Origin of the sequence: Dolichospermum sp. UHCC 0406 (assembly GCF_009712025.1) — a bacterium.
Classification (GTDB): domain Bacteria; phylum Cyanobacteriota; class Cyanobacteriia; order Cyanobacteriales; family Nostocaceae; genus Dolichospermum; species Dolichospermum lemmermannii.
In genome coordinates, this window is the sequence record NZ_VILA01000017.1 from 1 (window position 1) to 57,671 (window position 57,671).

The following is a 57,671-nucleotide window of genomic DNA, read 5'->3' on the forward strand; positions in this document are numbered from 1 at the left end:
AAAAACGAGTGCGCGTTAGATTTGCTTTTCTGAAATCCGTGTTTTTCAGGATTGCACCAGTAAAATCAGCGTCAGTTAAATCAGCACCATAAAAACTTGTGCCTCCTGTTGCAGCAAAAGCAATAGCATAAGAGCGAATCCAAGGATCTCTTTCGTCTCCCTTTAAACTACGCCAGCCGATATAAGCACTAAAAATTACAAAAACTACAGCGACGGGAAATACAAAACAGTGTTTCAATATAACAGCAAAGATCAAGGCAAAGAAAATGGTAAAGAAAATGGCAAAAATAAAGGTGAAAGCGAAGGAGAAGACAAACGTGAAGGTTACAGAACAGGTGACTACACCAGTAAAAGCCAAAACAAGTAATCCCATTGAAATTCCTTGTATGGGTGAAGCCGAGGTAACAGCCGAAACTGCTACGACACCAAAGGCGACGGCGACCATTCCTAAACCTGCCAATAAACCTTTACGAGCAGTAATGATACAAAAAATAGCTAATGTAATGAGTGCGACTATACCAGCGATTATATTTTTACTTAAAGCAGAGGATAACAATACAGCAGAAACCGTGGAAAAGAACCCTGATAGCGCTGACAGTAACAACGTAATTATTAGTAACCCAATTACCCAACGCTTCTGTAGTCCAGCCTTAGCGCCTGTAAAATCAGCATCTTTAAGGATAGCGTTGGTGAAATTTGCCCCTCTAATATCAGCTTTACTAAAGTTCGCACCTGTCAGGTCTTGACCTTTAAAAGAGCGTCCCTGAAGATTTTGACCGCTGTAGTCTGGTGGCATAATCACATCCGCAAGAGATTATCTGTTAAATTGTACACTTATTTGCGAGTATTATTCCAGGTTTTAGTCAAATTATGTTAAATTTTGTGAAAATTGCTTATTACTACCTATGCCAGAGATAAAGACTGAAAATAACCAGTTGAGGATTTTTGCTGATTTTTCTTCACCGAAAATGACTACAATGAATGTTAATGCTAGATAATGGGGAAGCCTTGACATTTAACCAACCTAGCCCGGAACCAAAGAACTAACAACTATGCGAACTCACTATTGCGGCGAACTCCGAAAAGAACATATTGGTGAAACTGTTACCTTTTACGGATGGGTAGACCGTCGCCGCGATCACGGTGGTGTGATATTCTTAGACTTGCGCGATCGCTCTGGTATTGTCCAAATCGTCAGCGACCCCCAGCGCACCCCAGACTCCTATGAACAGGCTAACGCACTCAGAAATGAATATGTTGTAGCTATCACCGGTAGAGTTACCCAACGTCCTCCAGAATCTCTAAATCCTCGACTTCCCACTGGCGAAGTGGAAATCTATGCGGATAAAATAGAACTACTCAACGCCGTCCGTAAACAATTACCTTTCCAAGTTTCCACCGCAGACACGGAAACAGTCAGGGAAGACTTGCGGTTAAAATATCGTTATTTGGACTTACGACGGGAACGCATGGCGCAAAATATGCAATTGCGTCATCAGGTCATCAAAGCCATGCGGCGCTACCTGGAAGACTTAGAAGGTTTTATCGAGGTGGAAACCCCTATTCTCACCCGTTCTACCCCCGAAGGGGCGCGAGATTATATTCTTCCCAGTCGCGTGAATGAGGGTGAATGGTTTGCTTTACCGCAATCTCCCCAACTTTTCAAACAATTATTGATGGTATCAGGCATGGATAGATACTATCAAATTGCGCGATGTTTTCGAGATGAAGATCTACGGGCTGATAGACAACCGGAGTTTACTCAATTAGACATGGAAATGAGTTTCATGTCTGAAGATGAAATTATCGAACTTAACGAAAAGTTAGTTTGTCATATTTTCAAAACCGTTAAAGGAATTGATTTACCTCGTCCTTTTCCTCGTCTTCCTTACGCGGAAGCTATGAACCGTTACGGAAGCGATAAACCAGATACCCGTTACGGTTTAGAATTAGTTGATGTTTCTGACGTTTTAAAAGATTCCGGTTTTAAAGTTTTTCGAGAAGCTGTTGCTAACGGTGGGATTGTTAAAATTCTCCCCATTCCTAACGGTAACGATGCAATTTCTAATGTTCGCATTAAACCAGGTGGAGATATTTTCCGAGAAGCCGCAGAAGCAGGTGCGAAAGGTTTAGCATATATCCGCGTGCGGGAAAATGGCGAAATTGACACCATTGGCGCAATTAAAGATAATTTGACACCGGAACAAAAGCAGGAAATTTTAACAAGAACAGGTGCAAAAGCTGGACATTTGTTATTATTTGCGGCTGCTGATACAAACACCGTTAATAAGACTTTAGACAGAATCCGTCAATTTGTGGCTAAGGAATTTAAGTTAATTGAGAAAGACAAAATTAACTTCCTGTGGGTGACAGAATTCCCCATGTTTGAATGGAATGCTGATGAAAAACGTTTAGAAGCATTACATCACCCATTTACAGCGCCTCATCCTGATGATATCAATGATTTAAAAACCGCCCGCGCTCAAGCTTATGATTTGGTTTTAAATGGGTTTGAAGTTGGTGGGGGAAGTTTGCGAATTTATCAGCGAGAAGTTCAAGAACAGGTGTTTTCAGCTATTGGTTTATCAACGGAAGAAGCACAAAGTAAATTCGGCTTTTTGTTAGAAGCTTTTGAATATGGAACTCCTCCCCATGGTGGTATTGCTTACGGTGTAGACCGTTTGGTAATGTTGTTATCTGGAGAAGAATCAATTCGTGATGTGATTGCTTTTCCCAAGACTCAACAAGCTCGTTGTTTGTTAACAGATGCTCCTGCAAGTGTAGACGCAAAACAATTGAAAGAGTTGCACGTTGCTTCGACTTTTAAACCTAAGGTGTAAGGTTTGATTATTCCCTCTGCTTTTTGTGGGGGGTTTAATTTTGACAAGACTTTGCCCAAAGAAACACTATCAGATCATGATCAACTAGATTCTCTAATGTGACATTTTTCTGATACAATCAAAAATCCGACTCTTTTAACATAGATTGACGTATGAGCAAGGGTACACTATTTGACAAAGTTTGGGACTTACACACCGTTGGTACAATGCCATCAGGATTAACGCAACTATTTATTGGACTACATCTTATTCATGAAGTTACAAGTCCCCAAGCCTTTGCGATGCTCAAAGAAAGGGATTTAAAAGTATTATTTCCAGAACAGACTATAGCCACAGTTGATCATATTGTTCCCACAGAAAACCAAGCCCGTCCCTTTGTGGATAGCATGGCCGAAGAAATGATTCAGGCATTAGAAAAGAATTGTCAAGAAAATGATATAACTTTTTACAATATTGGTTCAGGGAATCAAGGTATAGTTCACGTCATTGCCCCGGAATTGGGACTGACGCAACCGGGAATGACCATCGCTTGTGGAGATAGCCACACATCAAGTCATGGTGCATTTGGAGCGATCGCCTTTGGTATCGGTACAAGCCAAGTTAGAGACGTTCTCGCCTCCCAAACCCTATCATTATCAAAATTAAAAGTCCGCAAAATCGCCGTTAACGGCAGATTAAAACCCGGAGTTTACGCCAAAGACGTAATATTGCATATTATCCGAATCCTGGGCGTAAAAGGTGGTGTAGGCTACGCTTACGAATTTGTCGGCACTACTTTTGAGCAGATGAACATGGAAGAACGGATGACCGTTTGTAACATGGCCATAGAAGGTGGGGCAAGATGCGGATACGTCAACCCCGACAAAATTACTTACGATTATCTAAAAAATAGAGACTTTGCCCCCAAAGGTGCAGACTGGGAAAAAGCTGTTTCTTGGTGGGAATCTCTCAGTAGTCATGCTGATGCCGAATATGATGATGTCGTAGTATTTAATGCCGAAGACATTCCCCCCACAGTCACATGGGGAATTACACCAGGTCAAGGAATTGGTGTAGATGAAAAAGTCCCCACAGCCGCAGAACTCCCAGAAGAAGACCGCTTTATCGCCGAAGAAGCATATCGCTACATGGATTTATATCCAGGTCAACCCATTCAAGGAACAAAAATTGATATCTGCTTCATTGGCAGCTGCACCAACGGACGCATAAGCGACCTCAGAGAAGCCGCCAAAATCGCCCAAGGTCGCCAAGTTGCCAAAGGTGTAAAAGCCTTTGTAGTTCCCGGTTCAGAACGAGTCAAAAAAGAAGCCGAAGCCGAAGGACTAGATAAAATCTTTGTTCAAGCTGGCTTTGAATGGAGAGAACCAGGTTGTTCCATGTGTTTAGCCATGAACCCCGACAAACTCCAAGGCAGACAAATCAGCGCCTCCTCCTCCAACCGCAACTTTAAAGGCAGACAAGGATCATCCTCCGGTCGCACCTTACTCATGAGTCCCGCAATGGTAGCCACAGCAGCCATAAAAGGCGAAATCGCCGACGTGCGCGAACTATTGTAACCCTCCTCTTCCTTTGCGCCTACTCTTCGAGATCACGAAGCGTGATTGCGCCTTTGCGTGAGCCTTTTATTAACTCAAAACTATGGTAAGTGAAGTAAAACAAATATCCGGTAACGCCGTTCCCCTCATTGGTAACGACATAGACACCGACCGAATTATCCCCGCCCGCTACTTAAAAGCCATCACCTTTGACGACTTAGGAGCAGGCGTATTTGTGGACGATAGAAAAGCCTTAAATGGTGAACACCCATTTGACCAAATCCATTACCAAGGCGCGAAAATCCTCATCGCTAACCGCAACTTTGGCTGTGGTTCATCACGGGAACACGCGCCCCAAGCCCTGGCTAAATGGGGAATTAAAGCCCTGATTGGTGAAAGCTTCGCGGAAATCTTTTTTGGTAACTGCGTGGCAATGGGGATACCATGCGTAACTGCTGAATTTGAAGTAGTTAAACAGTTGCAAGAATTAGTTATCGCTAATCCTCAAGAAGTCCTTACCATAGATTTGGAAAAATTGCAAGTAAAAATTGGTAATTTTACTGCCTCAGTTGTCATGAGTGAAGGCACAAGAAGCGCTTTTATTGCGGGAACTTGGGACGCTTGCGGACAGTTGGTAGCAAATGCCCAACAGGTAAAAGCAACAGCAGCAAAATTACCTTACATTGCTTGGGGTCATTTAGCAGCTAGTTAGTCGGTGATCTTTTTGCCTCTGTGGTAGTATTTTATCGAACCACAGAGGCACAGAGAACACAGAGAAAAGATCATATTGAATTAATTATTAGATGAATGCAATTAATTATTGGTTAATGAAGTCAGAACCAGCAGTTTATAGTATTACTGACTTAGAACAACAACGAGAAACAATTTGGGACGGTGTGCGTAATTATCAAGCCCGGAATTTTCTCAGACAAATGCACATAGGAGATTTAGCATTTTTCTATCATTCTAATGCTGAACCTCCGGGGATTTTTGGCTTAATGCGAGTTGTGAAAACAGGTATTGCTGACCCGACACAATTTGATATAAATAGTAAATATTATGATAGCAAATCAACTCTTGAATCTCCCCGTTGGCAAACTGTGAAAGTGGAATTTGTGGAAGTTTTTAGTAATCCACTTTCACTATCAACACTCAAATTAAAGTTTAGTGATGATGAATTATTAGTAGTGAAAAAAGGTAATCGTCTATCAATCAATCCTGTCATAGAATCAGTCGGAAGAGAGATATTAGAAATGGGAAGAGATATTTAGCAATCCTAAAATAAGATATTAAAATTTCTTCCTTCTCTACCTCTGTGTTCTCTGTGCCTCTGTGGTTCGATATCAGTTCTTTGTCGGTAAAATAGTATGATATATATAGTTCCTAAAAATATTCTCTATCAAATTGTAGGGAGTGAAATTTATGACTGAACAAGATAATAATAACTCCTGGAAAAAAAAGATAACTGGGGTGTTTAATCAAGCTACCGATAAATTAACCCAACTTTTACCAATAGAACAAGTTACACAAACTGTAGGACAATGGTTTAGTGTGAGTGATACTCAAGTTGCGGAAATTCTCGAAACTATTCGGGCTGAATTACCAACTACGGAAGCTTTGCTATTAGGAAAACCCCAAGCGGGTAAAAGTTCGATTGTCAGGGGTTTAACTGGGGTATCTGCGGAAATTATCGGACAGGGTTTTCGTCCTCATACCCAAAATACCCAACGTTACGCATATCCTGCTAATGATTTACCATTGCTGATTTTTACAGATACGGTAGGTTTAGGAGATGTCAGTCAAGATACTGAAGCTATTATTCAGGAATTAATCGGCGATTTACAACAGGAAACAAATAAAGCTAGAGTTTTGATTATCACTGTCAAAATTCATGATTTTGCAACTGATACTTTGCGGCAAATTGCTGAAAAATTACGACAGCAATATCCAGATATTCCCTGTTTATTAGTAGTAACCTGCTTACATGAAGTTTATCCGTCAGAAGTTGCCAATCATCCTGATTATCCCCCAGATTTTCTAGAATTGCAGCGGGCATTTATCGCCATTAAAGAAAATTTTTCAGGTTTATATAATAGTGCGGTTTTAATTGATTTCACTTTAGAAGAAGATGGTTATAATCCTGTATTTTACGGTTTAGAAGGACTGCGAGATAATTTATCCCAACTCCTCCCAGAAGCAGAATCAAAGGCAATTTATCAATTATTAGATCAACAAGCTGGCGAAAAATTAGGTAATATTTATCGAAACGCTGGCAGACGTTATATTTTGCCATTTTCTATCATGGCGGCAACTTTGTCCGCTGTGCCTTTACCTTTTGCGACTATGCCCGTTTTAACTGCCTTGCAGGTGTCCATGGTGGGATTGTTGGGTAAATTATATGGACAGACTATCACACCATCTCAAGCTGGGGGTATTGTCAGTACCATTGCCGGTGGTTTTGTCGCCCAAGCGGTAGCACGGGAATTAATTAAATTTATCCCTGGTTTTGGCAGCGTTATTGCGGCATCGTGGGCAGGGGCTTATACATGGGCTTTAGGTGAAGCTGCTTGTGTGTATTTTGGCGATTTAATGGGTGGGAAAAAACCCGATCCTCAAAAAATTCAAGCAGTCATGCAAGAGGCTTTTACAGGGGCAAAAGAACGGTTTAAGGGGATGAAAAGTTAAATGAATGCAGAATTTAGAATTTAGAATTTAGAATTACGTTTTGCAACGGGGATTTTACCCCGACGCAAAACCCGCTGCTTGTAGAAGCAGGGGACTTTAACCCCCAAAGGTAAGTTAAAGAGGGTTTCGCGCCCAGACGCTAAGGAGCAAAGGCGCAAAGGAAGAAATTTTTGGAAATTTGAAGTTTTAATTATCCAATAAGCGTTACTCTAGACGGTAAAGTTCAAATATTATTGTCAGTAACTCAACCCTAAAGGGATTGAGCTTGTAAGAGAAATCAAACAAGCTGTACTGACCAGACCACCCTGAGCGACTTGCCCTGAGCGATGTCGAAGGGTAGTCGAAGGGTAGCCGTTATTTGAGTCACGACACCTCGGAATGCGTTCGCGCCAGCGTGCCGTCAGGCATAGCTAGTTCCCCGCTCTGTCGCTGTAAGTTAAACAGTTCTAAAGTCACTGGAACAGTGCTTTCAGCCTAACAAGCTCTTATAACAGGTCGAAGCTAACATCACCCCAGAAATGGGAGGCTCTATTGAGCAAAACATTATGCGTACAGGGTTGTGAAATTTGAAATGGTAATTGTCCCATTGAAAGTGCAATACAAAAGCACACCGAATCGAACAACTCCAAGGCGGTAATGGTTAAGCAAAGACTGACTGCGGTTAAAACCGCTCGTGCCGTTTCCCTCTCAGCACGCTTTGTGACTGAGTTTCCCACATCCCGCGAAGTTTTATGACACCGGAAGAAATAGCAGGTACGTTAACAGAGTTATTTAGTGCTGAAGTTGTAAAATCTATTGCCCCTGGTTCTTGGCAGGTAGAAACTCCTGATTTTCGGTTATTGGTGCTGCTTTCAGATGATAATTCTTGGTTGCGAGTATTGCTGCCAATTATGCCTTTACAAGAGGCCGCAGCATTTCTCACCCAGTTTCTAGAAGCTAATTTTGATGATACCCAAGAAGCACGGTATGCTGTATATGACGGGGTAGTATGGGGGGTATTTCAGCATAATAGTGGCACTTTAAGTAATGCAGATTTTGCTAATGCCATCGCTCGCCTGATTTCATTATATCAAGCCGGTGTTAATGATGTTTTTAATAATTTGGTGGAAGCTCGTATGCGCGAAATTATTAAAGCAGCTAAACAACAGGGACAATCTCTAGAAGCCACTATGCAAAATCTAGACCGTTTTTATGCGGAAGGATTATTAGGAGATATTGACCAAAATCCCGAGACAAGATTACAAGTTTTAGCGGCTTGGCAACGACAATTAGAACGTCTTTGGGTGGAAATGTAAAGAAGGTAATCGGGAAATAGGGGAGATATTTACCAATTACAAATAACAACATCGTAAAAATTATTAAAGCAAACTCTAAGGAATCCGGGGAATGACACTTGCAGAAATCCAAACTCAAATCAAAAACCAAGTAGCTAAAATTGAAGAGCAACAACAAGCATTGTTAGATTCTCAAAAAGAATTATCTTTGCTTTTGGAGAAGAAAAAAATCATGGAACAAGTAGCATACAAAAAAATTAAAGCAGCCGTCCAGTTATTAAGAGAAGCCCAAGCTGATTTAGAGTTTACGAATGAAGATATTCTCGACATAACTAAATCAAAAATGATTAGCCCTGAAGGAGAAAATGACTTTGACATAGAAGAATATAACCAGAATAGTTTAATTTTAGGGTCTATAGAAATTGATCTAGAAAAATCTGAACTTAGTATTGCAGAAGGTCAAAAAGAATTGGTCAATGCCTTAACGGAGAAACTAGATGATTTTGAATTTGCTTTATCCTGTTTACCTGTAGAAGAAAGAGATTGTGCAAGAGTAAAGCTACAATCTATCATAGGTAATTTTGTAAAGTAGTAATAAACGTCCGGATCAATTCCTAAAACTGCTTAACTTCCGCAATAAATTTATTACCACCAGCAAAACATCAATTTATGGATATTGTTGAAACTCTTAAAGGCGATTATGCTAGATTTCCGGTAAATCAAACTTACAGCATTTATGCCGATGATGTTTATTTTCAAGATGCTGTTTTCAAGTTTCGGGGAATTGAACTTTACAAATGGATGATTAAATTCATTCAAACTTTTTTCTCCAATCTCAAACTAGATTTACATACTATCCAATCTCAGCAAGAAAATATTAAAACTGAATGGACTATGAGTTGGAATTCTCCTTTACCTTGGAAACCTCACATTTCTGTTTCTGGTTGGAGTGAATTACGTCTAAATGCTGACGGTTTAATCGTTTCCCATATTGATTATTGGCACTGTTCCCGTTTGGATGTCATTAAGCAGCATTTCATTTCTGTGAAAAATCAATCATAATGTAAATAAATGTAAACAAAATTCAGGCAGTAAGGAATCATTGATGCGAGTAATTTTAATGACAGGGAAAGGTGGCGTGGGTAAAACCTCCGTTGCCGCAGCCACTGGACTCCGTTGTGCAGAACTCGGCTATCGGACATTGGTTTTAAGTACGGACCCAGCCCACTCCCTTGCTGATAGCTTTGACGTTGAATTAGTCCATGATGCCCGCCTTGTTCGTCCTAATTTATGGGGTGCAGAATTGGATGCACTGCGAGAATTAGAAGGTAATTGGGGGGCTGTCAAACGCTATATTACCCAAGTTTTACAAGCCAGTGGTTTAGACGGGATACAAGCGGAAGAGTTAGCAATTTTACCAGGCATGGATGAAATTTTCGGCTTGGTGAGAATGAAACGTCATTATGATGAAGGGGAATTTGACGTTTTAATTATTGATTCTGCCCCGACTGGTACAGCATTACGGCTGTTAAGTTTGCCTGAAGTTGGCGGTTGGTATATGCGTCGTTTTTATAAACCGTTCCAAAATATTTCCGTAGCCCTAAGACCATTTGTAGAACCTATTTTTAAACCCATTGCTGGTTTTTCTTTACCAAATAAAGAGGTAATGGACGCACCTTATGAGTTTTACGAGCAAATTGAAGCTTTGGAAAAAGTTTTAACTGATAATACTCAAACCTCAGTCCGTCTAGTTACCAATCCCGAAAAAATGGTAATTAAGGAATCTCTTCGCGCTCACGCTTATCTAAGTTTGTATAATGTAGCCACAGATTTAGTTATTGCTAACCGGATTATTCCTCAAGAAGTTACAGATCCATTTTTCCAACGGTGGAAGGAAAATCAAGAACAATACCGTCAAGAAATTCACGACAATTTTCTCCCTCTCCCAGTCAAAGAAGTCCCTCTCTACTCTGAAGAACTGTGTGGTTTAGCAGCTTTGGAAAGGTTGAAAGAAACTCTGTACAAAGATGAAGATCCAACTCAGATTTATTATAAAGAAACCACAATCAGAGTGGTAAAAGATAATAACCAATACAGTTTGGAACTTTATCTCCCCAATATTCCTAAAAGCCAAATTCAACTGAAAAAAACGGGAGATGAATTAAACATTACTATTGGCAATCATCGCCGTAATTTGGTATTACCTCAAGCTTTGGCAGCACTGCAACCAGCAGGAGCAAAAATGGAAGATGATTATCTGAAAATTCGCTTTGCTGACAATGTAAATTCCATGTAGGATTTGAGATCCCGGACTTCTTTAAGAAGTCCGGGATCTGTTTATTTGTTGTGCAAAAATATCTATAGCGGCAGATAAATGAGATAATCAGAGCGATCGCTCTCATGCCCGGATTTCTCACAAAGAAAAGAAAAAAAGGGGTCAAAAACTGCGAAAATGTATATGTAAAAAGCATTTCAGCAATTATAAAATATGACCCCAATAAGAACAGATAGTACACCAAAACAGTTCACTTTTAAACAAGAAAAACTCCCTCCAGTAGTAGTGAATTTCCAGGGTGGTAAAGTAACATCGGATGCAGGTCTAAGTTTAATTGCGGAAATAGACCGAAAATTGCAAATAACATCACGTTTAGCTTTGGGTTTCCAAGACTACAGAAAGCCAAATAAGACGTTACATCCCATAGAAAGCTTATTAACACAACGGATATATGGCTTAATCATGGGATATGAAGACTTAAATGACCATGAAGAATTACGTCATGATCTTAATTACTTTACAAACAATATTTGTATCGGCTCAATAAGTAGGGGTAAGAGAGGAAAATAGATGAAACGAGGTACACACAGTGTCATAGAATAGGAGACATGAAGCAAAAAAATATTGAGAGTGACAAATCAATATCAGATTTACTGCAAACCATCGAGCCAAAAGGGATTGCAGACGAATCAATGCGTCATACAGTAGAGGTATTACTGAATCTAATAGAGCAATTAGAATTAAAAGTCAAAGGCTTAGAGTCAGAAAATCAACGGTTAAAAGATGATTTCAACCGCTTGAAGGGAGAACAAGGTCAGCCAGACATAAAAGCCAAGAATAAGAAAGGGTTTGAGAATAAGCACTCATCAGAACAAGAAAGAAAAACCCCAAAAAAGCACTCCAAGGGCAGTAAAAATCAAGCAATTAAAATAAACAGAGAAGAAATATTAGAATACCCCCAAGACAAACTACCAGCAGATGCAGAGTTTAAAGGATATGAAGAAGTAATAGTCCAAGACATCATCCTGACAACCGATAACGTACTATTTCGGAAAGAGAAATACTACTCACCCTTAGAAAAGAAAACCTATTTGGCAGAACTGCCAAGCGGTTACGAAGGAGAATTCGGTCCAGGAATAAAAACCTTAGTTATCAGCTTGTATTACGGGGGCAACATGACCCAAGGCAAGTTGTTAGAATTTTTAGAGGATATTGGTATTTCCATGTCAGCGGGGTATTTATCTAATCTACTGATTAAAAACCATGCTGATTTTGAAACAGAAAAAACAGAAGTATATTCAGCAGGACTAGAGAGTAGTCCTTGGCAACACTTTGACCAGACTGCTGCCCGCGTTGGTGGGGTCAACCATACCACTAATGTCATCTGTAACCCTTTATATACAGTCTACTTGACAACTCCCAAGAAAGACCGATTGACTGTACTCAAAGGCTTGCAGAATGCTAAAGAACTGGAATTTATTCTCAATCAATTTACTTATGAGTTATTGATAAATTTCCCGCTACCGAATAAATATAAAGACGCTCTCCAACTATTACCGCAAGAAACCGTGTTGAACTCCGAACAGTTTCTTGCTCTACTGGATACCTATCTACCCAAACTGGGTTCTCAACAACGAACTCGAATCATGGAAGCCGCAGCTATTGCCTTCTATCATCAACAAACTAATTGGCCAGTGGTGCAAACGCTCGTCTGTGATGATGCCCCCCAATTCAAGTTACTGACTGATAATATTGCTTTATGTTGGGTGCATGAGGGACGACATTATAAAAAGTTAAGTCCGTTTATTGCTTGTCACCAAACGATTTTAAAAGATTTCCTGGATAATTTCTGGAAATATTACCGGAAATTATTAGCTTATCGAGATTCTCCTTGTCAGGAGCAAGCTGACGAACTCAGGTCGGAATTTTGGACGCTTTTTTCTACAGAAAGTGGTTATCAACAGAACTCTTTCCCCGATATATTGAGCGGATACCTAATAGTAATGTTAGCAAAATGCTGGTTATTCATTCATGTTATGGTAGGTAGCAACGGCAGAAGGTGAAATCCGATTCAAGTAGCGGAAAATCCAATATTTAAATATCGTATCTAAAATCACGGGAAATGTGGCAATAAATAAGAAAATAAAATCTCGATTGGCTGGTAATCCCCAATGCCGTGATATTCCTTCTAAGAGAACTTCCCAACCGTGAGGAGAGTGAAAGCCGACAAAAACATCGGTGAATAAAATGATAATAAATGCTTTAGCACTATCGCTTAAACCATAGACTACATTATCAAAGAAATCTTTTAATACAGCGATATCAGATCTGCTAACAAGTAATAAGATAGTGAAAGTAATTACCGCGAAAATATCAGCAAATACATTTTTAATGGCATTATCACTTTCTTTGCGAAATTCCTTTTTTACTTCCTCTGCTTTCTCCTTCATTTTTGTTTCTAATTCTTCAGCCCCAAGCGCAGGTGCATTACTAATTAAGGCTTCAAATTTGATTCTTTCTTCAAACCTTTGTAATGCTAATAATCCTTCTTCTTCCATTTCTCCATTTAAGAAAACTTCTACTGTTTTCTCATTTCGGAAATGTTCTACCAATGGACCAACAATTAAAGCTTTGGATAATTGATGAGTCAGAAGAGGAACGATAATAAGTAGCAGTATAAACCGAATTGAGATAATACTTCTTTGTTGGGCTTTACGAAAATTTTTAACTACATTTTGTTCAGATTCTGGATCTAATTCTACTTGTAGCCGCGTAATTGTGCTTAAAATTGAGCGGGGTAAAATACCTGTAGTATTAGTTTTTCCTTTCGTTATATTTTTGGGGGATTTATTTGATGTTTTAGGGATAAATTGTGGAGAATTAACTAAATCTGTGGAAGATTCAACAGGTTGAGAATTGACATTTTTATAATTTGCGTCTATATCATTATTAGTGTATTTAGATGTAATTTGATCAATGAATTCTAGTTTCTCTAAAATTGATGCTGGGCTAGAATATTCTATCCCCACTTTCATAGCAGCTTTTTGTTTGGATTCATTCGCAAACCACCGACTGGCTTTGAATTCCGTCAGCCGCATTTGGACAGTTTTTAATAACTTTTGCAAATCTCCTTGAAAATAATCCATGACGCTGGTGCTGTGCATGGTAAATTCGGAGTCTATTTTGTTACCATTGAAGTGTTTATCTTCAATTTCCTTAATTTGTATAGCCGCTTGATAAGCTGTATCTAAAGAACGTTCTGGTGTCAATAGATACCATATGTAAGCATCTAGTAAAAAGGGGTATATTTTTTGGCTAAACACGGTATTTTTCATCGAGACAATTATTTGGCATTATTTACTAAATTCTTAAACTTAAGTTAACGCAAAAACCATGCTTTCTGATTCCCTTTGGATTTTTGGTACTAGTCGTAGTGGTAAAACTACTCGCTTGGTAAACCAGTTTAGTGCTTGGTTGCAAATTGATAGTCAAGTACCTGATTTATTTTATAATAAAAATATTCACAATTCCCAACCTCAACCTATAGATTCAAAGGTGAATTTACACCAAAAAGAACTAAGTATTTTATTGTTAGCTGCTAATGATGATAACCGCAGGGAATTAGCTGATAGAGTTACCACTTTAACATTAGGAAAATATCCTATTCGCGTTAAAACAGCTTTGGGTTTTTTCCAAGATGAAGTAATTTTATTTTGGCCGTTACTAATTGATTCGTTGTCAATTAAAGCTCAATTTCCTGTCAGATTACGCCCAGAAACGGAACAAGAATTGGCGACAAAACTCTGGAGTTGTCAGCTAGATTCAGAGGTTTTGCGGCGTGTAGGGATGAATGAAAATCGTTTGGTCAGACGTATCCTGGATTTATGGCAATTAGCAGCTTATAGCGGTGTACCCTGTGAAGACATTCCTAAAATATTGCACAGTGGTTTAGAAGATAGTTCTATCAATTTAGAACCACAGTTTTTGGGTTCTTTACTACTAAATTGGCGAAATTGGTGTTTAGAACGGGGATTATTGAGTTATGGCTTAATTACCGAACTATATCACCACAAATTATTAACTAATAGTAGCTATCAGGAACATCTAAAACAACGCTATCAGGGCATCATAGCAGATGATGTAGATGATTATCCGGCGATCGCTGGCAACTTATTTGAATTTTTATTAGATGCTGGGGCTGTGGGTGCGTTTAGCTACAATTCCCATGGGAAGGTACGCTGGGGTTTAGGTGCAGATCCTGAGTATTTAGCCAGATTATCTGCCCGTTGTCAAGTAGAAAATTTAACCTCACCACCTAAGAATAGTTTGGGTTATTCTCTCACTGGTCAAATGGTAGAATTGGTAACACAGCCCATGACGATGTTGAGTTTACCAAGTTATGTCCAGCCGATTCAAACCACTTCCCGCGCCCAGCTATTACGCCAAACAGCCGAGATGATTATTGATGGGGTTAAATCCGGGGAAGTAGCGGCGGATGAGGTAGCAATTATTGCACCGGGTTTAGATGCGATCGCTCGTTATACCATAGTAGAAATATTAACCAAGCAAAATATCGAAGTTGCATCTCTCAACGAACAACGCCCTTTAATCAGTTCTTCAGTAGTCAGAGCATTACTTACCCTCATGGCTCTAGTTTACCCCGGTTTAGGACGGTTAGTAGATAGGGATGCGGTGGCGGAAATGTTGGTGGTTTTGAGTCAATATCAAACTCAAAATGGAGAGGAAAAAGAATTCCATCATTCTAAAATAGATCCAGTGCGGGCTGGGTTAATCGCCGATGCTTGTTTCGTTCCCCACCCCGACACACCCAATTTGTTACCCGTGAAAACCTTTGAACGTTGGGATAGAATTGGCTATATTGCTACTCAGTCCTATGAAGAAATATTACAATGGATTCAAGCACAACGGGAGCAATATCACCAGCGCCTTCTCCTCACACCTATTTTTTTCTTATACCAAGCTATTCAAGACTTTGTGTGTAATGATAAAAACCCCTCATATCAAGAATTAGCAGCATTAAGAGAATTACTAGAAACAGCCCAACATTATTGGGAAATAGACACCCGCTTAAAACAAACCGATCCTCTATTTCTTTCGCTGCATACACCAGAAACTCTCAGTATTACCATTATTGATAGCGATAGCGTGGCGATAGCCATATTTATTCAACTGCTGCGACGGGGGACAATTACCGCAAATCCCTATCCTGTAGGTGCTATCAGTAGCAGTAGAAAAGCTGTAACTTTAGCAACTATATTTCAGTATCGTGCAAGTAGAAAAAATCACCGTTGGCATTTTTGGTTAGATATTGGTTCACCTTTGTGGGCAAAAGGTGGTGCAGCTACATTGTTTGGTGCTACCTTATTTTTACAGGATAGGTTAGGACAACCTTGGACAGCAGCAGATGAAGAATTAGCCGAAGAAGAAAGATTACAAAGAATTGTCGCTGATTTGCTGGCGCGGGTGTCTGATAAATTGTATTTGTGTCACAGTGATTTGGCTGTCAATGGACAGGAACAAATTGGCCCTTTATTACCTTTAGTTCATGCTTGTGAAGTGGTGTAAATAATTGGCAATTTCCATAACTATAAATAAAACCTCTATGGAATTATAGAGGCTTTTTATTTAAAATCTATTTACCGACTCTTAGCTTTTCATTGCTTTTTTAGCAATCCCCATTTCCACCATTCCCATTTCCATTAGAAGAGTTAAGATCAGTAGGAATTATCTTAGTTCCTGATTGATTTAAACTGAATGTACCGGAAGGATCTGCTTTGAATACTGCGGGGCTAATTCCGGAACTTCCTGCTGAAGAATTATACAAAAGAAACTCTCCTGGATAAGTGCCGCTTTCTCCCGGTTTTAAAGTTTGTTGTTGTAGGGGTGACTTCTCCCCAAAATTATAAAAAATCCTCGGTGCTTCTGTATTATTTTTAAGTGTAAATCCTCCAGCAATATTAGAAGCTTGTTCCGAACTTAATTCCGATAAACAATTTTCATCAAAAGCGTTTAAAGAAGTATCTTTTTTTGTCTGGGAAGTCGTCAAATCTGCTTGCAACATAATCTTATATCTCCAAAATAAAATAGTTGGAATTAACCTGCTATAAACAGATTATGCTTTAATAAAAGTAATTTAATTAATCCTGAGTTAGATATTTTAAATTAACCCTAAGATAGATGACTGACATTAATATGATGAGAGATATTCAGTTTCCTGACCTAGAACAATTGCTTTTCAAGATAGGTTTTAAGAAAGTACCAACCACAGGCTCTCAACCTTATTATTAAGATATAAGGATTTAAAATCATCCCCTACTGAAAAACTTGAAATTCAAACTATGAAAATAAAAGTCATTATTCACAAAGAAGAAACTCAAATTCTTCTTTTTGGTTATTTATATTTTTTGGTATTTTGATTTCATTCAGACTCATTTTCTCATTTTTTCTTCTGAATTTATTGTCAATACCTTATTAACAGGATTTAGAGGGTGTTTGAAAAGTTATGGTTGATGTATCAAATATTTTTTACCCCACCCTAACCCTCCCCTTGTAAAGGGGAGGGAACTGGATTTTTATTGTTTCCCCCCAAAGCATAGGGGAAAGGGGGGTAGCAATGTGATGAAAATTACGGAATACCACTTTTCAAACATCCTCTTACGCAACTTTATATTTAAGCTATTCTGTTACTTATTACACTTATGTCTGTACTAGAAAATGAAGTGCGGAATGTGAGTAGTAAGAAAATAGGGAACAAAAAAATTCTCGGCTTTTTTTGACAAGACAGTGGAGAGTTTTACCGTATGCTATATTACTAGGGAAATAATTGGAGTGTGGTGGTGAATATGACAGATGATTACACAATTCAATTTACTTTTGCTGTTAATGACCCAGAATTAGATGATGACAGACGGCTAAAAATAGCAAGTAAGTTGCTGCGGGAATTACGAGATTCCGACGAAGTGGAAAAAGCAGACCGTGCTGAAGATCTTAACCCAGAAGCAGGAAGTAAGCCAGGTTTTGCAACTTTGATCGGAGTGCTGACAGCGCAAGTCAGTATAAAAAATATTAAAACATTTTTAGCCTTTTTGGGCGATCGCTTAGGAGACAAACCCATCGAACTGACTGTCAAAGTCGGTGATAAAGAAGTCAGTATCAAAGCCAAAAGCCGCCAAGAACTGCTAGAAAGCGAAAAAATAGCAAAAGACCTATTAGCCGCAATGGGTGGTGACAATGGCTAAAAAAATGGCTCTACTGATTGGAGTCAGTGAGTATGGTGCAGGTATCCCACCCCTATTATCTGCACTCAATGATGTCCAGGCTATAGAACGAGTTTTGCAAAATCCCAACTTGGGAAATTTTGCACAGGTAGAACGGCTGCTGAATCCTGATTCAGTAGCTATGAGAATAGCAATTCAAAAGCTGTTTAAGAATGCAGGTAAAGAGGATTTATTATTATTCTTTTTTTCTGGACATGGAATTACTAATGATGATAATCATCTCTATTTAGCAACTCGCAACACAGCAAAAGATAACTTTGAAGCCACTGCTGTAGATGCAAATTTTATTCAAACACAATCAAAAATTTGTTATTCCAAACGACAAGTTTTAATTTTAGATGCTTGTTATAGTGGTGCCTTTGCTAATGGTTGGCACACAAAAAGTATTGGAGTAGATATCAAAAAGCAATTAGGTGCAGAAGGACGAGTTGTGCTTACATCTTCTGGTGCAACTCAAACTTCCTTTGCACAAGAAGGGGCAACACTTTCCCTCTATACTCAATATTTAGTTGAGGGAATTGAGACAGGTGCAGCAGACACAGATAACGATGGCAATATTCAAGTTCAGGAACTACACGCTTACGCTAAATCAAAAGTCCAAGCGGTGAAGCCTAACATGACACCAGATATCATTCTGGATAAGGAAGGATTCAATATTTTATTGGCTTCTGCTCCCAAAAATCCAGAAGCTGAGTATCGCAAACTGGTTGAACAATATGCTCAAAATGGTGAACTGAAAAACGTTGCTATTGCAGTTTTAACAGCAAAACGGAAAACTCTGGGAATTACAGATGCAAAAGCCGAGGAAATAGAAACGGAAGTTGTTGAACCCTTTCGTATACGGTTAGTAAATTTACAAAGTTACAAACAATATTTTGCAGAAGAAGTTGAGCAAAAATATCCCCTAGATGAGCACACTTTAAAAATACTCAAAGATTATCAGCAAGATGTTTTAGGCTTGAGAGATGAGGATGTAGCATCAATTGAGTTAGAAATTACATCTGTTAAAGAAGCAGAATATCAAAAACAGCTTCAGATACAAAAGCAGCAAGAAGCAGAAAGATTGCAACGCCAACGAGAGGCAGAAGTAGCCGAACAACTAAGATTGCAGCAAGAAGCAGAAAGATTGCAACGCCAGCGAGAAGCAGAAGCAGAAAAAAATAAATCTAGTTATCAGTTAAAAACTTTCCAGTTTGAAACTGCTCAGATAAATAATAATAGGACAGGAATTAACCGCATTACCAAAAGTGCCAAGTATTTTGCCCAAGATTTAGGAAATGGTGTATTACTGGAAATGGTATATATTCCTGGAGGAACTTTTATCATGGGTTCTCCAGAAAATGAAGAAGGTTATCACGAATTCCACGGTCCACAGCATCAAGTTACTGTTCCCTCGTTCTTTATGGGTAAATATCTAGTCACTCAAAAACAATGGCGACTTGTAGCTGCTTTACCTAAAGTTAAAATTGATTTAGAATCTGATCCATCGAACTTTAAAGGTTATAGTCTGCCAGTTGAGTATGTATCTTGGAATCATGCTCAAGAATTTTGCGCTAGACTTTCCCAAAAGACAAATAAAGCCTATCGCTTACCTAGTGAAGCTGAGTGGGAATATGCTTGTCGTGGAGGAACTACTACACCCTTTTATTTTGGGGAAACAATTTCCACAGAGTTAGCAAATTATGATGGTAACTACACCTATGGTGGTGGTGCAAAAGGAGAATATCGAGGAAAAACCACAGTGGTAGGAAAATTTCCTGCAAACCCTTGTGGTTTATATGATATGTGTGGTAATGTATGGGAATGGTGCGAAGATGAGCACGCAAACTATATAAATGCTCCCGCTGATGGTAGCGCGTGGCTAGATACAAACAGTGAGCTTAGACTGCTGCGCGGTGGTTCGTGGGACGACAATCCTGAATTTTGCCGCTCTGCTTATTGCTGCAGCTCCTTCCTCGATAACAACTACTACGATATTGGTTTTCGGGTTGTATGTAGTGTTGCGGCGAGGACTTAGTAGCACTTTACACTCTTGCTCTTTTGTCCTATATTCTTTTTCCTATCCCCCCGCCGCTAGGCGGAAAAAATATTTTTAAAATTCTCTTGTTCAATTTTTGGATTTTTGATGAGTAGTCTATCAATAATACAGAAAATTTAAGATTTAGTCAAGTAGATAATAGCATAGAATAGATCCCCGACTTCTTAAAGAAGTCGGGGATCTGGCAGCATCTCAGATATCTCTAAAGTAAACACGAAAATGACACGCTTTATACATGACCAATTCGCAAAAGATTATTTAGAAGAATTACTCAAACCTTATGGAGAAGTACAAGCAGCCAGTCAAGTAGCTGGAGAAATCCGAGAAATAGACGTATTATTTACACCATTTCCCAACCAAACAACCAACGTAGAACTATTAGGATTATTAGGAAAATTAGCCACAACACCAGCTATTTTTGAGCCATTTCGCAATCCAGCATCAACAGAAGAAATCTGTGATTGTCTGTTAAAATCATTAGAAGTCAGAGGTGCATTAAGAAGAGCAGCCAAACGCGAACAAACCACCACCGCAAAAATTGAGATTCCTAAATTATGGATACTCACCCCCACCGCATCAAAAAACATCATATCAGGATTTAGCGAGACAACAAAACCAGATTCCTTACCCGGAATATACTATTTAGCAAAATCATTACACGCCGCAATTGTTGTTATTCATCAATTACCCCAAACTCAAGAAACACTGTGGTTAAGACTTTTAGGTAGAGGTACAGTCCAAAAACGAGCAATTGATGAATTAGCTGCGTTACCATTAAATCAACCTTACGTCAAAATCACCTTAGAACTACTCTACAACCTCCAGAAAAACTTAAAAATCAATCAAAGTTCACAAACAGAAGATCAGGAGTTGATTATGCGATTAGCACCACTTTACCAACAAGATAGAGAACTAGCTAAACAAGAGGGATTACAAGAAGGACTGCAAAAAGAAAAACGTCTAATTATCCGGCAATTAAATCGTCGAATTGAGGAAATTGACTCATTATTAATTCAAAAAGTTCAAGAGTTAACTGTTGAAAAACTTGAAGAATTAGGAGAAGCTTTGTTAGATTTTACTTCAGTTACAGATTTAGAAACTTGGCTGCAACATAATTCAATTAATTAGCTGCAACGTCCTAATTTTTCTGCACTATTAACAATAGCGATCGCTCTGCCCATTGTATCTTATTTTCTGGGTAATGCTTAGGGTGAAGGATGCGATAGCGAAGCGCTGCTGCAAGCAGTTCGCTATATAGCTGATTTAATTATTTAATTTTCACTCTTAATGTCTGATATCTACAATTATGCCACAATAGCGAGATTAGGTAAAAGCATTAGGAGTTTTAGTTGTGGAGTCCCCCCAAAAAACATCATACCAACCAGCCGCAATAGAGGAAAAATGGCAACAAACATGGTTAGAACTTGGCTTAGATAAAACCCCTCAAGATACAAACAAGCCAAAATTCTACGCGCTTTCCATGTTCCCTTACCCATCTGGTAGCTTGCACATGGGTCACGTTCGTAACTATACAATTACAGATGTGATTGCCCGCCTCAAACGGATGCAAGGGTATCGGGTATTACATCCAATGGGTTGGGATGCCTTCGGACTACCAGCAGAAAACGCCGCCATTGATAGAGGTGTACCCCCTGCTAAATGGACATATCAAAATATTGCCCAAATGCGGCAACAATTACAACGTCTGGGTTTATCCTTAGATTGGGAAACTGAACTTGCTACCTGTTCCCCCGATTATTACAAATGGACGCAATGGATATTTCTGCAATTTTTACAAGCCGGTTTAGCTTACCAAAGAGAAGCCGCAGTTAACTGGGATCCCATTGACCAAACTGTATTGGCAAACGAACAAGTTGATAACGAAGGACGTTCCTGGCGCAGTGGAGCAATAGTAGAACGTAAATTACTGCGTCAATGGTTTTTCAAGATTACCGACTACGCCGAAGAATTATTAAATGACTTAGATAAACTCACAGGTTGGCCGGAACGAGTTAAATTAATGCAAGCCAACTGGATAGGAAAATCCACCGGTGCATATTTAGAATTTCCTATTGTGGGCTTAGATGAAAAAATCGGCGTTTATACCACCCGTCCCGATACTGTTTATGGCGTGAGTTACGTCGTATTAGCCCCAGAACACCCCTTAACTCAAGTGGTGACAACTTCAGACCAAAAAGCAGCGGTAGAAGCCTTTATTAAGGAAGTCAGCAACCAAAGCGAGTTAGAACGGACTGCGGAAGATAAACCTAAACGGGGTATTCCCACTGGTGGTCAAGTTATTAACCCCTTTACCGGGGAAGAAGTACCGATTTGGATTGCAGATTATGTACTTTATGAATATGGTACAGGTGCGGTAATGGGTGTACCGGCACATGATGTCCGAGATTTCAAATTTGCTAAAGAACAAAATTTAGCTATTAAAGTTGTCATTGTCCCGGAAATTGGTGCAGAAGAAACTTTAAAATCAGCATATACAGAAACGGGAATTTTAGTTAATTCCGGTGACTTCAATGGCATGAATTCTGTAGATGCGAAAAAAGCCATTATCGAATTTGCCGAAAACCAAAACTTTGGTAAATTAAGAATACAATATCGCCTCAGAGATTGGTTGATTTCTCGACAACGTTATTGGGGCGCACCTATCCCTGTTATTCACTGTCCTGAATGTGGAATTGTGCCTGTAGCTGACAAAGATTTACCTGTACAATTACCAGAAGATATTGAATTAAGTGGTCGTGGTGGTTCACCTTTAGCACAATTAGAAAGTTGGGTAAATGTTCCTTGTCCAACTTGCGGTACTCCTGCGAAACGGGAAACCGATACAATGGATACTTTTATTGATTCTTCTTGGTATTTCTTACGTTATTCTGATGCCAAAAATGAGGAAAAGATTTTTGATTCTGGTAAAGTAAATGATTGGATGCCTGTAGATCAATATGTGGGCGGAATTGAACACGCAATTTTACATTTATTGTATTCGCGTTTCTTCACTAAGGTATTAAGAGATAGAGGGTTATTTAACTTTGATGAACCATTTCAAAAGCTGTTAACTCAGGGAATGGTACAGGGTTTAACTTACATGAACCCGAATAAAGGTGGTAAAGATAAATGGATTCCTTCAAATTTAGTTGATGCTAATAATCCTATAGATCCACAAACTGGAGAACCTTTACAACGTCTCTATGCTACCATGTCCAAATCAAAAGGCAATGGTGTAGCACCGGAAGATGTGATTAATAAATATGGCATAGATACGGCGAGAATGTTCATTTTATTTAAAGCACCTCCTGAAAAAGATTTAGAATGGGATGAGGCAGATGTTGAGGGACAATTCCGCTTTTTAAATCGCGTTTGGCGGTTGGTTACAGATTATGCTGCAAGTCCAAAACAACTGACAAATGACAACGGACAACTGACAAAAGCCGAAAAAGATTTACGTCGCTTCATTCATATTGCTATTCAAGCAATTACGGAAGATGTGGTAGATGAATATCAATTCAATACGGCAATTTCGGAATTGATGAAGTTAAGCAATGCCTTGACTGATGCTGATTGTCATAATTCGCCAATTTACGCGGAAGGGATGCAAACTTTGGTGATTATGTTAGCGCCTTTTGCCCCCCATATTGGTGATGAATTATGGCAATTGTTGGGGAATAAAAATTCTGTGCATACCCAAACTTGGCCAAGTTTTGATCCTGCGGCTTTGATAGCTGATGAAATTACTTTGGTAATTCAAATTATGGGTAAAACTCGCGGTGCTATTCAAGTTCCTTCCCAATCTGATAAAGCGGAGTTGGAGAAGTATGCGCGGGAGTCGGAAGCCGGACAACGTTATCTGGAAGGGAAGGAAATCAAAAAGGTGATTGTTGTTCCTGGTAAGTTGGTGAATTTCGTTTTGGGTTAATATTTTTGTAGGTTGGGTTAAATGAAATGCAACCCAACTTATGTATTATTATTGGTTAATGTTGGGTAACATACGTCAACCCAACCTACAAAATATGTGTTTTTAGTATTTAAGAAAGCGATTTTTCGGCTTCTATCAAAAACAAAATTGTACTTGCTGTTAGATGAAGCTGGTAAGCTGCAAAATATTGTGGAACATTAACAGGTTGAGAACCTTGTCCATGCGCTGATTGTTTATTCCTTATAGTAGGAATACCACCTTCAAGACTTTGCTTGAGTGATGAAAATTGATCTTGTAAATAAATTGGAATTAGATGATTTTGAAAGCAAATTTTAATAAGTGGTTTGGCTGTATCTGTAGGTTGAAAAATCCAGCCTTGCTTGTTACAAATAATCTTCATGGTACTTTCAAAAGCCTTCAGACATTCGTTAAGACATTCTTTGTAATTACCATGTCTATAATGTTCATGGGCTTTCAAAAATTCCTCATTTGCTCCCTGAAATCGAGGATCACTTAATAAGTGTAAAACTGGCTTGACTGCTTCAGAATGTATCATTTGAGAATCAACTCTTATAATTTTACCTGATTCATATTGATAACCTACTCCGTGTTCCCTAAATCTAAAGTTCAATTCCTTGATTAATTGATCAATTGTATTTGATATATTTTTTGTTGTATCACCTTTATTATATAAATTTTCAAAAAATTTAAAGGTTAATTCAACGCTAGAAAGAACCTGTTCTATTTCTTCCTCTTCTAATATAAAATTCAATACTCCTTTAGTGTATTTCATATTGTATTGCACAATATCTGGACTCAAAGCCAATGAGAGATCTGAAACCAAACTCAATCTCCCATGTTCACGACATATCATATTGTCAATATGCAGAAAAACTTCTTCACTTTTATCTTTCCCACAAAGATCAATAAGATCCTTTATAATATGAACAATCTGTATACGGAGAGGCTCAGGAATATTATCACACTGATACACATCAGGGAGTTTTTTTTGCCGTTTTGAGTAGATATCAAAGACTTTCATAACTAAATAAACTATATAGACGATACATATATGATACAATATTTTCAACTATGTTGTATGTAGCAATTAGTAATTTGTAGGTTAGGTTAAATGAAATGCAAACCAACACATTTATTATTGTTGGTTGATGTTGGGTTTCCTCGCGTCAACCCAACCTACAATTTTATAAGTGACTTTTTTAGAAAAATCTGGTACTATAAGGAGTGAGTATATAAATCATTGGATCTCAATAAAAATCCGTTCAATTAATGAAAGTCAAGCTTCGTAACAATGCAAATTCTTCTCGCACTGGTGTAAATCATTTCACTAAGTATACGGTTGTTTATCATAAAAAGGGAGAAACGCTAGGAATGAATAGAATATTGTCTCCAAATATGGAAAAGCATTCTTTTGTCAAGGCGTTCTTAGATTTCCTGGCTAGAGATATCAAGAAAAATTCTAGCAATCTTGAAACACTTACAGAAGAAATGTATCATCGTGCCTCTATACTAACAGAAGGTATGGAAGCTGATCTGGATGAAGAATTACCAGAGGATTTCATGTTTGTATGAATGTTAATGGGTGGACGTTAAAAATTCATCCTGCCTTTGGTGAAAAATATAAAAAATTAATTATTCAGGTTGAGGAACTTAAAGAAAAAAATCCTGAAGAATATCAGCAACATCCAGCTACAAAGTTTCTCAACAATATTAATGAGTTTATTTTTAGGCGAATACCTGAAGATCCCAGCGCACCAGAATTTAGGCAAGGTAAAACATTAGGAACAGATAAAAAGCATTGGTTTCGAGCTAAATTTAATAGAAGATTTCGTTTATTCTTTCGTTATAGCAGTACGGAAAAAGTTATTATTTATGCTTGGATAAATGATGAATATTCGCTGCGGAAAGAGGGAGCAAAAACAGATCCATACAACATTTTTACTAAAATGCTTGCAAGTGGTAATCCTCCAGATAGTTGGGATGATCTTTTAAAGGCTTCAGACGATCTAGAATCTGTTTCAGAAGATGTTGATAATGGTTAATTTATAACTTGAATTAGGAATGTTATTTATATTTTTAGTTTGTAGGTTGGGTTAAATGAAATGCAACCCAACTTATGTATTATTGTTGGTTAATGTTGGGTTTCCTTACGTCAACCCAACCTACAGATTCTATATTTTGTTTTTACAATACTTCATGAGTAGGCGATCGCTTTCTACTTTTGCTCCATTTCTCAACCATTCAATTGGTTGTTCTTCATCTACTTTATCTGGATTTACCCATACAATATCCTTGAGTTCATCTATTTTTACAGATGCTTCACTAAAAAATTTTCTCGCAGTATTATCATCCAATGATATAACAATTTTATCTGTTGCTAGTGCTGCTTCTATTAAACATAAATCTTTTGTCATTTCTGCAATTCTTTTATTGCCAACATTAGCAGCAATACTTTCTATCTCAGTCCATAAACTATCATTTATTAATATTTCTAGATAGTTCCATTTTTTCTTTGCTACCATTTGTCGTCGCCAAGTTAGGGCAAATAAAGAGAGCTACTTGGATAGCTCTCTAAAATCATCAGGGTGCATCTACTTAGCACATTATATAATTCTAGCACCAAGGGGTCAAACCCCCTATTTTTTATTTTTGTCCGTTGTCCGTTGTCTGTTGTCCGTTGTCCGTTGTCCGTTGTTCCCTGTTCCCTGTTCCCTCTAAAAAGAAAGAGAGCCAATAAAAACTAGCTCTCCTGATAATCAAGTTGCGTCTTATTATCACACTATACCATTTTCAGGGTGAGGGGTGTCACCCTACATTGGGGCATTGAGTTTCTCTTCTAACAATTGATTGGTGAGTTTGGGTTCTGCACGTTTATCGGTTTTTTTCAGGACTTGTCCGACGAAAAAGCCTTTGAGGTTGGTGTTACCTTTGCGGTATTTTTCGACTTGTTGGGCGTTAGCAGCCATGATTTCATCAATAATCGGTTCGAGAATGGTACGATCTGAAATGAGTTCTTGACCAGCAAAAGCTGTTTCTGGAGAAACTCCATTTAATAAGTCTGTGAGTTTTTCCTTAGCTTGAGCGTTGCTGATTTTACCATTTTCAATGCGAGTAATCACGTCTGCTAGATTAACAGCAGTCAGTTTAATTTCAGAGATGGTGAGTTTTTGTTTATTTAAGTACCCAGCGATATCTTGAGTAATCCAATTAGCCGCAGATTTGGGATTTGCACCTTTAGATATTGCACTTTCAAAATAGTCCGCAACTGGTTTATCCTCAGTTAAGACCCGCGCATCATAAGCCGAAAGTCCCAACTCATTTTCATAATGATGGCGTTTTATCGCAGGTAGTTGGGGTAATTCACTTAACCATGAATCTAATTCTGCTTGAGTGACTTCAATGGGGGCTAAATCTGGTTCTGGGAAGTAACGATAATCACTAGAACCTTCTTTAATCCGCATACTGCTGGTGCGTTGTGAACCTTCTTCCCACAGTCGGGTTTCTTGAACAATCTTTTCTCCTGATTCAATAGCAGCAATTTGGCGTTCAATTTCATAATCAATCGCTTTTTGAATCGCACTAAAGGAGTTCATATTCTTGATTTCTACCTTAGTGCCAAATTGTTCTCGTCCCACCGGACGGACAGAAATATTCACATCACAACGCAGAGATCCTTCTTGCATATTTCCATCACTGACACCAAGATACCGCACAATCCGCCGCAGTTCTTGGGCATATTCAGCCGCTTCTTGTCCGGTTCGCAAATCAGGTTCAGAAACAATTTCCACCAAGGGAATACCAGCTCGGTTATAATCTACGAGAGAATAGGTAGAACCGGAAAGCCTATCACTACCTGCGTGGACGAGTTTCCCCGCGTCCTCTTCCATGTGTAAGCGAGTAATACCAATGCGTTTACGGCTGGGATTTCCCTCATCATCTACCAATTCAATTTCTATCCAACCATGTTCGGCTATGGGTAAATCATATTGAGAAATTTGGTAATTTTTGGGTAAATCAGGATAAAAATATTGTTTGCGGTCAAATTTACTATACCGAGCGATTTGACAATTTAGCGCCAAACCAGTTTTCACGGCGTATTCGAGAACTTTGGCGTTCAGTACAGGTAAAACTCCTGGTAAACCCATACATATTGGGTCAATGTTAGTATTGGGGTCAGCACCAAAAGCTGTGGAACTGTTGGAGAAAATTTTGGTGTTGGTACTAAGTTGACAATGGGTTTCTAGGCCAATAATCGCTTCGTATTCAGTTTTTACGGGTGTAGCTGTGGTCATATCCAGATTTACGGTTTTTACTCTTTGGTACTATTTTAGATTACGGGTAGGGCGATCGCGCTATTCTGTGAGATTATCAAGTTTAGACAGTATTCTTAAACCTGCTTCTGGGTTTCCTGTGACAGTCATTGCTTTGAATCGGGTATAAGCATCAAATTCTGCTAAAGCTATAGTAGAAATAAAATATAATTAAAACTTATGAAAATATAACAATACTTTTAATATTCATAACTCATCATAATTCAAGTTTAGATTTTCTTAATAATTAATTGAGAATTATTTTTATTTAGCAACGAGCTTGCAATACTTTCGGCGATTTGCTACAATTATGGAGATTTTCATAATTGTGTTTATATTGTCAATTTTGTGTGTGTCTGACAAGATGATCTTCAGAACCCTTTATTTGTAGTCGTTTCAGAAATCAATCCCTAAAAAGAATACAAAACTTCATAAATTAGCGGCAATTTCCGAGAGAAATTTGGACAAAAATTAGCCAAGAAATTATGGAAGTTGACTGGGAGAAAAATGTACTGTTGACAAATAAGTTAATTTATGGTACTAAAGTGCAGATCACAAAAAATTTGTAAGTTACAGTAGTAGTATGGCTGATTAATGGGAGTACACCTAAAAGATGTCTCATAAACTATATGATAGCGATTTACAATTATGTGTAGCGACCTGCAATACTAATCACTCAAACCTGCAATTAAGACACTTTCAAACCAGGATTAAATGCAACTATAATTGTGCTTCAGCCAGGATTAATTGCAACTGAACCAGAATTATTTACAACCAACCTGCAATCATCGGTATGAACCAGGATTATCTGCAACTATAAAAGTAAAACAAACGAATGTTTTCTTTACTGCCACACTGGTAAGGCTTAGAGAACCTAAAACCGTTGGTTTTTCAGTTAAAAAACTTGGGTCTTGAATTCAAAGTTAATCTATCAAATTCTCTAATGAGTTTTTTAACAAACCTCTGTCAATACTGAAAACTCAGTTCTGGCAAAGCGTTGAGTCTATTTGCAAATAATCCTGGTCGAAACGGATGATTGCAGGCTGGTTGCAATTAATCCTGGCTCAGTTGCAGTTAATTCTGGTTCAAATGAAATTATAGTTGCAAATAATCCTGGCTGAAAACAACGATGATTGCAGGTTTAGGGATTTATAATTGCAGGTCGCTACAGATACAATCAAAACAATTGTTAGGGACTGAAGAACAAAAGTTTGAATTATGTCATCTGTATAGTAATAATCCTCTGAAAGTTAAAATTGTTGTTAATACCATCATTGAATTATTTAATGGTAATATTGAAAAATTCCTAGAACAAGATACATTATTAGTCAGTAATTATATTAACAGCTTACTGGAACAGCAGTTAAATCCCCTCTCGGTTCTAGAATGGCAAATTATGTACTGTCTGTCCACTGACCAGCAATTAACAACTATTACTGATTTAGCACCAAATCAAAATATATTACCGACTGTTTCTAAATCCCAACTTTTACAAGCAATAGAAAGGCTATATTCACGCTCTTTAATAGAGAAAGAAGCGGGTAAGTACACTTTGCAACCTGTTCTCAGGGAGTATGTCATGGAACAATTTATTCATAAATTATGATTTGATTATATATAAGCTTTAAAAATATGATTTGCAGTAAGATCTAATTCAGGAAAAGTTTGGGAAATAATCCGTTCATGATCTCGAAACTTGCTAATTTGATATTCTTGATCAATTAAATTACAAACAGAGATTGTCGGTTGTTTAGGATTACCAATAAAATTCCTTATACAGCACTTTCCGGTGTTATGAGGTACATATCCAGCGGGCAAGATGCCCGCACTACAAAAGTTTTATAATTCAAGTTTGTACCTCATTAGAGCGAAATCTGCTGTATTATAGCATTGACAAAAAACAAGAACCCCGACTTCTTGAAGAAGTCGGAGTTCTGGATATTATTTAATTACTACTTCCCAAATCCTTTACCTTTACTAATAGAAGGAAGACAAATACAGTTTTCTAACTGCTGAAGTAAGGTTTCGGTATCCAGATTTTGACCAATTAACACTAACTGATTTTTCTTTTCTCCTTTCCATTGATCATCATCAATAGTGAAGCGTTTACCGCAAAGATGGAAAATATGACGTTGGGGACTTTCATCAAACCACATAATTCCCTTAGCACGGAAGACATTTGTGGGTAATTGGTTATCTAAGAAATGTTGAAACTTTCTAATCGAAAAAGGTTTATCACTTTGGAAAGAAATAGAGATAAAACCATCATTTTCTAAGTGGTCAGAATGATGATGATGTTGATGATCATGGTGGTCATGGCCACAGGTAGAATGATCATGATCATCGTGATGTTCATGTCCACAATCATCATGATCATGATGTTCTTCTGCGTGGTCATCAAAATATTTATCAGATTCAAACAAACCAACACTAAGAATTAAAGGTAGGGGAACTTGGGATTTTGTCGTGCGAATAATTCTGGAACCTTCCTTAATATTGTTGATTTTTTTCTCCAATTCCTGCAAAGTGGTTTCATCAACTAAATCAGTTTTATTGAGAATAATGACATCACCATAAGTAATTTGACTCAAAGCCGCTTCAGAATTGAATAAATCTAAGCTATAATTTGCCGCATCAACTACAGTAATAATAGAATCCAACCGAGTTAAATCTCGCAATTCTGAACCCAGAAATGTCATAGCTACGGGTAAAGGGTCTGCTAAACCAGTTGTTTCTACAACTAGATAATCTAGCTTTTCTTCCCTTTCTAAAACCTTGTAAACAGCATCAACCAAGTCATTATTAATTGTGCAACAAATACAGCCATTACTTAATTCCACCATGTTTTCATCAGTGGAAACAACCAATTCATTATCAATACCAATTTCGCCAAATTCATTCACTAACACAGCAGTTTTTACACCTTGCTGATTTGTGAGAATATGATTGAGTAAAGTCGTCTTACCACTACCAAGGAAACCCGTAATAATTGTTACTGGTAAACCTTGTTTGGTCGCTGCCATTGGGTGAGATTCTGTAGTAACTGATGATGTCATAGTCATAAAGGAGGATTTTGGTGTATTCTAAATTTTATCTTGATTTTGTCCACTCGGCGTTAGAGTAATACCAAATTAAGATGAAGCTGTATAGAATCAGATTTCAAGAATAATTGACCGCAGATAAACGCAGATAAACGCAGATGAAGACGGATGAATTTATGGATTTCATGATTCTGTGCCGTCTCATATAAAATTGGTATAACATATTTACATACCAGCTTGAAAAATCTGGTTAACACTGAGGGTAAGCTCTGGGAAAGTTGGTGATACTATAGTTTGATTTTCTCTAAATTGACTAACTCGATATTCTCCATTGATTAAATGATAGATTGAATCATACTTTACCTCCAGGTGTTGACAAGATTACGAAGTATTACTAACAATAATCATAGCCAATTATTAGCTACTAAAATTTTCATTTACGCCATTGTCATCAACTTGCGTTATCATTGTTTATCGTCAGATTGCCTTATTCCTCTATTATGACCCTATCTATTTACAATACCCTCACCCGTCGTCAAGAACAATTTACCACCGTTGAACCTGGCAAAGTTAAGATGTATTATTGCGGCGTGACGGTTTATGATTACTGCCATTTGGGTCATGCTAGAGCTTGTATTGTTTGGGATGTAGTGCGTCGTTATCTGCAATTTATCGGTTATAATGTCCGCTATATCCAAAATTTTACGGATATTGATGATAAAATTCTCAAACGCGCCAGAGAAGAAGGTTCTTCCATGGAAGTTGTCGCCGAAAAATATATTCAAGCATATTTTGAAGATATGTCGCGGTTGGGAATTAAAGAAGCTGATGAATATCCCCGCGCTACACATACAATGAATGGTATTCAGAGATTAATTCACGATTTAGAACATAAAGGTTTTGCGTATCCGTCTCACGGTGATGTGTATTATGCAGTCCAGAATTTTGCCGAATATGGCAAACTTTCGGGACGGAAATTAGAAGATATGCAAGCCGGTGCAAGTGAACGGGTAAACGTCGAAGACCCAGAATATCAAAAGAAGCGATACCCCTTTGATTTTGCCCTGTGGAAGTCTGCAAAACCCGGTGAACCGGCGTGGGAGTCTCCTTGGGGAAAAGGTCGCCCCGGATGGCATATAGAATGCTCGGCCATGGTACGCGATCGCTTGGGTGATACCATAGATATTCATGCTGGTGGTGCTGACTTAATTTTCCCCCACCATGAAAACGAAATTGCTCAATCGGAAGCCGTTACCGGCAAACCTTTAGCCAATTATTGGTTACACAACGGCATGGTCAAAGTAGATGGGGAAAAAATGTCCAAATCCTTGGGTAATTTTATCACCATTCGTCAATTATTAGATCGGGGTGTAGATCCAATGGCCGTGCGTTTATTTGTGATGATGGCACAATATCGTAAACCCATAGATTTTACCGATGATGCTATATTGGCAGCAACCAACGGCTGGCATACTATCAAAGAAGCTTTATTATTTGGACATCAACATGGTAAAAAACTAGAGTGGGATGAATCTAACCAAATCCAAAATTCCGAGATTGAGAGATTTCAAGAAGCCGTTAATGATGATTTTAATTTTCCTGGTGGTTTAGTAATAATTTTTGAATTAGCCAAAGAACTAAATCGGGAAAGAAACATCATTGTTCATCAAGGAAAAACAACAACCCCAGCTAACGAACTACTGCAAAAATGGCAAACCCTAATTACATTAGCAGAAGTTTTAGGTTTAACCGCCAAACCAGAAACAGAAACTCCTAAACAGGATGGTATAAGTAATGCAGAAATTGAGGAGTTAATTCAAAAAAGATGGGAAGCAAGAAAAGCAAAAAACTTTGCAGAAAGTGATCGCATTCGTGATGAACTTTTAGAAAAGGGAGTGGTCTTAACTGACACAAAAGATGGAACATTTTGGCACCCTGAGATTATACCTTTAACAAAATGACCATTAGTTTAATTTAATTGATACGAAATAAGCTACACGCTGGCACAGATAATAAATTTAAAATTCCTCTCTGCGCCTGGAGCGTCTCTGCGTGCAAAAAAAATAATTCTCAATTTTTACTTAACACAATGTGGAAACAATTAACAACCGCAATTTCTCATTTAAACATCCCCGCTGACTGGGTAGGAATTAGAGCCGTAAAAACAACTTCAACCCATCATTCCGTGCGTGATGGTTTACCCCAAAGCAATGGTAAATCATTAAACATGGGAGCAATGATAGAAGTCATAGTTGATGGTTGTTTAGGTTATGCAGCCACCAACTCCTTAGATATTTCCAGCTTACAAAACGCTGCGGAAATCGCCTATAAACAAGCATTAGCAGCTAGTAAATGGTGGATATATCCCCTGAGTGAAAATACCCGTCCTCAAGTAGTTGGTGAATATAACTCACCATTTTTAGAACCATTTAACGCTTTTAGTCCTGGAGAAATCAACAACTTACTAATTCGGATTTGTCAGCAACTCAAAATTAACGATAAAATCATTCAAACTACAGCCACCGTCGGCACAGATCAAAAAGAAACTTGGTTTGTGAGTAGTAATGGTTCCGAAATATATCAGAATATTCTATCTCTTAGTCATCATTTTGGAGCGATCGCTCAAGATGGCATAATCGTCCAACAACGCAGCAATAACGGCGCTCATGCAAACTCTTATCAAGGAGGTTGGGAACTTTTCAAACAAGATAATTTATGGCATCAAGTTCAAAAAGTTGGTGAACAGGCATTAGAATTATTAACAGCGGAAGAATGTCCAAATACCCGCACCAATTTAGTTTTAGCACCAGACCAAATGATGCTACAAATTCATGAAAGTATCGGACATCCTTTAGAAATTGACCGCATTTTAGGAGATGAACGCAACTATGCTGGAGGTAGTTTTGTCACCAAAGATGATTTTGGTAAATTAGAATATGGTTCACCGCTGATGAATATCACCTTTGATCCTACAGTACCAGGTGAATTTGCCAGTTATAGTTTTGATGATACTGGTGCAGCAGCCACCAAAGAATATGTAATTAAAAAAGGCATTTTACAACGGGGTTTAGGCAGTTTAGAAAGTCAAGCTAGAGCAGATTTACCCGGTGTTGCTTGTGCGCGTGCTTGTTCCTGGAATCGTCCCCCCATAGACAGAATGGCTAACTTGAATTTAGAACCAGGAAACGCCACCTTTGAGGAAATTATCTCAGGAATAGAACATGGGATTTACATGGAATCTAACCGTTCTTGGTCAATAGATGATCAACGTTATAAATTTCAATTTGGTTGTGAATATGCCAAATTAATTGAAAACGGTAAACTTACTAAAACCCTTCGTAATCCTAACTATCGTGCCACTACGCCAGAATTTTGGCATAGTTTAATTAAAGTTGGTAATGATACTAATTGGCAAATATATGGTACATCTTTCTGCGGTAAAGGAGAACCAAATCAAGCCATTTCTGTAGGTCATGGTTCACCAGTTTGTGAATTTGCAAATGTGGAGGTTTTTGGTGGTGGTTAATGAATTATGTTTCGCGCAAAGAGGCAAAGGAGCAAAGGCGCAAAGTTTAATTAATGCTACAATGAACAAGTAACTACTTGATGCCATATCAATATGATCATTGCTCAAGAATTAGAACTTCAACAAGACATCTCCGCAGATGTCATCTTTCCTCCTAGTGATTTATATAGTGATGAACCTCCCGTGGAATCAGAACTGCACCTAGAGCAGATTATGCTCTTAATTAAATGTCTCAAATGGTTGTGGAAAGATAGATATGATTTCTATGCTGCGGGAAATCTTAGTATTTACTATAGTCCTAACCAGAAAAAATCAGAATATTTCCGAGGTCCTGATTTCTTTGTGGTCTTGGAAACTGAACGCAAAACCCGCAAAAGCTGGATAGTGTGGGAAGAAGATGGTAAATATCCTAATTTCATTTTAGAAATTCTTTCACCCAGTACAGCTAATACTGATAGAGAATATAAAAAGGAACTTTATCAAAATACTTTCCGCACACCGGATTATTTTTGGTTTGACCCTTATACATTAGAATTTGCAGGTTTTCATTTAGTTGATAATAAATATCAACCTTTAGGACTAAATGAAAAGGGACATTTATGGAGTGAACAGTTAGGTTTATACTTAGGGATCCATCAAGGATTGTTGAGGTATTTTACTCCAGCAGGAGAGTTAGTATCTACACCAGAAGAAACCGCAGAAGCTGAAATTAAAAAAACAGCAATACAAACTCAAAGAGCAGAAATAGAATCCCAAAGAGCAGAACGGGAAGCTAGAAAAGCAGAACGTTTAGCAGCAAAATTGCGAGAATTAAATATTGATCCAGATACAATTTAAAAAATGAAACCAGAAGAATTATCAACGCTAGAAAAAACTTTTAATCAACTTGTGGAAACCCTGCTGATTAAAAAAGCAGAAAATGAACATTTTACTGTGCGACTTAGCAGCGAAAGCAGTCAATTTACTCGCTTTAATTCTGCCAAAGTTAGACAAACAGGTTATGTTCATGATGGTTCGATTCAACTAACTTTAATGGCCAATCAACGCAGTAGTTTTCGTCAGTTTCCTTTGACTGGAAATTGGGATATAGATTGGGAATTATCATCCACAGCTTTACAAGAATTACGTGATGAATTACCATTATTACCAATTGATCCTTATTTAGTTTTACCATCAGGAAATCATAGCAGTCGAGAAATTAATACTGGTAAATTACTAACTCCAGAAATATTAGTTCCTAGTATTCTCGAAACTGTGACTAATTTAGATTTTACGGGGATGTATGCTGGGGGAATTGTCATCAGAGGTTATGGTGATTCTAGCGGACAAAAACACTGGTTTGTGACTGATTCCTTTAATTTAGATTATTCCTTATTTATGGCATCAGGACAAGCTGTAAAAGGAACTTTTGCCGGCAGTGAATGGAATGAAGCTGCTTATTTAGCTAAAATAAATGATGGGAAACAGCAGCTAGAAATGCTATCTCGTCCAGTTAAAGAATTACCAAAAGGACAATATAAAACCTATTTTGCTCCCGCTGCGGTGGCTGATTTATTGGGTATGCTTTCCTGGGGTGCTATCAGTGAAGCTAGTATTCAACAAGGTAATAGTGCTTTAGCTGCTTTATCACGTCAAGAAAAACAACTTTCTTCAAAATTCACTTTAAAAGAAAATTTTCAAAGTGGTTTAGTTCCCAGATTTAATAATTTAGGAGAAATGGCTGCATCCGAATTAACTTTAATTGAAAAAGGGATTTTAATTAATAGCTTAGTTAATTCTCGCACAGCGAAAGAATATCATAAACCCGCTAATGGTGCGAATGGTTCAGAAACCTTACGTTCTCCCGAAATTAATCCTGGTAATTTGGCATTTGAGAAGATTTTACCCAGTTTAGATACAGGGTTATATGTTTCTAATTTACATTATTTAAACTGGAGCGATCGCCCATCTGGGAGAATTACAGGGATGACTCGTTATGCTTGCTTTTGGGTAGAAAACGGCGAAATTATTGCCCCCATTGCTAACCTACGCTTTGATGAAAGTCTCTATCGTTTTTGGAGCGCAGAAAATCTCATTGATTTAACAAACTTCCAGGAATTTATTCCCGAAGTCGGAACTTACGAAAGCCGACAATTAGGAGGAAGTTTAGTTCCTGGTATGTTGGTGAAAAATTTCACCTATACATTATAAACCTTATCAACCTTAGATTCCCAACCGCAATATACATTAGGGAGGGAATTGGGGCTGAATCTTGATTCTACCACTTGTTGGGTAGTTCCACGCTGCCCTTAGGGTCAGGCGTGGGGCTTCTGTCGGTTAAGCTAAAGCACAATTACCAATTAAACAAACTCTTCCAACTGTTCTAACTTTAACCAAATATTTGGCGTTGGCACTTGTCCAAACTTCACCAAAGCATAATCACCCTTAATATCGACAATTTCCCCCTTAGTTTCAAACAAATAACTAGGAAAGCGGGAATCACTAGCTTTAGCTTCTAGACTATTTTCCAACTTTTCCCGAATAGCCCGCACCATATTTCCTTTTTTAACAGCCATAAATTCCCCTCGTTCCAAAATAAACGCTTTTACTCAAAATTTTATCTTGTACCCAGACACAAAGGTAATTTCTTTCCTCAAAAAACATAACCGCCTATTTTGGTAGTAAGCGGTTTAGGAAAAATTAATATTTAGTTCAAGATAGTTCTTCCTTATCAACTTCATGATAACAAATCCCAAAGCAATTGTCAACCCCCCAATTCTCTATTTTCGCGCTTTGATTTATTTGTAAATTCTGCGGGGGGTTGCTGATTTTCGCCTCAATTATTGTGCAAATCTAGCTAATAACTCCTCACGAGATAATTGTAGAAGCAAAGGAGTAAATTCTTCTCTATTCATGGCAATTAGAGGGTTGATAATTGTTTGTAGCTGAGAATCAACCTGTCCAAACCGGACTTGCATGATACTTTCAATCATAGCGCGTCGTTCCCTTTCTACACCTTCTTGTCGTCCTTCTTGTCGTCCTTCTTGTCGTCCTTCTTGTCGTCCTTCTTGTCGTCCTTCTTGTCGTCCTTCTTGTCGTCCTTCTTGTCGTCCTTCCTCAAGTCCCTCTTGAAGTCCTTGTTTTTTAAGTGCTTCTAATTGTTGTTGATACATTTCCGATAATTTCATAATCAACTCCTGATCATCTTTATCAATATCGTGTTCTTGTCGTTGACGTGCAGATAACACAGCAATTAGGTTATGTACCAATTGTATGACATCCGCAAGGAAGGGACTATTATTTGCCAGTGCTTCTAATTCTTCAACCGCTTGTCGTTGTACTTTCCCTTTCCCTAAAATTCTCAGAAATAGGGTTTCTGGTGTGTTGGGGAGTTGGTGAATCGCAATAATTACGGTTTTTAAGCCTTCTCCCAAAAAATAAATCCCTTTTCCCCAGTTTTCTTCATCTCCAGTTGTATTAAAACTTGTGAGAAGTTCCGCTGACGCAGTAGGAGAAAAAATCCATAGCCGGGGTAATTCGGCTTCATTTATACGGTTATTATTGCGATTAGATTGACGCTCTATGTCTCCATGGATGTCAAATAATTTACCCATGCAACTGCGAATTTCACTTTTAGTGACAGCATTACGGAATGGTTCGAATATAGCATAATTTCTCACCATCCGTCCCAATATTCCTAGGGCTTCCAGGCTTTGTGTTGGTTGGGGTGAAGGAATAAATACAACGTCAATTTGTCTGACTTCTGCTGTGATATCTTTACTGGTTTCTACTTGACCATAGGGTGTTAATAGTTCAGTTAGATATTGTTTGGCAAATTGATCATGGATAAAGCGAGTCATTTAAGTTGATTTGAAGACAGAAATATGAATTTAACACTAACTTTGAAATTGAGAACAAAAATGACTGGAACGCCCACCTAATTTAATGCGTTGGATAATATTACCACAAACCTTACGAAGTTCGCCAGTGCGGTAAGCTTCACCGCCATAATTACCATTAACGCCTTTAACACTCAATAAATTCATCAACAGAAAATAGTGAAGGTATTGTTAATTACCATTGATTAATCTCTACTTATAGGATAAGAAATGTGGGGTTTTTATATCGAAATATTAAGGAATATTGCATTTCTATCAAAACATAGAGCTATAGAAGGAATTCAGCCAAAAGTCCGTGATAGGATACTTTGGGAAAATGTTTATAATTGGGAGAAAACCTTTGACACTACGGGTTGCTGTTGTTGGTTCAGGACCTGCGGGTTCATGCGCTGCTGAAACACTAGCTAAAGCTGGGATTGAAACCTATTTATTTGAGCGGAAGCTAGATTACGCCAAGCCTTGCGGGGGTGCTATTCCCCTCTGTATGGTGAAGGAATTTGACTTACCTCCAGAAATTATTGACCGTCAAGTCCGCAAAATGAAAATGATTTCTCCCTCTAATCGTGAGGTTGATATCAATCTAATAAATCAAGATGAATACATAGGAATGTGCCGCAGAGAAGTGTTGGATGGCTTCTTGCGAGACCGGGCGGAAAAATTAGGGGCAAATTTAATTAACGCCACTGTTCATAAAGTTGATATTCCTGCCGGCAAGTCTGACCCCTATACAATCCACTACGTTGACCATACAGGAGAAGGAGCGCAGGGCGTTACTAAAACCCTGAAAGTGGATTTAATCGTTGGTGCGGACGGGGCAAATTCCCGCATTGCTAAGGATATGGGTGCTGGGGATTACAATTATGCGATCGCTTTCCAAGAACGTATTCGTCTTCCCCAAGACAAAATGGCCTATTACAATGAACTCGCCGAAATGTACGTTGGCGATGATGTTTCTACCGACTTCTACGCTTGGGTATTCCCCAAATATGATCACGTAGCGGTAGGTACTGGCACAATGCACATCAACAAAGCCAGAATCAAACAATTCCAAGCTGGTATTCGCGCCCGTGCTTCTGAAAAACTAGCCGGCGGTGAAATCATCAAAATAGAGGCACACCCCATCCCGGAACATCCCCGTCCCCGTCGCGTTGTTGGACGCATAGCCTTGGTAGGAGATGCTGCTGGTTATGTTACCAAGTCTTCTGGTGAAGGTATTTATTTTGCGGCTAAATCTGGCAGAATGTGCGCCGAGTCCATTGTAGAAGCAGCTAACGGCGGTGCGCGGATTCCCACAGAAGCCGACCTCAAAGTATACCTGAAACGTTGGGATAAGAAATACGGACTCACCTACAAAGTATTAGACATTCTCCAAAACGTCTTCTATCGTTCCGATGCTACCCGCGAAGCATTTGTAGAAATGTGTGATGACATGGATGTACAAAAGCTAACTTTTGATAGTTATCTTTATAAAACTGTAGTTCCCGCTAACCCCTTCACCCAATTAAAAATTACTGCCAAAACTCTTGGTAGCTTAATTCGTGGTAACGCCCTTGCGCCCTAAAAGGGGACATGAGAAGCCCAAAATTTATTTCTGGGCTTCTTTTTTTCTGGGTGAATAAATTACATATTATTTTTGTTTCACTCACCCAAATTAATCGCGGGATTCCTCTTAAAAAATCCCCTGGGCATCAATTTAAAACCAACGCGGTGAGTGGGCATTACAGGCCAATCTTCTGGACGGGGAATATGAGTGATTCCCATTGTGTACCAGACAACTAGATCTTCATTATTCACAGATTCATTATCACCAATATATTTTGGTAAACCCTCCCCCAATTGCGTTTGATTGGGATAATCTCCACCTGCATACATTTCATTGGGTTTATATTTTGTCACCCAAAAATGATGAGTTGCAAAACCTGCTTTTTTCCTAATATTGGCACCTTCTACCGCATACAAAATTGTATTTCCTCCTGGCATTAACATATATGCAGGTGAAACACCTAAATTATTTTGTTTATCTGCACTAGCAATCATCCATTCTCGACTGTGTTGAATATCCATATCACGCACAGCAGATTTTTCGGTTTTTAGTGGAGTATCTTCTACAGTTATGGCATTGCCTAACGGGTTTTTATCACCCATTGGTAACGCTTCTACATTCATTTCCATTACAGAATTAGCTTGTCCATCTATATCTAAATCTAAGCGATAATTGAAAAAATGCTGATGATTTACACCAAAGATATTTTTAGCTAATAATCTACCAAATGACTTATTTTCAGTTTGTTTTATGCTGGCTGTTCCCTGGACTAAATCAATTCCCGTTAACTCATTCTCTACTTCTAAAGTACCGTCTTGCCTAAATATCCAATTGATACTGTAATCATAGTTATCAACTGTTGCCATCATTTTCATGACTAATTCACGATTACGACGGATATATTTTTGTTGATTTCTGTAATTAAAATGTTTCCACAGGATACCGTTATCTCTTTCATAGATACCAATTAATCCAGGTATGGTAAAAGGTTCTCCTTCAGGATTAGCAAACACTGTATTTAATAAAACTCCATTTTCAGGAATTTCTTTACCTAATTCTAGTTTATTTGCTAATAATCCCAAATTATATTCTCCCACATCAAAGGCATTACGAAATGACCAATTGGGCTGAGGATGACCGTAAGGAACTGCCATTTCTGAAAGACTACCACGATATAAAATTGATCTATCTTTTTCACCATCATTATATTTGACAAGATACAAAACTAAACCTTCGCGGGGGTGCATTAAATAACGAAATTTCCAACCTTGCCAAGTAATTTCATTACCTTTAATTTGGAAACTTGTTCCTTCTGGTTGATTAATATTTAATGTTTTTGGTGGTGCAATTACTTGACTAGAAGCATTAACATCATAATCCCAATTTTCTTGGGAAAGAGGAACTATCCCATTATCAACAAAGCTATCAACTTCACCTTTATTTAAATTAACTGTAACTAAAACGCCTTCTATGGGACGGGCATAAAAATTCCAATGTTTACCTTGATAATAAGATAATGCTCGACAAATTCGATTACCAGATTTTGCTTCTGCTTTATTGAGTATTCCTGCTCCCCAACAACTTATTTCTACATTTTTAAAATCTTTAATTCCCCGTTTTTGCATAGCTATTTGCCAACGTAAATCTGATTTTACGACTTCGTTAGCTATGGCATAATCTGGGTTTAAAATAGCAGGTTGTCCGTGAGGTATTTCTTGCCAGGAAGTGAGATTTTTAGTATTTAAATTAACTGTTCCAGTAAAGGTTTTATTCAGTTCGATTTCATAAACTTGCAAAAAAACCTGGCGGAGAAATGATTTACCAGGTGTAAAATTTAAGACTGCTTTTTTATCGGGTTCTTGTAAGGAAATTATGGGAAAAATTGCGGTTTCACTGAGATTTTTTTGCTCTTTAACTATGGTAACTGCTGTATTAATTTCTTGTTCTGTTAAGGGGTTGAGAGGGTGTGGAATTATCGCTTCTTCAGCTAATACAATGTTAGAAAATCCCCAGCAGATATTAATGAAAATAATAATGCTAATAGTTAGCCTGTAAAAAAGATTTAGCCTCTTAATCATCTTGCACATTTTTCTGAAAAAGTACATTTATTGATTCCTCAACAAAGATGAGAAACAGTAAGATTAAGAGGATATTTTAACTTTCCTCGTTCCCATACTCTGTATGGGAATGAATTCTAGAAGGCTCTGCCTTTGATAAAAGTTGAGGCAGAGCCTCTGTGATAGCATTCCCAGTCAGAGACTGGGAACGAGATAATTTACTTATATAGAAACTAAGCGACGTAAAGATTCAGCCCGACGTTTAGCAACGGGGTTATTAGGTGATAATTTGAGTGTTGCTTCATACATTTCCAAGGCTTGAGCATTCAATTTTTTCTTCTCATAAGCGTGTCCGAGATTATTTAAGGCTGATACATAATCTGGGTTCAATTTAATCGCTTCTTTGTACTGACGAATTGCTAAGTCATATTGCTCTTGAGCAAAGTAAACATATCCCAAACCGTTGTAAATGGGAGCAATAGATTCTTCTCCCTCTTCTTCGGCTGCTTTGAGAGATTTTTGAAATAGGGGTATGGCTTGACTAAATACTTTTTTTTCTGAATAGATACTAGCTAATTCATAATATTCTTGAGCCGTACCTTTTTCTTTAGTTAATTTGTTTTTTAACTTACCTAGAGAGTTTTCAAGTTTGCGGGTTTTGAATACTTGACGAAAAACACTCACACCTGCAAATGCAAGTAAACCAACAAAAATTGACAGATAAATGACGACTAAATTGCTATCCATTTTCTACAAATACAAATTATTAAAATACCCTATCTATTATCAGTTATTAGGTTGTATATTTCTCACTAAAATACTACAATCCCCAATATTCTATCCGTTCTTTTAGCCAACCTGTAACTGTATAACGAGCGATCGCTTCATTCACGTTACGTCTTAACTCATCATACTGCAATCCCTTTGGCATAACTACAGATAATGGTTGTGCTGATAATTTAGTTGTCAATATGTGATATTCAGGATGTACTTGCACCCAACCACTAAGAACGCTGACATCCGCTGCAAAACCATCTACCTGATTATTTTCTATTTTTTCCCAGCCTTGGGCGTAAGAATTTACGCCGACCAATTCAGCAGACGGTGTAAAATATTTTAAGTATCCAACAGTGCTAGAGTTGTTGAGAACGGCTATTTTCCCTTTGTCTATATCTTTTAATTCTTGAATAGATGTATTTTTTGTAACTATTGCCGCCCCATCATAATAATAAGGAACACTGAAGCTAACAATGCGGGAACGTGACTCTGTGGCTGTGACTCCAGCAATAGCCAAATCAACTTGTTGATTAAATACTACAGGTAAGCGATCGCTATTGGCTACTGGTTGCAATTTCACAGCATCAGCTTTACCCAACAAATCACTGGCCAAACGTTTGGCTAAATCAATCTCTAACCCTTGTAAATTGCCCTTGTCATCCCTAAATCCCAAAGGACGAAGATTATCCTTAACTGCCATATTTAAATAGCCTCGCTGCTGAATTTCCGCCATTGTTGCGGCAGATGCAGTTAAATTTCCACTGAGAAAAGACAGCCAAAAAATCAAAAATAGGGTAGCGGATAATACCAGATGTAACTTATTCATAATCGCTCTGCGTTTTACTCCAATTAAAAATGCCAAAAAGTTTCTTGATTTTTAATTTTCAATTCTCCGAAGTGCCATCTGTTACATCCGTTATTCATCCGTTGCCACCTTTATCCGTTAACCGAGTTAGCGAGTTCGGCAATTTTAGCGAAGCTTGCAGGATCAAGAATTGCCAATTGTGCCAACATTTTGCGGTTTAGTTCCACATTGGCCTTTTTCAAATTACCAATCAAACGGCTGTAGCTTAAACCGTGTTGTCTAGAAGCTGCATTAATCCGCGCTATCCACAGACGGCGAAAATCACGCTTCTTCTTTTTGCGATCGCGGTAAGCACTGCGAAGAGCCTTCATTACTTGTTGGTTAGCGGTTCTAAACAAAGTTGAGTGAGAACCACGGAAACCTTTAGCTAATTTGAGAATTTTATTGCGGCGTTTACGAGCTACATTACCGCGTTTTACCCGAGTCATATCTTATTACCTGTGATCTTTTACAAATATGGAAGCATTAAACGCACGTTAGGTTCGTCCCGTTCATGAACAATTGCCATCTTGGACATATTGCTCTTTTTGCTAGAGGATTTATGCTCTAACAAGTGGTTTTTGAACGGTTTACGGCGGACGATTTTACCGGTACCGGTGACGCGGAATCTCTTCGCCGCAGCCTTGCGAGTCTTTAATTTAGGCATGGTCTGGCTTTAATTCAACACAATCTACTATTATATATGAGAAAAGGCAAATTGTATGCCCCCTTGGCAAGATCGGCAAGGATTCCCAAAATATCTTAATTCAGGACTTGACAAGGAGAAAATTTTAGTTTACACTAATGTTAGGAGTGGAAATCTGTCCGCGCATATATAGTAAACTTTTGGATTGTCTGAATCAGGATTTACAGGATTTTAGGACTTACAGGATGTTGGTTTGCGGTGGAGATTTTTGATTTTCAGTTTTTTATATGATTCTTGACATCAAGACTTGACAAGATGCGATAATTGGTTTACACTAATGTTAGGAGTAGAAATATATCCGCGCATATATAGAGTCAATTTTTAAACTAATAACTAAAGATCCCCGACTTCTTTTATCGGTGATTCTGTATCAAAATAAATTATCCTAGAAGTCGGGGATCTAAATCCTGTACATCCTTAAATCCTGGATATCCTGATTAAGACAATTAAACGCAGATGAACGCAGATAAACGCGGATGTTATACTAATTATTAATTTCTCTCCCAATCCTGTACTTCGACTTCGCTCAGTAACCAGACATCCTGATTCTGACAATATGCAAACCTGGACACCTAACACCCCACTACAGAACGGACAGTATATCATTAAAAGAGCGATCGGTGGCGGTGGCTTTGGTGAAACCTATCTTGCAGAAGATACAGAAGAAAACAGGTTGGTTGTGATTAAAACCCTCAACCGCGAACAACGCGAAAAACCAGACTTTGCGGAAAGACAAAAGAGGTTTAGAAAAGAAGCCTTAGATTTATCAAAATGCTATCATCCCCATATTGTCCAAGTTTACGACAATTTTCCCGAAGATGGACTTTGGGCTATTGTCATGGAACACATTGACGGTGATGATTTAGCAGCTTATGTGGAAAACTACACGGCTGAAAATGGTTACTTGTCAGAAACCGAAGCTTTGCGCTACATTGACCAAATCGGACAAGCTTTAGAATGTGTTCATGAACGGAAACTTTTACACCGAGATGTGAAACCCAATAATATTTTGTTGCGACGGGAAAGCAAGGAAGCGGTATTAATTGATTTTGGGTTAGCGCGGGAATTTCAACCTGGTAAAATCAGAAGCATGACAGCGACGAAAACGGAAGGTTATGCACCCATAGAACAATATGAACGGCGTGGAGATTTTGGTTATTATACTGATGTTTATGCTTTAGCGGCGACATTATATAGTTTATTAACAAATAGAGTTCCCATTCCTGCTAATTATCGCGCTGAGGAAGATGTCAAATTATCACCACCGCAAAAATTTAATCAACAGATTAGCGACAAGGTAAATGCTGCTATTCTCAAAGGGATGGAGTTAGAACCAGTCAACCGTCCCCAAACAGTGCGGGAGTTTCGGGAAATATTGGGTTTAGTGGTTAAACCTGTTGTGAATATTTCCATACCACCACCTGTTAATAATAATCCTGTTTCAGTGCAGGAAAGACAGCAGAAAAATATCCCTACTCCTCAACTTGAAAATTCTTCCTCTTTCTTATCTAAGATGAAAGAAATTTTCATTCCTCAAAATTCCACACCTCAACCAATAAACCAAGAAGTACAATTAAAATCATCCTGTGGAATGGACGATAAGAAACTGCGTGACTTACTCAAAGCTGGAAAATGGAAGGAAGCAGACGAGGAAACAGCGCGGGTAATGTTAGCAGTTGCGAAACGGGAAGAGGAAGGTTGGTTAGATGTTGAGAGTATTGATAATTTTCCCTGTGAAGACCTTCGTACCATTGACCAGTTGTGGGTAAAATACAGTGATGGTAAATTTGGTTTTTCTGTGCAGAAACGCATTTATCAGGGTTTAGGTGGAACGAGACAATATAACTCAGACATCTGGGAGAAGTTCGGGGACAAGGTAGGATGGAGAAAAGGAGGCAACTGGTTGTACTACAAAGATATTACTTTTGACAAGAAAGCACCAGAAGGCCACTTCCCCGCCCGTTACGGGGTGGGGGGGTTATGGGGTGGTGGTTGGTGGGTTGGTGTTGTGGGGGGGTTTGGGATCTCTTCTCTCGCGTCGAGACTTGAAAGTTGTAACATTTAAAGATTACAGAAAATTATTAAGTCTGAATCAGGATATCCAGGATTTAAGGATTTACAGGATGTTAGTTTGCATCTAAAGATCCCCGACTTCTGCGATAATTAATGTGATAAATGAGAAGATTGTTAAAAATTGTCGGGTATCTGAAATTCTCAATTGTCTGAATCAGGATTTCCAGGATTAAAGGATGTACAGGATGGTAATTTTTAGATGGTTTGTTGGTGATGAAAGTTGTATTTGTCAGAATCAGGATAACCAGGATTAAAGGATTAACAGGATGGTAATTTATAGATGGTTTAAATTATTCAAAAATAATCATTCAAAAACATCCTGAAAAATCACCAACCCCCCACCAAAAATCATCCAACAACATCCTGTAAATCCTCAAATCCTGGATATCCTGATTCAGACAAATAAAAATCACCAACTCCCCACCAAAAATCATCCAACAACATCCTGTAAATCCTCAAATCCTGGAAATCCTGATTCAGACAATTAAAAATCACCAACTCCCCACCAAAAATCATTCAATAACATCCTGTACATCCTCAAATCCTGGACATCGCGATTCTGACAATTACGTTTATAATGAAAATTATCAGTTATAGGAAATAGACCATGAATATTACCCTAAAACCAGAACAAGAACAGTTTATTCAAAACCAGTTAGCTCAAGGGAGATTTCCTAATGCTGAAGCAGTCATTAATCAAGCTCTAGAACTTTTACAAGAAAAACAACGAGAATATGAAGACTGGGTAGAAGATGTGAAAATTAAAGTTAATGAAGCCGCAGCAGAACTAGAACGAGGGGAAGGAGTTCCTTTAGAAACAGTTGTTGAACAGATACAGGCAAAATTTCGTCATGCGCGAGAGGAGAAAAAATGAATCAATGTTTGATTTCACCTCTAGCAATTCGAGATTTAGATAGCATTTCTGAATACTTTTTAAACAGAAATATTGAAGCGGGAGAAATACTCTTTCAAGATTTCACAAAAAAGTGTGAAAAATTACTGCAATTTCCTAATATGGGACGCAGTTACGAATACATAAGACAGGGAATGCGTGGACTTCCTTTAAATGGTTACATCATTTTTTATCAAGTTGTTGATAATAATGTGGAAATTCTTAGAGTCGTAAATGGTCGTCAAGATTTAGAAGCTTTATTTGCAGAATAGGATAGTTTATTAAATGAGAATCTTGATCATCAATCAAATAATATCTAAAAAATTCCCCACATCACAAAAATCCTGACATCCAAAAAACTTCAACGCAAACCAACATCCTGTAAATCCTAAAATCCTGGATATCCTGATATGGCTACGCCACGCTTCGCTATCAGACAATTAAATAAACCTACTTGTCTATCTCAGATTCTAACCATGTTTTCAAGTCATTAATATCTGTAAAATCCAACAATGCTTCTCCCAGCTTTTCCAGTTGTTCTATATTCAAACTGTTGATATTTTCGATGTAAATATCTTTCAATTTTCCAAATCTTTTCGATAACTGACGTATCAATAAAATCATCTCACCATCTTGTCTACCTTCTTCTCTCCCTTCCTGCTTGGCTTCTTGATATACCCTTGTTTGCTTAATATCACTCACTAAAAACATTGCTTCTATCTCCTGACGGCTTAATTGTGAAAATTTGGACAATAAAACAGTCTCCAACAATTCTATAATACCTTGTTTTTCTCTGTCATTCTCAACTTCTGTCTTAGTTCTGTCCAAGAGAGCTTTAACTAATTCCGGTGCTTGTGCTTCCTTACTGACAATTAACTCAATTAACCCCATACCAATTGAACCTGGTGGTAATTCATCTAAATAAATTCGTTTAATTCTCCCACTATTAATAAATTCTTGTTGATAAGCAGTCAATTCTCCTACATCTAAACTCCGTTTCGCAAATAAAGCTACTCCTTGCCAATCTTGTACAGGTTTAAATTGATTAAGATAAATGTTGATTTCGGCGATTAATTCCCAGTAAAAATCCGGTTTTGGTTGAAATTGCACTTCTACAAAATAGATGGGTTTTTCTAGACTATCTGCCATAAAAATTCCATCAAATCGAAATGCTTTTTCTTTCACTTCCACAGAGGTAAATTTATAATCTGTGGCGTTTTCTGTAGGTTCTCCCAGAATTTCAAATAATAGGGTGTGAAAAGTGAGGAAGATTTGATAAAATATTGTGTCTGTGTGCATTATTCCTGATTTTGAAATTTCTTATTACTTATTTATCTGCTGATTTTAACCATCTTTCCCAGTTCTCCATCTACTGTAATTGCATCTTCATTCTCAGATACGAGATAACGTCTTGGTATTTTGGTTATGAGGACAAATTTTATTTTCTTATTTCCCTGCTTGGAGGGATTTATTGGGGAAATAATTATCTTGATAAATAAAAACTCTATATATATGGGCGCACAGTTTCCCACTCATATCATAAGCATACCCGAAACTCGGAACACTGTCAACCCCCCTAGCTGAAATTACCAAAACTCGTTAGATTATTGATAAAATTCTCAATAATAATGAGAATAAACCCCCAATAATTGAGAATGTTCTTTTTTGCCAAAATCCCATACAAATAACTTATATCTTAATAACAAGATCCCCGACTTCTTTGATTAATGTTGTGATTTATCAATATTTAATTTAGAAGTCGGGGATCTAAATCGGTTGAACAAAAAAAGCACAACCCTACTATAATATTTATGGAAAACTTAAATAATCAACTATAAAAAATGCCATCTACCGTTACCCTCACCATTACTACAGGGAAACTTTCAGGAAAACAATATATATTTGATAGCCGCAGCAGTTGTATTATCGGTAGAGGTGAAGATTGCAATTTGCAAATTGCTGATAATATTGATATGACAGTTTCTCGCTATCATTGCTTATTAGATATCAATCCTCCTGAAATGAGAATCCGTGATTTAGGGAGTTTAAACGGTACGATTGTTAATGGTAAAAAAATCGGACAAAGGAAAGCGGGTGAATCTCCAGAAGAAGCATTAAAGGCAATTTTTCCCGAATATGATTTAGTCAATAATGATCAGGTAGCGGTAGGAGATATTATTTTTGATATTAGTACAGAAATAGAACTGGAAAAACAGAAAAATCCTTATATTCCAGTCGAACAAGAAAATAATAAACCGAACTTTTTTGAAATTATTAAAAATCTCCTAAATTTAGCAAATCAAGGTAATCAAAATCTCCAGAAAATTTCTAATTATCAGATTATAAAATCTTTAGGTGAAGGTGGATGTGGAGAAGTATTTTTAGCTGAACATATCCCCACTAGAAAACGGGTAGCACTAAAGTTAATGTTGCCTAAAGTCGCGGCTAAAGAACTGGGTGTAAAAATGTTTTTGCGAGAAACAGAAAACACTAAATATTTACAACATCCTCATGTGGTGAAAATGTTAGATCATGGCTATGCAGAAAATACCTTTTTCTTCACAATGGAATATTGCGAAGGTGGGGATGTTTGGGATTTGATGGAGAAATTAGGAGGACGTTTACCTGTTAATATAGCTGTTGATATTATTCTGCAAGTTCTCGACGGGTTAATCTATACCCATAATGTTGAAGTTCCTTGTGTGAAATTAGCAGACGGAAGACTAGGAAAAGGAAAAGGTTTAGTACATCGAGATTTAAAACCGAATAATATTTTTATCACCAATATCAACGGTAAAATGGTGGCGAAAATAGGAGATTATGGATTATCCAAAGCTTTTGATTTAGCAGGTTTAAGTGGACACACTTTCACAGGTGCGAAAATGGGGACTCCTGCGTTTATGTGTCGTCAACAATTACTAGATTTAAAAAATTCCTTACCAGAGGTTGATGTGTGGGCAAGTGCTGCTTGTTTATATAATATATTAACGGGATATTTCCCCCGTGATTTTGTCGGTGAACCTTGGACTTGTGTGCTAAGAAATGAGGCTGTCCCCATTCGTCAACGTGATAGTAGTATTCCTGAAAAATTAGCAGAAGTGATAGATTTGGCTTTAACAGAAAAGCCAAAAATTTATTTTCAAACTGCGGCTGAGTTTAAAGCAGCGTTGTTAAAATGTGTTTGATTCTTAAATCTTAGTAACTTGAGGATCTAAAACAATGCGTGTACCAGTGATATCTACATGATAAGTCCAAAACTGGCTTTTAACTTTGACAATTACTTCCCAACCTTTAATGGGAGCAAAATTCTGGGTGCAGACTTCACCAAAATTAAAAACGCAGGAATTACTAAAAGTTTTCTGAATTGACTGGGTAATTTTCAAAGAACTTACTGCTAAACCAGAACGTTTAGAAGCATTACTCAAAACCGCATTAGCAATTTTTTTCGGTAATTGATTACTGCTAATTTTCGGATCTAGAAGAATTTGTGAACCGGATTTATTCACATGATAAGTCCAAGATTGTTCTTTGACTTGCACAATTACAATCCAACCGGGAATAGGATTATATTCCCTTGTGCAAACTTCCCCAAATTGAAAATTACAGGGATTGCTAAAAATAGTAGATGTAACTTGAGTAATTTGCAAATTAGAAACTTTCACCCCAGAAACTCTAGCAGCATCCCTTAGCAATTTTTGAGAAATAGATTTAGGTAAAGTATTTTGGTTTAATTGTGACTGTTCGGGATTTTTAGCATTTGCAGATGTACTATTTTCAGTGACATCTAAACCACAGGCAAACAAGCTAGTAATAATCAAACCAAAGACCAAGATTTGCGGAAACTTGAAATTGTTATACATTTGGGAAACTAGCTTAGTGATTAGATTCATAACCATATAAATTAACAATTGAATACTGAATTAAACTTAACTTTACAACTTATAAATAATTCTTTCCCTCCTCATTCCTCCGCGTCCTCTGTGTCCTCTGTGGTTCGTTTTTCTATTAATTTATTCCCCATTGCCAAAAGTGCCGTTCCATAAGCTGCTTCTGTATTAATTGATGAAACAATTGGTACTTTTAAACAACGTTGACGAATAGATGTCCAAGTAGAATTAGCAGCACCACCACCGGCAGTATAAATATGAGTTAAAGGATCTGCACCTAGATTTTGTAATAGTTCATATCCTCTAGTTTCTATTCTAGCCATACTTTCTAATAAACCATGTAGAAATTCTTGAGGTTGATCTGGACGTGGTTCTAGTCTGGGTAATAATTGGGGATCATTAATGGGAAAGCGATCGCCTGGTTTCAATAATGGATAATAATCTAACACACTGGCTTGAGTTGGATCAATTTCCGCACTTAACCTCACCAACTCAACATCGCTGAAAAAATGTTTCAAAATAGCACCACCCGTATTAGATGCACCTCCAGTCAACCACAAATCTCCTAAACGATGGCTATAAATTCCATATCGCGCATCTTCGATTCTATGCCGACTTAAAAGTTTTAGTACCAAAGTTGAACCCAGCGAAGTTACCGCTTCCCCCGGAAATTTAGCTCCACTGGCTAGAAAAGCCGCAATACTATCTGTTGTGCCAGCAACCACTAAACAATCGCCTTTAAAGCCAAAATCGGCCGCAATCTGGGGAAGTAATTCACCAATGGCTGTACCCGGCGCTAAGACTTGCGGTAACTGGAGGGGAATTTCTAGCTGTTCCAACCATGCTGGATATTGCAATTTTTCCACGTCATAACCCAATTTTAAGGCGTTGTGGTAATCGCTAATACCTAACTTTCCATGCAAGAGAAATCCCAGCCAATCGGCTTGATGCAATAAATATCTGGCTTTTGCAAAGGAAGGTAATTCTTGCATCCAGAGGAGTTTCGCTAGACTAGATGTAGCACTTAATACAGTGTGATTTGCTGGCGCAATCCTGCTCAATCGTTCTAAAACCACTGCACCCCGACCATCATTGTACAATAGTGGCGCGTCCACAGGCTTTCCAGCCCCATCAGTCAGTAAAATAGTGGAAGAAGTCCCATTAATAGCGATCGCTCCGATTTCCCCCCTTAACACCCCCGGAATTTGCCCTAATAGACTCCATAAAGCCTGTTGCCAACATTGAACCCAATCAACAGTCCCAACCTGCCAACAATGGCGCATTTCGGACAGAATCCGACCTTCTTCATCAATTACCACACCCCGTGCGCCAGAAGTACCAAAGTCAATACCAAGCGATAAAGTCATAAATTAAGGGAATAGGGAAACTTCCTAACAACTGTACGGGCGAAGCATTTGGAGAACTATTTTTGGCAATGACCGATAATTTATCTTCCCAATGCTTCGCCCCTACTGACAACTGTACGGGCGAAGCATTTGGAGAACTATTTTTGGCAATGACCGATAATTTATCTTCCCAATGCTTCGCCCCTACTGACAACTGACCAATCCCCAGTTTTTGTTGCATCTTGTAACAAGATGTTTCCTAATCCTGCTAAAACAGTGAAAAGTAGTAAACGGAGTCTTGAAAATCAAGTTCAACTTAGGAGGATTTCCATCATGCCTATCTCAGATACCCAAGTTTACATTGCATTAGCTGTAGCGCTAATTCCAGGAATTCTAGCTTGGCGTTTAGCTACAGAACTATACAAATAACACCAGTGTAACGCTGTTACAGGTGCTTAATCCATAAGTAGGAGTAGATTTCAAATACTTGTAGTTCTAAACTATGGGAATTTTAGGAATCGCCCCTACTTTACTAGGTAATATTTTATTCATCTTCATACTTGTATAAATTTCCAGAAAATGGAGTAATATGGCAGCTAAATTAAGCCGCAATTAGCACCTGTTTGCTTTTGACGGTAATTACCGTAAATCAGCGAGTTTTTTGTTAGCACCATGAATGCGTTTCAACCATCTAAACCTCCTCTCCAGCCCGTAGAACAACGCCGAACTGTACCAAGACCTAAACGACATTTACGCCAACGTGCTTATCAAATAATGGCACTGGAAACTACAGCCAAAGTAGCAGTTAATATAGTTATTAGTGCAGCAGCAGTATCTGCTTTAGTACAATTATTACCTTATCATTGGTCACAACAGGATAAGTTGCGAACAGTTCGTACCGAAGTAAAAGTTATGGAAGGGCGTGTGCAAAACTTACAGACAGAATTTAGCCGCAACTTTGATCCTGGGGAAGCTAAAAGTATTATGCAACAAAAATCATTTCGCTTTGACCCTAATCAGCGTCCAGTTATATTGATGAATCAAGAGCAGACTGGAACGGAACAATCTAACTCAGCACCATAAAAGTGCAGAAAATATATTAATCATCACGGTTATTAGGGTGACTACCAAATGATACAACTTTATATTTAGTCATGAAACTCAAATTTTTGAGTCAGTTTTACCAATTGAATGCTAAAAATCTGAATTAAGCCATCTACTAAATTAGTCTTCAAAAAAGAGCAACTCGTTTAACCAATTTTCGATTTGTAACCGTAAGCGATAACCGGAAACATCTTGATGATTTAAAGATGGTAGTTCTGCCAATGCACGACGATAATTCGCAATTGCACAATTCCAATCACCCCAGAGATGATAAGTCCGTCCCTGTTCCGCCCAAATGTTGCCTTTGAGTTGACCAAACAGCATGGCAATTTCTAAGTTTTCAATAGCTTCTGCATAGTCTCCCAAGTCGCGTAAAGTAATACTGCGATTAATCCAAGCCCGAACATGATGGGGATTTAGATCTAATGCTTGTTCATAATCAGCCAATGCGGCTGTTAATTCACCACAAGCAGCGTAATAATTAGCCCGATTATTGTAGGCACTAGCTAATTTAGAATTTAAATCTAAGGCTTTGTTATAATCAGAGATAGCTTTTTGGCTATCACCACTTTGAAAATAAATCAGCCCTCGGTTATTGTAATCGACCGCATTTTCGGGATGATGGTCAATCAGGTGACTTAACAGTGCGATCGCTTTAGTATAATCCCCTTGTTGTGCTAACTTCAAAGCACAAGAGCGTAAATAACGTTCTTCCAACATTGATTCATTACCATCCTGTAACGGCGCACATTGATGACAAGGATTGTTTTGATCAGAAAGACATACTTGATTGTTTTGAATACCAGAATTTAAAAAAGAGTGCTTATTCATACTTTGCCTATTTGGTTTACTTGGTTTGTCAAATAAAGTTACAGTTTTTGTGTCCTAATGACTCTAGGATGATTGAAGGACGTGGATTTTACATCCAACAACAGATGAGCCATAAATCTAATAATGTATACTTCATACCCAAGTTCAATTCCCGAATCAGTAAAATTCTGAAGAATTGAAGTGTAAATTTTAATGATCAGGGGAAGAGGGAAGAGGGAAGAGGTAATAGGCAATAGGCAATAGGCAATAAGAGTTTTACCAATGACAACGGACAACTAACAACTAACCAACCCCTATTTACCAATTCTAGAAGAGACATTTCTCATGACAACAATAATTGCTTATGCTGATGCTACCGCCCTCAATACCGATGACTATATTGTGCTTTGTTTAGCTACGTGCTTATATAAAGAAGATGGGGAAGTGGATCAAATTGAAGTGATAGAACCCATTCCTTCAGCCGCATTAGAAGCTATCTGTAAACAAATTCCCACATCTTAAATTATTCGATAGAGCGCAAACGGGTACTAAATGCGGCTAGAATTGTCACCTAAAAATTTTTAGGATTTTTAGGTGTTATACTCAAAACGGCTTGATTGTTTGATTCTAAACGTAGGGGTTTAGCACTGCTAAACCCCTACACATCTGGGTTCTTTGTCATTTGGCAAAAGTTTAAATCTCACCCGTGTTTAGTATAATGTCTTTTAAGCCGGGGATGAAAGCTACAAGAGGGGATTTATCCCCCAGCGACCTGTGCTATACTACTTGTAACAGGAAAGGTAATCAACCTGTATAAAAACCTAACTGCCTAACGGTAATCTGTACCTTGACAATTAAATCTATGTGGTTCTACTGCATTGTTCTAGTTTCCTTCTAGCAGTAGGTAAAAGATTTATAGGGACTAGACGAATCAGAATTTTGAAACTTTCTCGTTTCAAGTTAAACAGGACTTGCAATAATGCAACTACGGTCGGGCAGACCGAAAGTTAACGCTTGGGGAGAGTCCCACCTCTGACCTAGATAACGCAAGGAGTCTAGTTTAAGTGGTCTCGTTGAACCAAGAATCCCCGTGTCTTTAGACCGGGGAGTGTCAAATTCCGATTATGCTCAAATTAGATTTGAGTGCTTACCCAGCAGTCGTGAATTATATTCAGTCTATATCTGAACGTCCGGCATTTCAAAAAAGTATTGGGGGACGGAAGTAATTGACAATTAATAATTGACAACTGTTAGTTGTCAATTATATTTTCTAGCGATAATTTGTAAATTGCAAAGCGACGGGGAAATCTTCTTGTTTAAGCCGTTGAATCACGAGTTGTAAGTCATCTTTTGATTTAGCTATTACCCGCACAGAGTCACCTTGAATTGAGGCTTGCACCTTTTTAATTTCGTCCCGAATTATCTTAGAAATTTGTTTAGCAATTTCTTGGCTAATGCCTTTTTTCAGGGTAATTTCTTGACGAACACGGCTACCGCTGGCAGATTCAACTTTGCCAAATTCAAAGATTTTTTGAGAAAGATTCCGCTTGGCGGCTTTTTCTCGGAGAATGGTGTGGACAGATTCTAAGGTAAAGTCGCTGTCAGTACCAACGGTAATTTTTTCTTCGCTTAATTCGATTGTGGTTTTAGTATCTTTAAGATCGTAACGGCTTTTAACGTCTCTGATGACTTGATCAATAGTATTAACTAATTCTTGTCTATCAAAGTCGCTGACGATATCAAAGGAAAAAGAAGCAGCCATAAATAAAATTGGTAATTGGTAATTGGTAAGAGAGAAGAGGCAAAATTAAAAATCCTTATTCCCTCAGCTTAATTATTTAACTTGCATGAGACTGAGGAAAAACAGAGTTCCCGAACTAAAAGAAGCAATACCAAACATGAGCGATCTTAACAAAGGTATATTTGCAATATAGAAAATAGAGTATAGCAAACGGGCAATCAGAAAAGCGATCGCTGCATTCACTCCTTGGGGAGAATTCACTCCAGTGACATAAGCCATTAGTGCGGCTGCGGCAAAAACCATAAACGCTTCAAAGGAGTTTTCATGGGCCCATGTTGCCCGTTGGGCATAGGGAGGCAACTTGTCAAACATGGCGCGAGGTGCAGACAAATCATATCCTACTTGCACTCTAGCAAAAGCTACTAATAAATAGGGTAGATAAATGAGAATAGCCGCAACGACAATAGAGGATAAAAAAATAGCAGGTACTGGTAATAGAGATAAAGACATTCAACTAATTTAATAGGGTACTTGGTCAGGTATTGATCATTTTTGTCAATGGATAAGGGGTAATTTAGTGAAATCATTACCCTTTACCCAATGATTTTCCATCTCTATCATTAGCTTTGCAAAAACTGCCGTTCACTCTAGTCAAAGTAGAAGAGTGTTACCACTTTTCGCTGGTCTTCGGCATCACTACAAGTTTGTAGCAAAGTGCGACTATCGTGAAATGCAAAGCAGATTAGTTGTTGACAACGAGAGACGATTTCTTTGTTACATAGGTAACTCGCTTCAGCTAGGGACAAGTTATCATTACTGGGGTTTTCCACTAAGTGCATAACCTGTTCTAATTGCTGGCGCGATTCTTGGGGTTGACGTTCCAAACTTTGGGGTAAAATAACCGTGAGTAAGTTGGGATCAGCCTTGGTTGCGCCCCGGATGGCCGCAGAGTTTGTGCCTGTAGCACCAGAAGTAATGATGCGGTTGCCCGATAGAATCAGGGCATAAGTCATCATTTCAATGAGGTTCTGATGGGTAATTGGCACATGACGAGAACCTAGCAAGGCAATCCGCTTGGAACCTGTTTGCTGGATGGTTGCTAGTTCTTGGGCTAAGGTATCGAGTTTAATAGTATCTATTGACTGACTCAAAGATGAAGATCATGAGATTAAACAACCTAGACATTCTACCAAACAGCGTGTACATAGGATACTAACCAGGGTTACATTATTATTTGTTAGC

54 protein-coding genes and 5 pseudogenes are annotated in these 57,671 nt (G+C 38.1%); 32 read left to right on the plus strand and 27 right to left on the minus strand.

The genetic code is table 11. The annotated features are described in order from the left end of the window. Positions 1-796: pentapeptide repeat-containing protein (locus tag FJR09_RS16045; protein ID WP_168654124.1), on the minus strand; the 796-nt coding region annotated here is incomplete at its 3' end. Between the two features lie 72 nt (positions 797-868). Next, entirely contained in the window at positions 869-1,015 is a 147-nt protein-coding gene (locus FJR09_RS24765) for a hypothetical protein (RefSeq protein WP_217361129.1), read from the minus strand. Between the two features lie 37 nt (positions 1,016-1,052). Here FJR09_RS24765 and aspS point away from each other — a divergent pair, with 37 nt between their 5' ends. The 11 genes from aspS (at position 1,053) to FJR09_RS25335 (ending at position 12,672) form a co-directional block, all read left to right on the plus strand. Continuing rightward, positions 1,053-2,840: an aspartate--tRNA ligase gene (gene aspS / locus FJR09_RS16050; protein ID WP_168653725.1), complete on the plus strand. Its 1,788-nt coding sequence runs from the start codon at positions 1,053-1,055 to the stop codon at positions 2,838-2,840. 152 nt (positions 2,841-2,992) lie between these two features. Next, positions 2,993-4,396 carry a 3-isopropylmalate dehydratase large subunit gene (leuC, locus tag FJR09_RS16055; RefSeq protein WP_015080016.1) on the plus strand — a complete coding sequence of 468 codons (1,404 nt, stop codon included), beginning with the start codon at positions 2,993-2,995 and terminating at the stop codon, positions 4,394-4,396. Positions 4,397-4,478: 82 nt separating this feature from the next. Next, complete coding sequence (gene leuD, locus FJR09_RS16060) at positions 4,479-5,087, plus strand: 3-isopropylmalate dehydratase small subunit (RefSeq protein ID WP_015080015.1); 609 nt, start codon at positions 4,479-4,481, stop codon at positions 5,085-5,087. Between the two features lie 91 nt (positions 5,088-5,178). After that, positions 5,179-5,646: an EVE domain-containing protein gene (locus FJR09_RS16065; protein ID WP_015080014.1), complete on the plus strand. Its 468-nt coding sequence runs from the start codon at positions 5,179-5,181 to the stop codon at positions 5,644-5,646. Positions 5,647-5,797: 151 nt separating this feature from the next. Next, positions 5,798-7,060: a YcjF family protein gene (locus tag FJR09_RS16070; protein WP_015080013.1), complete on the plus strand. Its 1,263-nt coding sequence runs from the start codon at positions 5,798-5,800 to the stop codon at positions 7,058-7,060. Positions 7,061-7,791: 731 nt separating this feature from the next. Beyond that, positions 7,792-8,355 (plus strand): hypothetical protein, encoded by a 564-nt coding sequence (locus tag FJR09_RS16075; protein ID WP_015080012.1) that lies wholly within the window; start codon positions 7,792-7,794, stop codon positions 8,353-8,355. Between the two features lie 91 nt (positions 8,356-8,446). Next, complete coding sequence (locus FJR09_RS16080) at positions 8,447-8,926, plus strand: hypothetical protein (protein WP_015080011.1); 480 nt, start codon at positions 8,447-8,449, stop codon at positions 8,924-8,926. A gap of 77 nt (positions 8,927-9,003) precedes the next feature. After that, a complete protein-coding gene (locus FJR09_RS16085) occupies positions 9,004-9,396 on the plus strand; it encodes a DUF2358 domain-containing protein (RefSeq protein ID WP_168653726.1) in 393 nt (130 codons plus the stop codon). Positions 9,397-9,439: 43 nt separating this feature from the next. Then, positions 9,440-10,630, plus strand: a complete 1,191-nt coding sequence (locus FJR09_RS16090; protein ID WP_015080009.1) for a TRC40/GET3/ArsA family transport-energizing ATPase — start codon at positions 9,440-9,442, stop codon at positions 10,628-10,630. A 192-nt stretch (positions 10,631-10,822) separates the two neighbouring features. Continuing rightward, entirely contained in the window at positions 10,823-11,179 is a 357-nt protein-coding gene (locus tag FJR09_RS16095; protein WP_051155173.1) for a transposase, read from the plus strand. A 38-nt stretch (positions 11,180-11,217) separates the two neighbouring features. Further along, the gene (locus FJR09_RS25335) at positions 11,218-12,672 is read left to right on the plus strand and encodes a hypothetical protein (protein WP_015080008.1); all 1,455 of its coding nucleotides are present in this window, start codon (positions 11,218-11,220) and stop codon (positions 12,670-12,672) included. Here FJR09_RS25335 and FJR09_RS16110 read toward each other — a convergent pair. Then, positions 12,631-13,944 carry a proton extrusion protein PcxA gene (locus FJR09_RS16110; RefSeq protein WP_168652530.1) on the minus strand — a complete coding sequence of 438 codons (1,314 nt, stop codon included), beginning with the start codon at positions 13,942-13,944 and terminating at the stop codon, positions 12,631-12,633. The genes FJR09_RS25335 and FJR09_RS16110 overlap by 42 nt on opposite strands. A gap of 58 nt (positions 13,945-14,002) precedes the next feature. On the opposite strand from FJR09_RS16110, the gene FJR09_RS16115 reads away from it, so the two are divergent. Further along, positions 14,003-16,195, plus strand: a complete 2,193-nt coding sequence (locus FJR09_RS16115) for a recombinase family protein (RefSeq protein WP_168652529.1) — start codon at positions 14,003-14,005, stop codon at positions 16,193-16,195. Between the two features lie 100 nt (positions 16,196-16,295). On the opposite strand, the gene FJR09_RS16120 is transcribed toward FJR09_RS16115, so the two are convergent. Then, complete coding sequence (locus tag FJR09_RS16120; protein ID WP_168652528.1) at positions 16,296-16,691, minus strand: hypothetical protein; 396 nt, start codon at positions 16,689-16,691, stop codon at positions 16,296-16,298. A 781-nt stretch (positions 16,692-17,472) separates the two neighbouring features. Between FJR09_RS16120 and FJR09_RS16125 the strand changes: the two genes are divergently transcribed. The 4 genes from FJR09_RS16125 (at position 17,473) to leuS (ending at position 23,873) form a co-directional block, all read left to right on the plus strand. After that, positions 17,473-17,868, plus strand: a complete 396-nt coding sequence (locus tag FJR09_RS16125) for a hypothetical protein (RefSeq protein WP_168653296.1) — start codon at positions 17,473-17,475, stop codon at positions 17,866-17,868. After that, on the plus strand, positions 17,861-19,924 hold the full coding sequence (locus tag FJR09_RS16130) for an SUMF1/EgtB/PvdO family nonheme iron enzyme (RefSeq protein WP_168653295.1): 2,064 nt from the start codon (positions 17,861-17,863) through the stop codon (positions 19,922-19,924). Before FJR09_RS16125 ends, FJR09_RS16130 begins: the two co-directional genes overlap by 8 nt. A gap of 240 nt (positions 19,925-20,164) precedes the next feature. After that, positions 20,165-21,073 (plus strand): DUF4351 domain-containing protein, encoded by a 909-nt coding sequence (locus FJR09_RS16135; protein ID WP_168653294.1) that lies wholly within the window; start codon positions 20,165-20,167, stop codon positions 21,071-21,073. A gap of 223 nt (positions 21,074-21,296) precedes the next feature. Further along, positions 21,297-23,873, plus strand: coding sequence for a leucine--tRNA ligase (leuS, locus tag FJR09_RS16140; RefSeq protein WP_168653293.1), 2,577 nt, complete (start codon positions 21,297-21,299; stop codon positions 23,871-23,873). A 109-nt stretch (positions 23,874-23,982) separates the two neighbouring features. On the opposite strand, the gene FJR09_RS16145 is transcribed toward leuS, so the two are convergent. Continuing rightward, a complete protein-coding gene (locus FJR09_RS16145) occupies positions 23,983-24,915 on the minus strand; it encodes an STM4504/CBY_0614 family protein (RefSeq protein WP_015080002.1) in 933 nt (310 codons plus the stop codon). A 248-nt stretch (positions 24,916-25,163) separates the two neighbouring features. Here FJR09_RS16145 and FJR09_RS16150 point away from each other — a divergent pair, with 248 nt between their 5' ends. Then, positions 25,164-25,466 carry a type II toxin-antitoxin system PrlF family antitoxin gene (locus FJR09_RS16150; RefSeq protein ID WP_015080001.1) on the plus strand — a complete coding sequence of 101 codons (303 nt, stop codon included), beginning with the start codon at positions 25,164-25,166 and terminating at the stop codon, positions 25,464-25,466. After that, positions 25,463-25,936 (plus strand): type II toxin-antitoxin system YhaV family toxin, encoded by a 474-nt coding sequence (locus tag FJR09_RS16155; protein ID WP_015080000.1) that lies wholly within the window; start codon positions 25,463-25,465, stop codon positions 25,934-25,936. Before FJR09_RS16150 ends, FJR09_RS16155 begins: the two co-directional genes overlap by 4 nt. A 129-nt stretch (positions 25,937-26,065) precedes the next feature. Here FJR09_RS16155 and FJR09_RS16160 read toward each other — a convergent pair whose 3' ends face one another. From FJR09_RS16160 to FJR09_RS25340, 3 genes and pseudogenes are all read right to left on the minus strand, one after another. Continuing rightward, positions 26,066-26,416 (minus strand): hypothetical protein, encoded by a 351-nt coding sequence (locus tag FJR09_RS16160; RefSeq protein WP_051155171.1) that lies wholly within the window; start codon positions 26,414-26,416, stop codon positions 26,066-26,068. A 288-nt stretch (positions 26,417-26,704) separates the two neighbouring features. Next, the gene (gatB, locus tag FJR09_RS16165; protein WP_015079999.1) at positions 26,705-28,186 is read right to left on the minus strand and encodes an Asp-tRNA(Asn)/Glu-tRNA(Gln) amidotransferase subunit GatB; all 1,482 of its coding nucleotides are present in this window, start codon (positions 28,184-28,186) and stop codon (positions 26,705-26,707) included. Between the two features lie 60 nt (positions 28,187-28,246). Further along, positions 28,247-28,366 (minus strand): annotated as a pseudogene (locus FJR09_RS25340) (toxin-antitoxin system HicB family antitoxin); the annotation flags it as partial. Between the two features lie 1,024 nt (positions 28,367-29,390). On the opposite strand from FJR09_RS25340, the gene FJR09_RS16175 reads away from it, so the two are divergent. Then, complete coding sequence (locus tag FJR09_RS16175; protein ID WP_148279042.1) at positions 29,391-29,810, plus strand: hypothetical protein; 420 nt, start codon at positions 29,391-29,393, stop codon at positions 29,808-29,810. Between the two features lie 5 nt (positions 29,811-29,815). On the opposite strand, the pseudogene FJR09_RS16180 reads toward FJR09_RS16175, so the two are convergent. The 3 genes and pseudogenes from FJR09_RS16180 to FJR09_RS25345 all read right to left on the minus strand — a co-directional run. Then, positions 29,816-29,977 (minus strand): annotated as a pseudogene (locus FJR09_RS16180) (Uma2 family endonuclease); the annotation flags it as partial. A gap of 179 nt (positions 29,978-30,156) precedes the next feature. After that, a complete protein-coding gene (locus tag FJR09_RS16185; RefSeq protein WP_041458360.1) occupies positions 30,157-31,260 on the minus strand; it encodes a GTP-binding protein in 1,104 nt (367 codons plus the stop codon). 210 nt (positions 31,261-31,470) lie between these two features. After that, a pseudogene (locus tag FJR09_RS25345) lies at positions 31,471-31,596 on the minus strand (Uma2 family endonuclease); the annotation flags it as partial. Positions 31,597-31,745: 149 nt separating this feature from the next. On the opposite strand from FJR09_RS25345, the gene cysS reads away from it, so the two are divergent. The 4 genes from cysS to FJR09_RS16205 all read left to right on the plus strand — a co-directional run bounded on the left by cysS (position 31,746) and on the right by FJR09_RS16205 (position 36,961). Then, on the plus strand, positions 31,746-33,206 hold the full coding sequence (gene cysS / locus FJR09_RS16190; RefSeq protein WP_015079984.1) for a cysteine--tRNA ligase: 1,461 nt from the start codon (positions 31,746-31,748) through the stop codon (positions 33,204-33,206). A 128-nt stretch (positions 33,207-33,334) separates the two neighbouring features. Then, complete coding sequence (locus tag FJR09_RS16195; protein ID WP_168653292.1) at positions 33,335-34,771, plus strand: TldD/PmbA family protein; 1,437 nt, start codon at positions 33,335-33,337, stop codon at positions 34,769-34,771. Between the two features lie 93 nt (positions 34,772-34,864). Continuing rightward, positions 34,865-35,608: a Uma2 family endonuclease gene (locus tag FJR09_RS16200; RefSeq protein ID WP_015079982.1), complete on the plus strand. Its 744-nt coding sequence runs from the start codon at positions 34,865-34,867 to the stop codon at positions 35,606-35,608. Positions 35,609-35,611: 3 nt separating this feature from the next. Then, a complete protein-coding gene (locus FJR09_RS16205) occupies positions 35,612-36,961 on the plus strand; it encodes a TldD/PmbA family protein (RefSeq protein WP_015079981.1) in 1,350 nt (449 codons plus the stop codon). A gap of 149 nt (positions 36,962-37,110) precedes the next feature. Here the strand turns inward: FJR09_RS16205 and FJR09_RS16210 are convergent, their stop codons facing one another. The 3 genes and pseudogenes from FJR09_RS16210 to FJR09_RS16220 all read right to left on the minus strand — a co-directional run. Next, a complete protein-coding gene (locus FJR09_RS16210; protein ID WP_015079980.1) occupies positions 37,111-37,326 on the minus strand; it encodes an NAD(P)H-quinone oxidoreductase subunit O in 216 nt (71 codons plus the stop codon). A 264-nt stretch (positions 37,327-37,590) separates the two neighbouring features. Beyond that, positions 37,591-38,610: a hypothetical protein gene (locus tag FJR09_RS16215; protein ID WP_168654125.1), complete on the minus strand. Its 1,020-nt coding sequence runs from the start codon at positions 38,608-38,610 to the stop codon at positions 37,591-37,593. A gap of 36 nt (positions 38,611-38,646) precedes the next feature. Further along, a pseudogene (locus FJR09_RS16220) lies at positions 38,647-38,793 on the minus strand (zinc finger domain-containing protein); the annotation flags it as partial. 196 nt (positions 38,794-38,989) lie between these two features. On the opposite strand from FJR09_RS16220, the gene chlP reads away from it, so the two are divergent. Next, on the plus strand, positions 38,990-40,210 hold the full coding sequence (chlP, locus tag FJR09_RS16225) for a geranylgeranyl reductase (RefSeq protein WP_041458359.1): 1,221 nt from the start codon (positions 38,990-38,992) through the stop codon (positions 40,208-40,210). Positions 40,211-40,287: 77 nt separating this feature from the next. Here the strand turns inward: chlP and FJR09_RS16230 are convergent, their stop codons facing one another. The 5 genes from FJR09_RS16230 to rpmI all read right to left on the minus strand — a co-directional run bounded on the left by FJR09_RS16230 (position 40,288) and on the right by rpmI (position 44,537). Beyond that, complete coding sequence (locus FJR09_RS16230) at positions 40,288-42,270, minus strand: primary-amine oxidase (protein WP_168653291.1); 1,983 nt, start codon at positions 42,268-42,270, stop codon at positions 40,288-40,290. 201 nt (positions 42,271-42,471) lie between these two features. After that, the gene (locus FJR09_RS16235) at positions 42,472-42,996 is read right to left on the minus strand and encodes a tetratricopeptide repeat protein (RefSeq protein WP_015079975.1); all 525 of its coding nucleotides are present in this window, start codon (positions 42,994-42,996) and stop codon (positions 42,472-42,474) included. A 73-nt stretch (positions 42,997-43,069) separates the two neighbouring features. After that, on the minus strand, positions 43,070-43,852 hold the full coding sequence (locus tag FJR09_RS16240; RefSeq protein ID WP_041457928.1) for a transporter substrate-binding domain-containing protein: 783 nt from the start codon (positions 43,850-43,852) through the stop codon (positions 43,070-43,072). 110 nt (positions 43,853-43,962) lie between these two features. Further along, positions 43,963-44,319, minus strand: coding sequence for a 50S ribosomal protein L20 (rplT, locus tag FJR09_RS16245; protein WP_015079973.1), 357 nt, complete (start codon positions 44,317-44,319; stop codon positions 43,963-43,965). Between the two features lie 20 nt (positions 44,320-44,339). Next, complete coding sequence (rpmI, locus tag FJR09_RS16250; protein ID WP_015079972.1) at positions 44,340-44,537, minus strand: 50S ribosomal protein L35; 198 nt, start codon at positions 44,535-44,537, stop codon at positions 44,340-44,342. 595 nt (positions 44,538-45,132) lie between these two features. On the opposite strand from rpmI, the gene FJR09_RS25350 reads away from it, so the two are divergent. The 3 genes from FJR09_RS25350 to FJR09_RS16265 all read left to right on the plus strand — a co-directional run bounded on the left by FJR09_RS25350 (position 45,133) and on the right by FJR09_RS16265 (position 47,813). Next, positions 45,133-46,641, plus strand: coding sequence for a serine/threonine-protein kinase (locus FJR09_RS25350; RefSeq protein ID WP_168653290.1), 1,509 nt, complete (start codon positions 45,133-45,135; stop codon positions 46,639-46,641). 615 nt (positions 46,642-47,256) lie between these two features. After that, positions 47,257-47,523, plus strand: coding sequence for a type II toxin-antitoxin system ParD family antitoxin (locus FJR09_RS16260; RefSeq protein WP_168653289.1), 267 nt, complete (start codon positions 47,257-47,259; stop codon positions 47,521-47,523). Next, positions 47,520-47,813, plus strand: coding sequence for a type II toxin-antitoxin system RelE/ParE family toxin (locus FJR09_RS16265; RefSeq protein WP_015079969.1), 294 nt, complete (start codon positions 47,520-47,522; stop codon positions 47,811-47,813). The genes FJR09_RS16260 and FJR09_RS16265 overlap by 4 nt, the downstream gene beginning before the upstream one ends. Positions 47,814-47,991: 178 nt before the next feature. Here FJR09_RS16265 and FJR09_RS16270 read toward each other — a convergent pair whose 3' ends face one another. Continuing rightward, the gene (locus FJR09_RS16270; protein WP_168654126.1) at positions 47,992-48,840 is read right to left on the minus strand and encodes an Rpn family recombination-promoting nuclease/putative transposase; all 849 of its coding nucleotides are present in this window, start codon (positions 48,838-48,840) and stop codon (positions 47,992-47,994) included. Positions 48,841-49,382: 542 nt separating this feature from the next. On the opposite strand from FJR09_RS16270, the gene FJR09_RS16275 reads away from it, so the two are divergent. Beyond that, positions 49,383-50,726: a protein kinase gene (locus FJR09_RS16275; RefSeq protein WP_168652489.1), complete on the plus strand. Its 1,344-nt coding sequence runs from the start codon at positions 49,383-49,385 to the stop codon at positions 50,724-50,726. Positions 50,727-50,729: 3 nt separating this feature from the next. On the opposite strand, the gene FJR09_RS16280 is transcribed toward FJR09_RS16275, so the two are convergent. The 3 genes from FJR09_RS16280 to FJR09_RS16290 all read right to left on the minus strand — a co-directional run bounded on the left by FJR09_RS16280 (position 50,730) and on the right by FJR09_RS16290 (position 53,015). Next, on the minus strand, positions 50,730-51,401 hold the full coding sequence (locus tag FJR09_RS16280; RefSeq protein ID WP_254433132.1) for a hypothetical protein: 672 nt from the start codon (positions 51,399-51,401) through the stop codon (positions 50,730-50,732). 101 nt (positions 51,402-51,502) lie between these two features. Continuing rightward, positions 51,503-52,795 carry an FGGY-family carbohydrate kinase gene (locus tag FJR09_RS16285; RefSeq protein WP_015079965.1) on the minus strand — a complete coding sequence of 431 codons (1,293 nt, stop codon included), beginning with the start codon at positions 52,793-52,795 and terminating at the stop codon, positions 51,503-51,505. Continuing rightward, the gene (locus FJR09_RS16290) at positions 52,773-53,015 is read right to left on the minus strand and encodes a hypothetical protein (protein WP_168654127.1); all 243 of its coding nucleotides are present in this window, start codon (positions 53,013-53,015) and stop codon (positions 52,773-52,775) included. The genes FJR09_RS16285 and FJR09_RS16290 overlap by 23 nt, the downstream gene beginning before the upstream one ends. A gap of 92 nt (positions 53,016-53,107) precedes the next feature. On the opposite strand from FJR09_RS16290, the gene psaM reads away from it, so the two are divergent. Together psaM and FJR09_RS16300 are read left to right on the plus strand one after the other, a co-directional pair. After that, positions 53,108-53,203 (plus strand): photosystem I reaction center subunit XII, encoded by a 96-nt coding sequence (gene psaM, locus FJR09_RS16295; protein ID WP_006196319.1) that lies wholly within the window; start codon positions 53,108-53,110, stop codon positions 53,201-53,203. A gap of 243 nt (positions 53,204-53,446) precedes the next feature. Further along, positions 53,447-53,857 (plus strand): hypothetical protein, encoded by a 411-nt coding sequence (locus FJR09_RS16300; RefSeq protein ID WP_015079964.1) that lies wholly within the window; start codon positions 53,447-53,449, stop codon positions 53,855-53,857. A 141-nt stretch (positions 53,858-53,998) separates the two neighbouring features. Here the strand turns inward: FJR09_RS16300 and FJR09_RS16305 are convergent, their stop codons facing one another. Next, entirely contained in the window at positions 53,999-54,709 is a 711-nt protein-coding gene (locus FJR09_RS16305) for a tetratricopeptide repeat protein (protein ID WP_015079963.1), read from the minus strand. Positions 54,710-55,033: 324 nt separating this feature from the next. Between FJR09_RS16305 and FJR09_RS16310 the strand changes: the two genes are divergently transcribed. Together FJR09_RS16310 and FJR09_RS25355 are read left to right on the plus strand one after the other, a co-directional pair. Beyond that, positions 55,034-55,210, plus strand: coding sequence for a hypothetical protein (locus tag FJR09_RS16310; RefSeq protein WP_158310520.1), 177 nt, complete (start codon positions 55,034-55,036; stop codon positions 55,208-55,210). A gap of 593 nt (positions 55,211-55,803) precedes the next feature. Continuing rightward, positions 55,804-55,914: pseudogene (locus FJR09_RS25355) on the plus strand (glutathione S-transferase family protein); the annotation flags it as partial. Positions 55,915-55,958: 44 nt separating this feature from the next. On the opposite strand, the gene FJR09_RS16320 reads toward FJR09_RS25355, so the two are convergent. The 3 genes from FJR09_RS16320 to FJR09_RS16330 form a co-directional block, all read right to left on the minus strand. Next, positions 55,959-56,450 carry a YajQ family cyclic di-GMP-binding protein gene (locus tag FJR09_RS16320; protein ID WP_015079962.1) on the minus strand — a complete coding sequence of 164 codons (492 nt, stop codon included), beginning with the start codon at positions 56,448-56,450 and terminating at the stop codon, positions 55,959-55,961. 72 nt (positions 56,451-56,522) lie between these two features. After that, positions 56,523-56,939 carry an MAPEG family protein gene (locus tag FJR09_RS16325; protein WP_015079961.1) on the minus strand — a complete coding sequence of 139 codons (417 nt, stop codon included), beginning with the start codon at positions 56,937-56,939 and terminating at the stop codon, positions 56,523-56,525. 137 nt (positions 56,940-57,076) lie between these two features. Beyond that, a complete protein-coding gene (locus FJR09_RS16330) occupies positions 57,077-57,580 on the minus strand; it encodes a hypothetical protein (RefSeq protein ID WP_015079960.1) in 504 nt (167 codons plus the stop codon). Between the last annotated feature and the right edge of the window lie 91 nt (positions 57,581-57,671).

Coding starts and splice junctions, on each gene's coding strand:
- FJR09_RS16230 (WP_168653291.1), bottom strand. CDS start 42,270: ATGATTAAGAGGCTAAATCTTTTTTACAGGCTAACTATTAGCATTATT.
- FJR09_RS16150 (WP_015080001.1), top strand. CDS start 25,164: ATGAAAGTCAAGCTTCGTAACAATGCAAATTCTTCTCGCACTGGTGTA.
- FJR09_RS16075 (WP_015080012.1), top strand. CDS start 7,792: ATGACACCGGAAGAAATAGCAGGTACGTTAACAGAGTTATTTAGTGCT.
- FJR09_RS16285 (WP_015079965.1), bottom strand. CDS start 52,795: ATGACTTTATCGCTTGGTATTGACTTTGGTACTTCTGGCGCACGGGGT.
- FJR09_RS16240 (WP_041457928.1), bottom strand. CDS start 43,852: ATGAATAAGTTACATCTGGTATTATCCGCTACCCTATTTTTGATTTTT.
- FJR09_RS16300 (WP_015079964.1), top strand. CDS start 53,447: ATGAATGCGTTTCAACCATCTAAACCTCCTCTCCAGCCCGTAGAACAA.
- FJR09_RS16235 (WP_015079975.1), bottom strand. CDS start 42,996: ATGGATAGCAATTTAGTCGTCATTTATCTGTCAATTTTTGTTGGTTTA.
- FJR09_RS16275 (WP_168652489.1), top strand. CDS start 49,383: ATGCCATCTACCGTTACCCTCACCATTACTACAGGGAAACTTTCAGGA.
- FJR09_RS16260 (WP_168653289.1), top strand. CDS start 47,257: ATGAATATTACCCTAAAACCAGAACAAGAACAGTTTATTCAAAACCAG.
- FJR09_RS16115 (WP_168652529.1), top strand. CDS start 14,003: ATGCTTTCTGATTCCCTTTGGATTTTTGGTACTAGTCGTAGTGGTAAA.
- FJR09_RS25335 (WP_015080008.1), top strand. CDS start 11,218: ATGAAGCAAAAAAATATTGAGAGTGACAAATCAATATCAGATTTACTG.
- rplT (WP_015079973.1), bottom strand. CDS start 44,319: ATGACTCGGGTAAAACGCGGTAATGTAGCTCGTAAACGCCGCAATAAA.
- FJR09_RS16320 (WP_015079962.1), bottom strand. CDS start 56,450: ATGGCTGCTTCTTTTTCCTTTGATATCGTCAGCGACTTTGATAGACAA.
- FJR09_RS16070 (WP_015080013.1), top strand. CDS start 5,798: ATGACTGAACAAGATAATAATAACTCCTGGAAAAAAAAGATAACTGGG.
- rpmI (WP_015079972.1), bottom strand. CDS start 44,537: ATGCCTAAATTAAAGACTCGCAAGGCTGCGGCGAAGAGATTCCGCGTC.
- FJR09_RS16205 (WP_015079981.1), top strand. CDS start 35,612: ATGAAACCAGAAGAATTATCAACGCTAGAAAAAACTTTTAATCAACTT.
- FJR09_RS16120 (WP_168652528.1), bottom strand. CDS start 16,691: ATGTTGCAAGCAGATTTGACGACTTCCCAGACAAAAAAAGATACTTCT.
- psaM (WP_006196319.1), top strand. CDS start 53,108: ATGCCTATCTCAGATACCCAAGTTTACATTGCATTAGCTGTAGCGCTA.
- leuD (WP_015080015.1), top strand. CDS start 4,479: ATGGTAAGTGAAGTAAAACAAATATCCGGTAACGCCGTTCCCCTCATT.
- cysS (WP_015079984.1), top strand. CDS start 31,746: ATGACCCTATCTATTTACAATACCCTCACCCGTCGTCAAGAACAATTT.
- FJR09_RS16085 (WP_168653726.1), top strand. CDS start 9,004: ATGGATATTGTTGAAACTCTTAAAGGCGATTATGCTAGATTTCCGGTA.
- FJR09_RS16125 (WP_168653296.1), top strand. CDS start 17,473: ATGACAGATGATTACACAATTCAATTTACTTTTGCTGTTAATGACCCA.
- FJR09_RS16145 (WP_015080002.1), bottom strand. CDS start 24,915: ATGAAAGTCTTTGATATCTACTCAAAACGGCAAAAAAAACTCCCTGAT.
- FJR09_RS16210 (WP_015079980.1), bottom strand. CDS start 37,326: ATGGCTGTTAAAAAAGGAAATATGGTGCGGGCTATTCGGGAAAAGTTG.
- FJR09_RS16155 (WP_015080000.1), top strand. CDS start 25,463: ATGAATGTTAATGGGTGGACGTTAAAAATTCATCCTGCCTTTGGTGAA.
- FJR09_RS16280 (WP_254433132.1), bottom strand. CDS start 51,401: ATGTATAACAATTTCAAGTTTCCGCAAATCTTGGTCTTTGGTTTGATT.
- gatB (WP_015079999.1), bottom strand. CDS start 28,186: ATGACCACAGCTACACCCGTAAAAACTGAATACGAAGCGATTATTGGC.
- FJR09_RS16305 (WP_015079963.1), bottom strand. CDS start 54,709: ATGAATAAGCACTCTTTTTTAAATTCTGGTATTCAAAACAATCAAGTA.
- FJR09_RS16195 (WP_168653292.1), top strand. CDS start 33,335: ATGTGGAAACAATTAACAACCGCAATTTCTCATTTAAACATCCCCGCT.
- FJR09_RS16290 (WP_168654127.1), bottom strand. CDS start 53,015: ATGCAACAAAAACTGGGGATTGGTCAGTTGTCAGTAGGGGCGAAGCAT.
- FJR09_RS16095 (WP_051155173.1), top strand. CDS start 10,823: ATGACCCCAATAAGAACAGATAGTACACCAAAACAGTTCACTTTTAAA.
- FJR09_RS16265 (WP_015079969.1), top strand. CDS start 47,520: ATGAATCAATGTTTGATTTCACCTCTAGCAATTCGAGATTTAGATAGC.
- FJR09_RS16135 (WP_168653294.1), top strand. CDS start 20,165: ATGACACGCTTTATACATGACCAATTCGCAAAAGATTATTTAGAAGAA.
- leuC (WP_015080016.1), top strand. CDS start 2,993: ATGAGCAAGGGTACACTATTTGACAAAGTTTGGGACTTACACACCGTT.
- aspS (WP_168653725.1), top strand. CDS start 1,053: ATGCGAACTCACTATTGCGGCGAACTCCGAAAAGAACATATTGGTGAA.
- FJR09_RS16110 (WP_168652530.1), bottom strand. CDS start 13,944: ATGAAAAATACCGTGTTTAGCCAAAAAATATACCCCTTTTTACTAGAT.
- FJR09_RS16270 (WP_168654126.1), bottom strand. CDS start 48,840: ATGCACACAGACACAATATTTTATCAAATCTTCCTCACTTTTCACACC.
- FJR09_RS16130 (WP_168653295.1), top strand. CDS start 17,861: ATGGCTAAAAAAATGGCTCTACTGATTGGAGTCAGTGAGTATGGTGCA.
- FJR09_RS24765 (WP_217361129.1), bottom strand. CDS start 1,015: ATGTCAAGGCTTCCCCATTATCTAGCATTAACATTCATTGTAGTCATT.
- FJR09_RS16080 (WP_015080011.1), top strand. CDS start 8,447: ATGACACTTGCAGAAATCCAAACTCAAATCAAAAACCAAGTAGCTAAA.
- FJR09_RS25350 (WP_168653290.1), top strand. CDS start 45,133: ATGCAAACCTGGACACCTAACACCCCACTACAGAACGGACAGTATATC.
- FJR09_RS16090 (WP_015080009.1), top strand. CDS start 9,440: ATGCGAGTAATTTTAATGACAGGGAAAGGTGGCGTGGGTAAAACCTCC.
- FJR09_RS16065 (WP_015080014.1), top strand. CDS start 5,179: ATGAATGCAATTAATTATTGGTTAATGAAGTCAGAACCAGCAGTTTAT.
- FJR09_RS16215 (WP_168654125.1), bottom strand. CDS start 38,610: ATGACTCGCTTTATCCATGATCAATTTGCCAAACAATATCTAACTGAA.
- FJR09_RS16185 (WP_041458360.1), bottom strand. CDS start 31,260: ATGACATCATCAGTTACTACAGAATCTCACCCAATGGCAGCGACCAAA.
- FJR09_RS16310 (WP_158310520.1), top strand. CDS start 55,034: ATGACAACAATAATTGCTTATGCTGATGCTACCGCCCTCAATACCGAT.
- FJR09_RS16200 (WP_015079982.1), top strand. CDS start 34,865: ATGATCATTGCTCAAGAATTAGAACTTCAACAAGACATCTCCGCAGAT.
- FJR09_RS16325 (WP_015079961.1), bottom strand. CDS start 56,939: ATGTCTTTATCTCTATTACCAGTACCTGCTATTTTTTTATCCTCTATT.
- FJR09_RS16160 (WP_051155171.1), bottom strand. CDS start 26,416: ATGGTAGCAAAGAAAAAATGGAACTATCTAGAAATATTAATAAATGAT.